Annotated in this window: 43 protein-coding genes and 5 pseudogenes; 15 read left to right on the top strand and 33 right to left on the bottom strand. The window is 68.3% G+C overall.

Going from position 1 to position 57,671, the window contains the following annotated elements:
* Window positions 1-131: 131 nt before the first annotated feature.
* A complete protein-coding gene (locus tag ADL25_RS31155; RefSeq protein WP_199839232.1) occupies window positions 132-872 on the top strand; it encodes an SDR family NAD(P)-dependent oxidoreductase in 741 nt (246 codons plus the stop codon).
* Window positions 873-1,126: 254 nt separating this feature from the next.
* Here the strand turns inward: ADL25_RS31155 and ADL25_RS31150 are convergent.
* From ADL25_RS31150 to ADL25_RS31140, 3 genes and pseudogenes are all read right to left on the bottom strand, one after another.
* Window positions 1,127-1,558, bottom strand: a pseudogene (locus ADL25_RS31150) (transposase family protein); the annotation flags it as partial.
* A gap of 50 nt (window positions 1,559-1,608) precedes the next feature.
* Window positions 1,609-1,800, bottom strand: coding sequence for a hypothetical protein (locus ADL25_RS31145; protein ID WP_059131224.1), 192 nt, complete (start codon window positions 1,798-1,800; stop codon window positions 1,609-1,611).
* A 120-nt stretch (window positions 1,801-1,920) separates the two neighbouring features.
* On the bottom strand, window positions 1,921-2,319 hold the full coding sequence (locus ADL25_RS31140) for a VOC family protein (protein WP_059131223.1): 399 nt from the start codon (window positions 2,317-2,319) through the stop codon (window positions 1,921-1,923).
* A 92-nt stretch (window positions 2,320-2,411) separates the two neighbouring features.
* On the opposite strand from ADL25_RS31140, the gene ADL25_RS31135 reads away from it, so the two are divergent.
* On the top strand, window positions 2,412-3,401 hold the full coding sequence (locus ADL25_RS31135) for a helix-turn-helix transcriptional regulator (RefSeq protein WP_059131222.1): 990 nt from the start codon (window positions 2,412-2,414) through the stop codon (window positions 3,399-3,401).
* A 629-nt stretch (window positions 3,402-4,030) separates the two neighbouring features.
* Window positions 4,031-4,786, top strand: a complete 756-nt coding sequence (locus ADL25_RS31130; protein ID WP_059131221.1) for an SDR family NAD(P)-dependent oxidoreductase — start codon at window positions 4,031-4,033, stop codon at window positions 4,784-4,786.
* Window positions 4,787-5,048: 262 nt separating this feature from the next.
* Here ADL25_RS31130 and ADL25_RS31125 read toward each other — a convergent pair whose 3' ends face one another.
* Genes ADL25_RS31125 through ADL25_RS31115 form a run of 3 tightly spaced genes read right to left on the bottom strand, consistent with a single transcriptional unit; the run spans window position 5,049 to window position 6,632 of the window.
* Window positions 5,049-5,714, bottom strand: coding sequence for a dihydrofolate reductase family protein (locus ADL25_RS31125; protein WP_059131220.1), 666 nt, complete (start codon window positions 5,712-5,714; stop codon window positions 5,049-5,051).
* Window positions 5,714-6,286: an SRPBCC family protein gene (locus ADL25_RS31120; RefSeq protein WP_079050687.1), complete on the bottom strand. Its 573-nt coding sequence runs from the start codon at window positions 6,284-6,286 to the stop codon at window positions 5,714-5,716. The genes ADL25_RS31125 and ADL25_RS31120 overlap by 1 nt, the downstream gene beginning before the upstream one ends.
* Window positions 6,270-6,632, bottom strand: coding sequence for an ArsR/SmtB family transcription factor (locus tag ADL25_RS31115; RefSeq protein WP_059131219.1), 363 nt, complete (start codon window positions 6,630-6,632; stop codon window positions 6,270-6,272). Before ADL25_RS31115 ends, ADL25_RS31120 begins: the two co-directional genes overlap by 17 nt.
* Window positions 6,633-7,340: 708 nt before the next feature.
* Here ADL25_RS31115 and ADL25_RS31110 point away from each other — a divergent pair.
* Window positions 7,341-9,221 (top strand): DUF305 domain-containing protein, encoded by a 1,881-nt coding sequence (locus ADL25_RS31110; RefSeq protein WP_059131218.1) that lies wholly within the window; start codon window positions 7,341-7,343, stop codon window positions 9,219-9,221.
* Window positions 9,222-9,286: 65 nt separating this feature from the next.
* Here ADL25_RS31110 and ADL25_RS31105 read toward each other — a convergent pair whose 3' ends face one another.
* From ADL25_RS31105 to ADL25_RS31090, 4 genes and pseudogenes are all read right to left on the bottom strand, one after another.
* On the bottom strand, window positions 9,287-10,279 hold the full coding sequence (locus ADL25_RS31105) for a L,D-transpeptidase (RefSeq protein WP_059131217.1): 993 nt from the start codon (window positions 10,277-10,279) through the stop codon (window positions 9,287-9,289).
* Between the two features lie 295 nt (window positions 10,280-10,574).
* Window positions 10,575-11,036, bottom strand: coding sequence for a pyridoxamine 5'-phosphate oxidase family protein (locus tag ADL25_RS31100; protein WP_059131216.1), 462 nt, complete (start codon window positions 11,034-11,036; stop codon window positions 10,575-10,577).
* A gap of 889 nt (window positions 11,037-11,925) precedes the next feature.
* Window positions 11,926-12,748 (bottom strand): annotated as a pseudogene (locus ADL25_RS46715) (IS256 family transposase); the annotation flags it as partial.
* A gap of 92 nt (window positions 12,749-12,840) precedes the next feature.
* A complete protein-coding gene (locus tag ADL25_RS31090) occupies window positions 12,841-13,605 on the bottom strand; it encodes a class I SAM-dependent methyltransferase (protein ID WP_059131215.1) in 765 nt (254 codons plus the stop codon).
* 616 nt (window positions 13,606-14,221) lie between these two features.
* Between ADL25_RS31090 and ADL25_RS31085 the strand changes: the two genes are divergently transcribed.
* From ADL25_RS31085 to ADL25_RS31055, 7 genes are all read left to right on the top strand, one after another.
* The gene (locus ADL25_RS31085) at window positions 14,222-16,906 is read left to right on the top strand and encodes a M14 family zinc carboxypeptidase (protein ID WP_079050685.1); all 2,685 of its coding nucleotides are present in this window, start codon (window positions 14,222-14,224) and stop codon (window positions 16,904-16,906) included.
* A 75-nt stretch (window positions 16,907-16,981) separates the two neighbouring features.
* Window positions 16,982-18,274: a threonine synthase gene (locus tag ADL25_RS31080; RefSeq protein ID WP_059131213.1), complete on the top strand. Its 1,293-nt coding sequence runs from the start codon at window positions 16,982-16,984 to the stop codon at window positions 18,272-18,274.
* Window positions 18,275-18,333: 59 nt separating this feature from the next.
* Window positions 18,334-19,059: an amino acid ABC transporter ATP-binding protein gene (locus ADL25_RS31075; RefSeq protein ID WP_059131212.1), complete on the top strand. Its 726-nt coding sequence runs from the start codon at window positions 18,334-18,336 to the stop codon at window positions 19,057-19,059.
* Between the two features lie 31 nt (window positions 19,060-19,090).
* Window positions 19,091-20,008, top strand: coding sequence for a transporter substrate-binding domain-containing protein (locus tag ADL25_RS31070; RefSeq protein WP_059131211.1), 918 nt, complete (start codon window positions 19,091-19,093; stop codon window positions 20,006-20,008).
* Window positions 20,009-20,010: 2 nt separating this feature from the next.
* Complete coding sequence (locus ADL25_RS31065; protein ID WP_063805778.1) at window positions 20,011-20,691, top strand: amino acid ABC transporter permease; 681 nt, start codon at window positions 20,011-20,013, stop codon at window positions 20,689-20,691.
* The gene (locus ADL25_RS31060; protein ID WP_059131209.1) at window positions 20,691-21,347 is read left to right on the top strand and encodes an amino acid ABC transporter permease; all 657 of its coding nucleotides are present in this window, start codon (window positions 20,691-20,693) and stop codon (window positions 21,345-21,347) included. Before ADL25_RS31065 ends, ADL25_RS31060 begins: the two co-directional genes overlap by 1 nt.
* Before the next feature lie 84 nt (window positions 21,348-21,431).
* Window positions 21,432-22,112, top strand: coding sequence for a GntR family transcriptional regulator (locus ADL25_RS31055; RefSeq protein WP_059131208.1), 681 nt, complete (start codon window positions 21,432-21,434; stop codon window positions 22,110-22,112).
* A 207-nt stretch (window positions 22,113-22,319) separates the two neighbouring features.
* On the opposite strand, the gene ADL25_RS51635 is transcribed toward ADL25_RS31055, so the two are convergent.
* The 6 genes from ADL25_RS51635 to ADL25_RS31030 all read right to left on the bottom strand — a co-directional run bounded on the left by ADL25_RS51635 (window position 22,320) and on the right by ADL25_RS31030 (window position 31,788).
* Window positions 22,320-22,448: a hypothetical protein gene (locus ADL25_RS51635; protein ID WP_267889285.1), complete on the bottom strand. Its 129-nt coding sequence runs from the start codon at window positions 22,446-22,448 to the stop codon at window positions 22,320-22,322.
* 116 nt (window positions 22,449-22,564) lie between these two features.
* The gene (locus ADL25_RS31050; protein WP_059131207.1) at window positions 22,565-24,886 is read right to left on the bottom strand and encodes a GH92 family glycosyl hydrolase; all 2,322 of its coding nucleotides are present in this window, start codon (window positions 24,884-24,886) and stop codon (window positions 22,565-22,567) included.
* A gap of 124 nt (window positions 24,887-25,010) precedes the next feature.
* Window positions 25,011-27,422: a glycosyl hydrolase family 95 catalytic domain-containing protein gene (locus tag ADL25_RS31045; protein ID WP_059131206.1), complete on the bottom strand. Its 2,412-nt coding sequence runs from the start codon at window positions 27,420-27,422 to the stop codon at window positions 25,011-25,013.
* Between the two features lie 711 nt (window positions 27,423-28,133).
* Window positions 28,134-29,573 carry a hypothetical protein gene (locus ADL25_RS31040; RefSeq protein WP_159045043.1) on the bottom strand — a complete coding sequence of 480 codons (1,440 nt, stop codon included), beginning with the start codon at window positions 29,571-29,573 and terminating at the stop codon, window positions 28,134-28,136.
* A gap of 328 nt (window positions 29,574-29,901) precedes the next feature.
* Window positions 29,902-30,570 carry a DUF4232 domain-containing protein gene (locus ADL25_RS51630; protein WP_079050683.1) on the bottom strand — a complete coding sequence of 223 codons (669 nt, stop codon included), beginning with the start codon at window positions 30,568-30,570 and terminating at the stop codon, window positions 29,902-29,904.
* A 306-nt stretch (window positions 30,571-30,876) separates the two neighbouring features.
* Complete coding sequence (locus tag ADL25_RS31030) at window positions 30,877-31,788, bottom strand: SCO0930 family lipoprotein (RefSeq protein WP_059131203.1); 912 nt, start codon at window positions 31,786-31,788, stop codon at window positions 30,877-30,879.
* Between the two features lie 308 nt (window positions 31,789-32,096).
* Between ADL25_RS31030 and ADL25_RS31025 the strand changes: the two genes are divergently transcribed.
* Entirely contained in the window at window positions 32,097-32,513 is a 417-nt protein-coding gene (locus ADL25_RS31025) for a hypothetical protein (protein ID WP_059131202.1), read from the top strand.
* Between the two features lie 488 nt (window positions 32,514-33,001).
* On the opposite strand, the pseudogene ADL25_RS52290 reads toward ADL25_RS31025, so the two are convergent.
* The 4 genes and pseudogenes from ADL25_RS52290 to ADL25_RS31005 form a co-directional block, all read right to left on the bottom strand.
* A pseudogene (locus ADL25_RS52290) lies at window positions 33,002-33,203 on the bottom strand (IS701 family transposase); the annotation flags it as partial.
* A 194-nt stretch (window positions 33,204-33,397) separates the two neighbouring features.
* Window positions 33,398-34,384 (bottom strand): NAD-dependent epimerase/dehydratase family protein, encoded by a 987-nt coding sequence (locus ADL25_RS31020; protein WP_059131201.1) that lies wholly within the window; start codon window positions 34,382-34,384, stop codon window positions 33,398-33,400.
* 151 nt (window positions 34,385-34,535) lie between these two features.
* Window positions 34,536-37,376 (bottom strand): AfsR/SARP family transcriptional regulator, encoded by a 2,841-nt coding sequence (locus ADL25_RS31015; protein ID WP_059131200.1) that lies wholly within the window; start codon window positions 37,374-37,376, stop codon window positions 34,536-34,538.
* Window positions 37,377-38,459: 1,083 nt separating this feature from the next.
* A complete protein-coding gene (locus ADL25_RS31005; RefSeq protein WP_059131228.1) occupies window positions 38,460-39,299 on the bottom strand; it encodes an SDR family NAD(P)-dependent oxidoreductase in 840 nt (279 codons plus the stop codon).
* A gap of 10 nt (window positions 39,300-39,309) precedes the next feature.
* On the opposite strand from ADL25_RS31005, the pseudogene ADL25_RS31000 reads away from it, so the two are divergent.
* Window positions 39,310-40,302 (top strand): annotated as a pseudogene (locus tag ADL25_RS31000) (helix-turn-helix transcriptional regulator).
* Between the two features lie 304 nt (window positions 40,303-40,606).
* Here the strand turns inward: ADL25_RS31000 and ADL25_RS30995 are convergent.
* From ADL25_RS30995 to ADL25_RS30940, 13 genes are all read right to left on the bottom strand, one after another.
* Window positions 40,607-40,828 (bottom strand): helix-turn-helix domain-containing protein, encoded by a 222-nt coding sequence (locus ADL25_RS30995; protein WP_059131198.1) that lies wholly within the window; start codon window positions 40,826-40,828, stop codon window positions 40,607-40,609.
* Complete coding sequence (locus ADL25_RS30990; RefSeq protein WP_059131197.1) at window positions 40,828-41,319, bottom strand: DUF2975 domain-containing protein; 492 nt, start codon at window positions 41,317-41,319, stop codon at window positions 40,828-40,830. The genes ADL25_RS30995 and ADL25_RS30990 overlap by 1 nt, the downstream gene beginning before the upstream one ends.
* 168 nt (window positions 41,320-41,487) lie before the next feature.
* Window positions 41,488-42,363, bottom strand: a complete 876-nt coding sequence (locus ADL25_RS30985; protein ID WP_147318080.1) for an NADase-type glycan-binding domain-containing protein — start codon at window positions 42,361-42,363, stop codon at window positions 41,488-41,490.
* A 422-nt stretch (window positions 42,364-42,785) separates the two neighbouring features.
* Window positions 42,786-43,334 (bottom strand): phage tail protein, encoded by a 549-nt coding sequence (locus ADL25_RS30980; RefSeq protein ID WP_234381105.1) that lies wholly within the window; start codon window positions 43,332-43,334, stop codon window positions 42,786-42,788.
* Window positions 43,334-45,286: a putative baseplate assembly protein gene (locus tag ADL25_RS30975; protein WP_059131194.1), complete on the bottom strand. Its 1,953-nt coding sequence runs from the start codon at window positions 45,284-45,286 to the stop codon at window positions 43,334-43,336. Before ADL25_RS30975 ends, ADL25_RS30980 begins: the two co-directional genes overlap by 1 nt.
* A gap of 5 nt (window positions 45,287-45,291) precedes the next feature.
* Window positions 45,292-45,699 carry a GPW/gp25 family protein gene (locus ADL25_RS30970; protein ID WP_059131193.1) on the bottom strand — a complete coding sequence of 136 codons (408 nt, stop codon included), beginning with the start codon at window positions 45,697-45,699 and terminating at the stop codon, window positions 45,292-45,294.
* On the bottom strand, window positions 45,699-47,552 hold the full coding sequence (locus tag ADL25_RS30965; RefSeq protein WP_059131192.1) for a VgrG-related protein: 1,854 nt from the start codon (window positions 47,550-47,552) through the stop codon (window positions 45,699-45,701). Before ADL25_RS30965 ends, ADL25_RS30970 begins: the two co-directional genes overlap by 1 nt.
* A gap of 37 nt (window positions 47,553-47,589) precedes the next feature.
* Complete coding sequence (locus ADL25_RS30960; RefSeq protein ID WP_059131191.1) at window positions 47,590-48,327, bottom strand: LysM peptidoglycan-binding domain-containing protein; 738 nt, start codon at window positions 48,325-48,327, stop codon at window positions 47,590-47,592.
* Window positions 48,327-48,764: a phage tail protein gene (locus tag ADL25_RS30955; RefSeq protein WP_059131190.1), complete on the bottom strand. Its 438-nt coding sequence runs from the start codon at window positions 48,762-48,764 to the stop codon at window positions 48,327-48,329. The genes ADL25_RS30960 and ADL25_RS30955 overlap by 1 nt, the downstream gene beginning before the upstream one ends.
* A gap of 49 nt (window positions 48,765-48,813) precedes the next feature.
* The gene (locus tag ADL25_RS49240; protein ID WP_147318079.1) at window positions 48,814-49,050 is read right to left on the bottom strand and encodes a hypothetical protein; all 237 of its coding nucleotides are present in this window, start codon (window positions 49,048-49,050) and stop codon (window positions 48,814-48,816) included.
* A 3,362-nt stretch (window positions 49,051-52,412) separates the two neighbouring features.
* Window positions 52,413-52,877, bottom strand: a complete 465-nt coding sequence (locus tag ADL25_RS30950) for a hypothetical protein (protein WP_059131227.1) — start codon at window positions 52,875-52,877, stop codon at window positions 52,413-52,415.
* Complete coding sequence (locus tag ADL25_RS30945) at window positions 52,877-53,320, bottom strand: phage tail protein (protein WP_059131189.1); 444 nt, start codon at window positions 53,318-53,320, stop codon at window positions 52,877-52,879. The genes ADL25_RS30950 and ADL25_RS30945 overlap by 1 nt, the downstream gene beginning before the upstream one ends.
* A gap of 114 nt (window positions 53,321-53,434) precedes the next feature.
* On the bottom strand, window positions 53,435-54,979 hold the full coding sequence (locus tag ADL25_RS30940) for a phage tail sheath family protein (RefSeq protein ID WP_059131188.1): 1,545 nt from the start codon (window positions 54,977-54,979) through the stop codon (window positions 53,435-53,437).
* 266 nt (window positions 54,980-55,245) lie between these two features.
* On the opposite strand from ADL25_RS30940, the gene ADL25_RS30935 reads away from it, so the two are divergent.
* Complete coding sequence (locus tag ADL25_RS30935) at window positions 55,246-56,673, top strand: hypothetical protein (RefSeq protein WP_059131187.1); 1,428 nt, start codon at window positions 55,246-55,248, stop codon at window positions 56,671-56,673.
* Window positions 56,674-57,206: 533 nt separating this feature from the next.
* Window positions 57,207-57,671, top strand: a pseudogene (locus tag ADL25_RS30930) (GNAT family N-acetyltransferase); the annotation flags it as partial.

Raw genomic sequence — 57,671 nt, 5'->3', positions numbered from 1 at the left:
ATCAACTTTCGATACACGCCCTGGTACTCCAGTGCGGTTTCGTGATCAGGGTGGTGTTGTCCTCCCGGAGGCCGAACGCCGGGTCGGATTCCCGCCAGCTTCCGGCGCTGGTGCCAGCAATGCTCAACGTCATGAGGCGACTTCAAGGAAACGTGGCTTTGATCACGGGTGGCAGCCGGGGCATCGGTGCCGCTGTGGCGTTACGGCTGGCCGAAGAGGGTGCCGATGTTGCCCTGACCTATGAGAACAACGCGGAACGCGCCACCCAGGTGGTGGAGCAGATCAAGGCCAGAGGGTGCCGGGCACTGGCCATCCAGGCCGACAGCGCCATCCCTGAGGCACTCACCACCGCGGTGGACGAGGCCGCCGCGCTGTTCGGCAGACTCGACATCCTGGTCAACAACGCCGGCGTCTTCCTCGTTGGCCCCCTCGAAGACCTGGGGCCGGCAGAGATCGATCGCACCCTGGCGGTGAACGTCCGAGCACCGTTCACAGCGTCCCGGGCGGCAGCGCGTCACATGGTCCAGGGCGGCCGCATCATCAGCATCGGCAGCAATGTCGCCGAGCGTGCGGTCTTCCCCGGACTGGCCCTGTACTCGATGAGCAAGACGGCTCTGGCCGGGATGACGAAGGGCCTGGCCCGAGAACTCGGTCCGCGTGGAGTGACTGTCAACCTGGTGCATCCCGGCCCCACCGACACGGATACCAACCCCGCCGACGGGCCGAACTCCGAGGTGATCGCCGGCTTCACGGCTGTAGGCCGCTATGCGGAAGCGGCCGAGATCGCGGCCACCGTCGCCCACCTGGCAAGCGCGGAGAGCTCCTACATCACCGGAGCCTCGATCCACGTCGACGGCGGCTTCACAGCCTGACACCAGAACTCGACTCCGAAACCACGCCGATGCCCAGCCTGCAAGAGGGACGGCCATTGCGTGATCATCGGGGGTCGTGTGGACTCCTGAAGATCGTCCGGCGGCCTAGACCCTGCCCGCCAGCAGGCCATGTTCAACCAGGTCATGGCCCGGATCGCGGATTGATGCCACAGCCCGGCACGGCCACTGAGAGCTGTCCGCAATTGATCTCTGACATGCAGGTGTTGCCGAGGTTCGGGGTGGCGTGGGTGGAACTACGCAGCCTGGAGCATTTTGTGCAGCCGAGCGATACTGAGCATCGCGCTGTGGACGCCGTCGCCTTTCAGGCGGCAGTCGCGAAGGATCTCCCGGGCCTTCATCCGTGCGAAGACATGCTCGACGCGGGCACTGACCTGCTTGTGGGAGTGGTTGCGCTCCTTCTTCCAGTCGCACACCTCGCCGTCGGCGGGGCAACAGTGCGGGATGATCAGTCCGGTCTCCTCGTAGCCGCCGTCGGCGACGGTGGTCGTCCTGCCCACCGCCGCCGCGGCACCCGAATCGGACCACGCCTTGCAGTCGTTGCGGTTGCCCGGAACCGGGCGGCCGACGGCAACGACCACGCGGGTGTCGGAGTCGATGACCACCTGGTGGTTGACTGAGCAGCCGTAATTGTTCGACTACTCCGCTACCTGATGATCACGCGTCGGCCGCAAGATCATTGCACCCGCCACCGACAGCTCTGCAAGCCGAACCCGCCTCACAACTCCCACCAGAGGTCGATGCTCGGATGGACTCGCTCGCGCAGACAGGTTGAGTGGGTGTAGACCTTCTGCCGCACCTCGCCCCCGCGCCCCGAGTCCACTGCGCCAAGCCTGAGCTCGGTCGCTGCCCCGTCTTGGTCGAGATCGATGGCCTGGTAGCAGAAGCAGCAGATGGGGTTCGGGTTCAACGATGCCCTCTCAGGTCGGCGGGACGGCGCCACTGGCCGCACCGTCCCGCCGACCCTACGCCGCGGAGGTCGATAGCGGGACAGCCCTTGGGCTCCCGATGAACGCCGCTGTGCGTGGCGTCAACGTGCGAACTTCTCGATGGCCGCTTGAGTGACGGGGGTGAAGAAGTTGACGAGGTTGCCGTCAGGGTCGCGGAACAGCAGCGACCGGTTACCCCAGGGCATCGTGGTGGGCTCGTTGACGAAGTCGGTGACGAAGCCCGTCAGGTTCTGGTGAACGCGGTCCACGTCGTCGACGAGGAACTCAGTGATCACGCTCTGGTTGTCCGCCGGGCGGGCAGAGCCCGGGGCGAACAGCGGAACAGTGCGGGTACCGGCGATCGCGAGGGTTGCGCCAGCAGTCTTCAGTTCGGCGAAGTCTTCAGTGGCCCACGTCGCCGGCACCCCTGTGGCTCGCTCGTAGAACTCGACAAGGCGCGCTACGTCGCTGGTGATGATGCGGATCGAGACGAAGTTCACGGGATCTCCTCGGTTGTGCTGAAGGCATGCACTTCGCAGGCTAGGAGAGATAGCGGACAGAATCGGTCCTGTATTCGCGTTAAGGTGTGCACATGCCCCGACCCACCGGCCGCGTGCTGACACTCCTGGAGCTACTGCAATCGGGCGGCACCCGGACTGTGGCCGAACTCACCGACCGGCTCGGCGTCGAGGGGCGCACCGTGCGGCGGTATGTGGAGCATCTGACCGACCTGGGCGTCCCCGTGGAATCGGTGCGCGGCCGCTACGGCGGGTACCGCCTCGCTCCCGGGTACCGCTTGCCTCCGCTCATGCTCAGCGAAGACGAAGCGCTGGCCGTACTGCTCGGCCTGGTCGCCGGGCGGCGAGCAGGGTTGACGACGACGGAGCGCACGGCGAACGAGACGGCATCGGCAAAGATCCGGCGGGTACTGCCCAAGCACATCGCCCGCCGACTGGACACACTCCTGCAGGATCTCGCCTTCACGGATCAGCCCGGCGAGTTCGAAGCCCCGGACACCGGGGTCCTGCTCACCTTCGCCGATGCGGTGCGCCACCACCGACCGGTCTCGATCCGCTACACCGACCGCAACGGACGGCGCACCGAACGCACCCTCCATACGTACGGGATCGTCGCCCATTCAGGCCGGTGGTATGTCACCGGCAAGGACCCTCAGATCGGCGAGGACCGAACCTTCCGGCTCGATCGCATCGCGGACGCAAGGACGCTGCCCGGCACTTTCGAAGCGCCCGAGGGTCCCGGTCCGGCACAGCGCGTGTTGTCGGGGTTTGCCACGGCCGAGTACCAACATGAGGTGACCTTGCGGATCCACGGCACACCCCAGCAGATCCGCGCCCACCTTCCCGCCAGCATCGCGAGCCTGGAGGAGCACGAGTCCCAGTCGGGCCAGGACCGGGCGGCCGAGCGTTGGCTACACGTCGAGCTACGGGCGGAGCGGCTTGACTGGTTGCCTCCGGTACTCGCCTCACTCGACCGGCCGTTCGTCGTCGAGCGCCCCGATGAACTGCGCGACCTCATCGAAGCGTTCGCGGATCGCCTCGCTTCCTACGCCCGCCAAGCCTGATGTCTTCTGCGATTCCGCGGTCCGTACGCCAGGGAGACCGGCCAAGGCCGTTGCACGGCACCCGAATGCGTTCGGGGAGCACCACTCCGCATGCAAGGTAGCGGGTCGGTCGCCAATCCTTCCCCCCTGCACGCTCGGCCTCGCATTCCCTGAACCGATGGACCTCGTCCCATTGGCCATGGTCGATGGTGGCTGACCGGACACCCCTCCCACCTCGTCTCCATGGCAGAAAGATCGAAACGCTCCTCCAGTACGTCCGCGATCGCACATTCCGCGAGGGCGACTCGTCCCAATCGCTCTACCCCCGGGCGTCATGGCGGGCCCGCACAGCCTTGCCATTGACGTCCAGCGCCACGGCGGCGGTCGCACCTGCATCACCTCCGCCCTCCCTCACACCCCCGCAACTACCGCGGATCCTCGCCGGACGAATCCGGGCTTCGATCATGCACAAGGAAGCCTGGCCCGGAATCCCGCTGCGAAGGGCGACGTCACTGCGCCGAAGCGGCAGACCCAGGCGCCGCCCGTCAACGTGAAGCACGTCACCTCTTCAGCGCTTGACCTTCACACTAATGTCAATCTTTAGGTTCGGCCGAGTAACGCAGATCGGCTGAACGCACAGGGAGATCACCATGTCCAAGGCGCTTGAAGGCAAGACCGCTCTCGTGACCGGAGGGTCGCGGGGCATCGGTGCCGGGATTGCCCGTGAACTGGCCCGCGAGGGCGCGAACGTCGTCATCACATATCAGAAGGCGGGTAAGCAGGCTGACGAGGTCGTCGCCGAACTGGCCGCTCTCGGCGCGAAGGCGCTCGCCGTGCAGGCCGACCAGACGGATCCCCATGAGGCGTCGACCGCCGTCGAGCAGGCTGCGGAGTTCCTGGGCGGGCAAATCGACGTGCTTGTGAACTCCGCCGGCATCGCGGTCATGGGAACGGTGGACCAGCTGGAGCTGGAACTCCTCGAAGGAGTCCGGAAGATGATGGCCACCAATGTGCTGGGGACCATCGTCACCACGCATTCCGCGACGCGGTTCCTGCCCGACGGTGGGCGCGTCGTCCTGGTGGGAAGCATCGTCGCCGAGCGCATCGCCGCTCCAGGTGTTGCCGAATACGCGGCGAGCAAGGCCGCCGTCGACCAACTCGCCCGCGGCTGGGCGCGTGACCTCGGCCCACGCGGCATCACCGTCAACGTCGTCCGCCCCGGGGCCGTCGACACCGACATGAACCCCTCGGACGGTCCCTTCGCGGCCACGCAGATCGCCGGGACGCCTCTCGGCCGCTTCGGCACCACCGAGGAGATCGCCAAGGCGGTCGCCTTCCTCGCGAGCGACAAGGCCTCGTACATCACGGGCGCGCTGCTCACCGTCGACGGCGGTTTCAGCATCTGACCCAGCATCAACGGCGATTACGCGCGGAACTCCGGTGCCAGGATGACAATCGACGGCACCGGAGCTCCGCCGTCGCCTCGCGAGGACACGTCCCGAAAGCCCGGGCACGACCCGCGGTCGCACCGCAGTCCGTCGCGTACACCACAACCGGTGGTGTGCAGGACCGTCCACCTGCGCCCGGAGAAACATCTGAGGCCGACCCGGATCGATGGACGGCTGGGTATGTCAGTCCCGCCAGCACCGCACGCTGCGGGAACGTGGGCTAGCGTTTCGCGACGGTGTAGGTCAGGTGGGTCGCCCGGGACGATGCGTCCGTGCGGGTCTGCTCCAGCGCGAGGTGCGCGGGGTCCACACGGTCGAACAGGCGGATACCGGTCCCGAACAGCACGGGCGCGAGCGTGATCGAGAACTCGTCGATCAGACCGCTGTCGAGATACTCCTGGATGGTCTCGGCACCGCCGGCGATGCGCACGTCGCGGTCGCCGGCGGCCTCGCGGGCCTGGAGCAGCGTGCTCTCGATGCCGTCGTTGACGAAGTGGAAGGTGGTGCCGCCCGGCCGCTCCCACGGGTCACGCTTGGTGTGGGTGACGACGAACACGGGGGTGTGGAACGGCGCCTCCTCCGGCCAGGCCAGCTCGCCGCCGTCGAACATGCGCTTGCCCATGACGCTCGCGCCGGTGCGCTCGTACGTCGCCCGTGCGATGTCGTTGTCGAGTCCTTCCTCGCCGCCCTCGCCGAGCTTGAGGTTCTCCCGGAACCACCGCTGCGGGAACGCCCACGCCTGCAGTTCCGACCACTTCGTCATCCAGCGCTGGACCCTCGGGTCGTTCCGACCTTCGGGCGAGAAGACGTCCTCGACGGGCACGGCCTCGGGGGCCATGAAGCCGTCCAGTGACATCGTCACACTGAAGAACACCTTCCCGGCCATCAGCGCTCCGTCCCTTCCCGCCCGGCCTCCCGGTCAGTCATGGTCTCGCCGGCGGTCGCCGGCCCGCGGCCCGTGGACCGCTCCCGGGCTGCCTCCGTGACGTAGGCCGCCAGGTTGCGCAGCGTCTGTTCGCCGCCCTCGATCGCGTGGTATTTCTCCACGGCCTCGTCGCGAAGTTCCTTGGTGGGGAACACCGTGCGCATCACGATCCGGGTCTGCTCGCCGGCCGGCTCGAAGGTAAGGACCGACTCGAAGGCGTTCGGGTCGTCGCGGGACTCGCCGTGGAGCAGCGCGATCCGCTCCGGCGGCACGATCTCCCGCCAGGTGATCCACTCCTGGTAGTCGATCCCGTCCGGCCCGTGCATCACGAAGTCCCACTCCCCGCCGACGCGGAACTCGAAGGACCGTGTCGTGGTGGTGAAGCCCTCCGGTCCCCACCACCGCGACAGGTGCCGGACTCCCGTGAACGCCTCGAACACCAGCTCCCGCGGGGCGCCGATCACCCGGGAGATCACGACTTCGCGGTCCGTGATCCCGTGCACAGCCTCGCCGCCGCTACTGGTCGTCGCCATCTTGTGGTCCCTCCTGCCTTGCCTGCTTCAACTCCTGCACGTACTCGTCCAGCCGGTCGAAGCTCTCGTTCCAGAATCGCTCGAAGCCGCCCACCCACTCGTGGATCGGCCGCAGCCCGCGGGCGTCCAGGCCGTACAGCCGCTGCTTGCCCGCCCCGCGGACCTGCACCAGCCCGACCTCCCGGAGGACGCGCAGGTGCTTGGAAGCCTGCGGCTGGGTCATCCCCAGGTCCCGCGCCAGGTCGGTCACCGGCCGCTCGCCGCCCCGCAGCAGCACCAGGATCTCCCGTCGCTGTGGTTCGGCTATCGCGTTGAACGCGTCCGAGGTGGTTGCCGCTCGTGCCATGCCGCCATCATATGCCTATATCGGAATGCGTCAACGCCCCGTCGTCCGGCCGCATCACAGGAGGGGCTGCGTGACGAATGACCGGCTGGAACTCTCAGGCAGGTGGAAGACCGCTGCAGGGTCGGTCGCCCATGCTGAGCGAGCAGCCGGACGGCAGGCGCCACCCGACCCGTCACCATCGTCATGCCCCGCGGCAGCCAGGCCCTGGGCCGTTGCCACTCCAGCGAATCAGCCCGCCGTAAAACCCTGCGGTCCCGGCTCCATCACCCACCGCCACCCCCGCACCGCGACCGGCGGCACACCAACCATCACCAGGCCCACCCAGCCCCTCGGCACCACAGCCGGACCTCGAAGACGATTGCGTCGATCACCTCCCGGTGGTTCCGCCACCGACTGGGGTCCGATTCAGGAGAAACGTCAGGGACCGAGTCGCCGCGCGCCAGGTCCAGGCCGTGAAACAGACGCGGCCGAAGCGGCCGCCGGACGCCCCTCGCGCGCCTCCCACCGCCCCGGGCCGGTCACGTCCCTGCACTGTGAGCGGTTCCGCTCCCCTGCCACCCCGACGAGACGCTCGACGTCATGAACGGCCGTCACCCCTCTGCACGTCAAAAAGTGACAACGCTCTGCCTGGTCAAAAGACTGACGTGCAGGCGCATGCCTTGGGGACCAAGGCGCTCATCGAATCGGCGGCGGAGCCAGGGAGACTGCATGGCACCCAGAACACATCATCGACTCCGCCTCACCGGCATCGCCGGAACGATGGTCTTGGGTCTGATCGCCTGCCAAGCCGACACCGGCTCGGTCCACCCGCATATGGGCCACGCGGACACCACGTCCTTCTCCCAGGAGATGAATCAGAGCATGCAGGCCATGACAAAAGCCATGGCCGGCTCCTCCATGACCGGCGATCCGGACCACGACTTCGCGGCGATGATGGTGCCCCATCATCAGGGAGCCATCGCCATGGCCAAAGCCGTCCTGGAACACGGCAAGGACCCTGTCCTACGACGCCTGGCACAGGAAATCATCGTGACCCAGCAGCAAGAGATCGCTGTGATGGAAGGTCGGCTGTCGGCCAAGTCCGCATCCTCTCGGAAAGCGTCTCTACCAGGAACACCGTCGGGGGCGCAGCGTCGGTCGTCGACGGACCCCGCAGATCCGGACATCCCGATATCCAGCCAGGACCGCGTCTACACCTCGGACCAGACGTCCAACACCGTCTCCGTGATCAACCCCGCCACGAACCGCCTCCTCGGAGTGATCCGCCTCGGCGATCCAGTACCCGGTTCACTCAGTCCCCTGTACAAGAACCAACTGCTGGTCCACGGGGGCGGTTTCTCCCCCGATCACCGGACGCTGGCCACCGTCTCCATCGGCTCCAACTCGGTCACCCTCATCGACACCTCCACCAACAAGGTCAAGGGCGTCGTGTACATCGGCCGGTCGCCGCACGAGGCGTTCTTCACGCCCGACGGCAAAGAGTTGTGGGCCACCGTTCGTGGCGAGAACTACGTATCGGTGATCGACCCCGTACGGATGCGGGAGAAGCGCCGCGTCACGACCGCCAACGGACCCGGCATGGTGCTGTTCCGCCCGGACGGCAAATATGCCTTCGTTCCCTCGAGTTTCACCCCCGAGCTCGACGTCGTCGACACCGAGACCTACCGTGTCGTGGCCCGAGTGCCGCAAGCCAGCCCCTTCTCGCCGAACCTGGCGGTGAGCCGTGACGGCAGCGAGGTGTGGTTCACCCTCAAGGACAGCGGCAAGACCCAGATCATGAGCACCCGGCCGCCCTTCCGGATCCTCTCCACGATCGACAGCGGACCGATCACCAACCATGTCGCCCTCGTCGACAACAGCGCCGGCAAGTTCGCCTATGTGACGGTGGGCGGGGAGAACGTCATCAAGGTCTATCGCCGCGGCAGCAGCCCCAGTCTGGTGGCCACCATCCCCACCGGCGATCTGCCGCACGGGATCTGGGGCTCCGGTGACGGTACGCGTGTCTACGTCGGACTGGAGAACCAGGATGCGGTCGTCGCCGTCGACACCCTCAAGAACAAGGTGATCGCAACCATCCGGGTGGGCCAGCAGCCTCAGCAACTGCTCTACGTGCCGCGCGCCGTTCCCAGAGGCTCTGGGAACGCCAACCTCCAGCCGATCGGGGTCGCCGGTAAAGCAGGCCACCTCACCCTGTCGCCGCCCAAGGGTAGTGGCGAGCGCGCTCACGCCACCGTCTCGGTGAACGCGCTCGGCGCTCTGGACCTCCTCCAGATCGCGGCCACCGGACTGAACCCCGGCAAGAACTACACCCTTTGGCTCACCGAAAGGCGCACGGCCCCCTTCGGCCTCAAGCAGGCGCTCACCATGTTCACCGCCAACGCCGCGGGGGCACAGATCGGTCAGGCCGTCGGGCTCCTGCGCGAAGTACTCACACCGCCGAAGTCCGCAGCGTCAGCGCCGGACCAGCGGTACCTGATCATCACACCTGCGGGCAGCAGTACCGCTGTGGCCGTTCAGGACCGGTTCCAACCCATGCCGCCCCCGGAAAGCCCCTCCCCGGAGCCCGCCCCCGCCGCGGGCGGCTCCTGATCTGTGCCCGCCCGACCTCGCATGGCAGACGTGTGCCGACTGAAGGGCACTGTCGCCGCACCCCTTCACAGCGTCGCGGTCGTCCCCGTCCCGGACGCGCTGCGCGCGAGCCACTGGTCCCATCCCAGGTTGAAGTCGGCGTAGCCGTTGTCGGCCGGGGCCTTGGCGCGGGGCGAGCCGGTAATGGTGACGGGGTCGCCCTGCTTCACCTGGCCGTAGAACCACTTGGCGTCCGACAGGGACAGATGGACGCAACCGTGCGAGCCGCGGGCACTGCCGCTGCCCGGGGTGGGGTCGCCAGTCGAATAATGCACGTACGTGCCGGTCTGGGTCAGGTGGACGTCCCAGGGCAGCGTCAGGTCGTAGTAGTTGGGATTGCCCTTGTCGCAGCTGATGCCGACGCTGCAGGAGGTCATGTGGACCTTCTCCTGCTTGTCGATGACGGCCATTGTGCCGTTCCACGTCGGAAACTCCGCGCTGCCGGCATTGATCGACAGGGTGCGCACCACCTGGCCGTTCCGGGTCACCTTCATGGTGTGGTTGACCACTGAGACATCGGCGCGCACGTCGTCGCCGATCGTGAAGGTGTGCGTGTAGCCGTGCACGCCGTACCGTCCGTTGCCGTTGCTGACGCCCTTCATGTCAGCGTCGATCTTCACCTTCGTGCCCGAGGGCCAGTACGCCTTCGGTCGCCAGTCGACTCGCTTGTCGCCGAACCAGTGCCAGGCGCCGGCCACGGGCTGCGAGGCGCTCACCTTCAGGTGCTTCTCCACCGTGGCCCGCGCCTTCGCCGCCACCGGGTTCGTGAAGACCACGGAGATCGGCATGGCCACGCCTACCGTGGTTCCGGTCTGCGGGGTGATCGTCTCCAGCAGCATCGGTGGGCCCGCGGGCTTCGAATGCGTAGGTGACGGAGACGCGCTCGCGGTCGCTCTGCCTGAGGCCCTTGCGTCGCCCCCGCTGGCCTTCTCGCTGCCGCCCGTGCCGCATGCACTCGCGCCCAGGAGTATCACACCCGTGACGAGTGAGATTCCTATGCCGCCCTTGCGCCGTCCCATGACCTGCCCCGTGCTCTCGCTCTACAGCCCTGACGGGCCCGACTCCTTGTCAGACAACGAAGGGGCGAGGCGTAGTTGCGTGCGTCGTGTAAAGCATGTACCAAGAACCGCTGCACACCGCACGGGGCGAGGAGAACAGCGGCGGTTCGACGGTCGCCTCCGCCTCCCGTTTTTGATGCGGGGCCGAGCGTTGGGATCGGCATCGCCGCTGCCGGTGGAACCTTGAGCACGACCGGCAGGCGGCGGCGTCCGATGAGGACTGTGGCCATGCCGACGCGCCACCGAGGGACGGCCATTATTCGAGCCACATACCGTCGCGCATGATGACTCTCCCTCGTAGTTCCGGCTCGCCGCGCCAAGCGCGCACAGTCCTCGGGACCACGCATACATACAGAAAGGAACTCTCTTCCACGCGTGGATCCCACCCGAACTTGTCGGCGAACGCCTCCGCTGCGCCTCCGGGCACCTCCTCATCCGAGAAGCACTCCGCCTCACCCCGGAGAAGCACGACGTCGAAGGTGTCCGGTAGCGACAGGCGCACGCGCGGCTCTTTGCGGACGTTTCGCGCTGTCACGGAAGTGACGCTGGTACACATCCACACTGCTCGTCCATCCCACAAGAACCACAACGGCACCTGGTGCGGCCCGTGATCAGGGTGAGCCGTCGACACCCATACATCCCGCTCGGTAACAAGCCGCTCCAGAGCGTCGCGCATACGCTCCGCCGTCCGGCGACGAACGATTCCTGTGTTCCCCATAAGGCCCGACCCTAGCCATGCCGGCGCTGAGCGCGCCTGAGGCTCAGGACCTACTCCCAGCGACCGATCAGCCGATCAGCCCTTGTCTCGGGGCGACCAACCTTGGTGCTCCGAGTGGCCAGCAGGAGTGCACAAACGCGCTTGCCTCCAGTAATGGCCGGCTCGTGATCACGCGTGGTGGCTGCGTCGCCAGGCAGTCCGGCTGCGCTCGTGGGCCGGGCCGTGAACGGCCGGACAGCGACACTGATGACGCCGCTGAATCTCGTTACAGGTCTGCGGGGTCAGTCGCCGGGGGATGTCTTCGTCGAGTAATAGTCAAGACTTGTGGATGAGTTGTATGGCTCGGATCGTCCCTTGGCCACGTGATGTCGGAGGCCGGTATTTGTCGACTCAGTCCTTGATCGGTTCGACGCGAATGGGATCAGATCCGCCGAGGTAGAGCATGCACCCCGCATACTCCATTTCCACGTCCGTCCTCTCCGGTGGTACGACGTAGAGTCCTGCGGTGGGTGCGGGAGCCCAGCCGAGGTTGCGTGGAGGGTGGTATTCCTCGTAGTGCCCCACGTAGAGCCTGGTCGGCGGGATGGACACGGCGCAAACGTCTCCGACGCGGAGGGTGGAAGCTGCCGGTTCGAGACGGAATGGGCTCCATTCCTGATGGGAATCGCCATGCGGGAGCGCGACTTGCCCGTTCCATCGGAAATTGGACGAATTGTCGATCGCTCTCCATGGCCATTCCAGCGTGATGTAGCGATCTACCCCGACAACCCGAGCGGCTGCCGGCTCACAAGAGACAATCACTCGGTCGCCGATCCGAGGAACCATGTCTGATCACCTTTGTTCCGGTGGCGGATACGGGAGGCGTGGCTCATCCTCCCGCCTACGCGGCCTACTCCTGGTGCTTGACCAGGATCCCACTCTCGAACCTCGCGCCGGCCCGGACCAGGGGCACCAGGTGCGTTCCGGTGATCGCCCGCCAACGGGCCTGCGCGGATTCGACGACCTTGAACACCATCGCGAGGGCGGCGACGGGCTGCCGGGACCGCGGGTGACCTTGGTGCGGAATTTGACCGTTGAAAACGTCGACTCGATCGGATTCGTGGCCCGCAGATGGATCGAGTGCTCGGCAGGAAGTCGTAGAACGCCGGCAGTTCCTCGGCGTCGTCGGTGATCTTCGCGACGGCCCTGGACCACTTCGCGCCATAGGCCTTCGCGAACGCCTCGATCGCCTGCTCGGCGTGCGCGCGGTCCTCGGCGTTGTAGATCTCCTGCATCGCCTTCGTCGCACCCGGCTGAGCGGACATCGGAAGGCAGTTCGTGACATTGCGGGCCTTGTGAACGCAGCATCGCTGATGCCGGGCGGTCGGGAACAGCTCGGCCGGCGCCTTCCGCAGCCCATCGCGCCGTCGCCGACGACCAGCTCGGGGGTGCGCATGCCGCGCCTGCGGCGGTCGCGGAGCAGGTCGGCCCACGACTCGGTGGACTCGCGCAGGCCCTCGGCCGGCGCGATCAGCTCCCTGGTGCCGTCCAGCCGGACGCCGAGCAGGACCAGCACGCACGAGTGCGCCTGCCCGAGCCGGACCTTGGGGTGCACGCCCTCGGGCCCACACCTACATGTGGTCGCGGTCCGACAGGTCCCGGTCCTGGAATGCGTGGTCGTCCTGCCGCTGCTTCGTCAGCCGCGTCACCGTCGCCGCACGCAGTCCCCTCGCGCCGTATCCAACCGAAAGCCTTCGCCAGGCACGCGCACTCGGGAGTGTCTTCAAATTCCCGTCTGCCTGGCGCTGTGTGGTGCGCACGCTCCCTAGGGCATTCCGGGAGGTACGGTCTCCGCGGTACCGCGCCGCGCCACGAACACGAGTTCCCTGCCCGGCCGGTCGGGTGCGTCGCGTACGTCATCGATGACGAAGCCGTGCTCGTGCAAGTCCCGCTCGATCTCCGTACGTTCACGGAAGCGAAGTGTTGATTCCGAGATCAGTACGTCCCCGTCCGCAGCGAACACGTGCGTACCCCGGAAGCTCACCAGCGGCAGGCTCAGGTCCGTCAGCTCGGCCCAGGTCTCGACGTGGCCGACACCCGGGATGTCCGTCACGCGGTACGTGGTCTCACGCGTCCAATCCGCCCACTCCTCCCACGCGCGCTGCGCCGGATCGCGCGTCTCGAAGACCAGTCTCCCGCCGGGTCGCAGCGCCTCGTACGCGCCGCGCAGCGTCGTACGCCACGCCTGCGGGTCGGCGATCGCCTGGGCGACGTTCCCGGTCATCGTCACCAGGTCGATCTGCATGGGCGGCAGGTCTCCCGCGTCGCCGTCGAGCCAACGCACCCGCTCCGAGCCAGGCTTGCCACGCGCGACGTCGACGGAAGCCCGTGCGGGATCGATCCCGGTGACGGTGATCCCGACCTCGGCGAGCAGCAGCGCGAACACGCCCGTACCGCACCCGATGTCCAGCACGGACCGCACCCCGAACTCCTCCGCCATCGCGAGATACGCGTCGAGATCGCTGCGGTCCGGATCGAGTGGGTCGTAGATGGCGGCGAGGCGCGGATGTCCGAAAGCTGCGTCAACCATGGAGGCGAACGTATGCGGTCCCGAGCCTGTGCAGCCACTGCTTTTTCGGGTTACGGCGCTAAGGGGACGCGGCGGAGTGCGCCGTTGATCCCTGCGCTCCTACCGGGTACGGCCGTACGGAAGCGAACCTCTGCCAGGGGGTTTGATGCTCCAGTCCGACGTCGTTATCACATGTGGAGAGATGCGGCAGGCCTGGTCACAAGTTCCCAGGGCAGACCTGCTCGTCCTGGAGGGGCAGTCAAGGCGGCGGCGAACGGACAGTACGGCTACCGCATCCTTCTGAGCTGCGCACGTCACGCTTCGGCCCCTCGCTCATGTTGCGCCGTGTGTACTTGATATTAAATCCAATATCGAATCGTTGCTCTCATTGGCCGTCAGCTGACAGATTGTGCTGGCACTCAAAGTTTCACGGCCCGGGGTCGGGAGGCTCGCGGATCAACGCAGCTACGCCCGACAGCAGCGCGCGGCACCCAGGCATCGCGGCAACCATCGTGGCGCAGCGCCGCGCCACACATGGCGTTGTACGACACCCGCAGGGCAGTGAAGTCGGCCCATCCCCCGACTTCACTCGGACAACGGTCCGGCCCAGCTGGACCGTGAAAGGCGATGTCGATAGATGACCAGCAGCGAAAGCTCAAGGCTGTCCCGCCGAACCCTTCTTCGAACCACCGCGGTGGCCGGCGCCGCGGCAGCGGCGACGACGGTGATCGGTCCGGGCACCGCCTCGGCGGCGCCCGCGATGTCCCCGACCCGGACCGATCACGATCAGCCGGCTACCGGAACGCAGAAGCAGGGGTCCATCCCGGCGCCTGCGAAGTACTTCGGAACTCCGATCGGAACCGAAGGCTTCCTGGCCCAATGGGACAAGATGGTCCCGTATTTCCAGCTGATCGGCGCTCGCAGCGACAGGGTGAAGTACGAGGAGATCGGCAAGACCACTCAGGGACATCCATACGTCCTACTGACCATCAGCTCGCCGAAGAACCTCGCCAATCTCGACAAGCTGGTCGCCACCAACGCCAGGCTCGCCGACCCCCGAGGGCTGTCCGAGGCCAACGCGAAGAAGCTGGCCACCGAGGGCAAACCCTTCTACTACGTGCAGGCCGGCATCCACTCGACCGAGGTCGGCAACTCCCAGGCCGCGATCGAATGGGCCTACCGGCTGGCGACCGAGAAGTCCGACTACATCGAGAAGATCCTCGACAACCTGGTCATCCTGCTTCAGCCGTGCCAGAACCCGGACGGCATCGTCCTCGTCAACGACTACTTCGCCGCCACGGCCGGCACCAACTACTCGCGCACCTACCCCGACCTGTACAACAAGTACACCGGCCACGACGACAACCGCGACTGGATCATGCTCACCCAGATCGAGAGCAGATACAACGTCTCGATCCTCAACAAGTACCGGCCCCAGGTCTTCCAGGACTCCCACGGCGCCGGCGCCAACGCCCCCCGGCTGTTCACTCCCCCCTACCTCTCGCCGTACGACCCCAACATCGACACCATCCTGGTGCAGCAGACAGACACGGTGGGGCTGGCGATGCAGCGAGGCATGACCGTCGCCGGCATGAAGGGAAACGGCTGGGGCTCGACATACGACTACTGGTCCCCGTCCCGGCAATACTGCGTCTACCACGGCTCGGCGCGCATCCTGACCGAGGCGGCGGCAGCCTCCAACCTCGCCTACCCCAACGTGGGCACGAAACCGCTCGGCCAGCAGACCACCGACATCAACTTCATCGAGCCGTACGACTCCAACACCTGGACGCTGCGCAACATCATCGACTGGGTCTCCCAGGCCTTCTACTCGGGTCTGGAAGCGGTCGCCTACGACACGTACAACTGGCTCTACAACTCCTATCGCGTCGGGACCAAGGCGGTCACCAGGACCAGCCCGTACGCCTACGTCATCCCCGCCGGGCAGCGTGACCCGCAGGCCGTCCGCGACGCTCTCGAGATCTTCCACCGCGGCGCGGTGGAGATCCGCCAGGCACGGGGCGCCTTCACCGCTGACGACAAGCGGTACCCGGCCGGGTCGTACATCATCCACCTGCAGCAGCCGTACGCGGCGTTCGCCAAGACGCTGCTGGAGGTACAAAGCTACCCGCAGCTGCTGCAATACCCCGGTGGCCCGCCGCAGCGGCCTTACGACACCACCGCGCAGACCCTGCCGATGCTGCTCGGCTTCGAAGCCGACCTCATCACCACATCCTTCTCGGCCGACACCGAACTGCTGAGTTCCATCAAGCCTGCGGTGGTCACCAAGCCGTCCGCAGCGCCGAGCAGCGGGGCGTACGCGATCGGACCGGAGTCCTATGGGGTGTTCCGGATCGTCGCCGCGCTGCAGAAGGAGAACATCCCCACCTTCCGCGCCGCAGCCAAGTTCACCGACGGCGGTCGCACCTTCCCCGCCGGCACCTTCCTCGTCCCGCCGTCCTCGGCGGCCAGGGAGCTCCTCCACACCCAGTCGAAGAACTCCGGCATCCCGGTGTCCGCCATCAAATCGGTACCGGCAGTCGCCGGTGTCCAGCTCAAGCCGGGCACGAAGATCGGCCTGCTCAAGCCCCCGGACAACATGCCCTCCGGCTGGCTGATGTGGACGTTCGACCAGTACGGGGTGAACTACTCGGTCGTGGAGGCGGGCGACTACGCCAACCTCGCCGACACGTACGACGCCATCATCATGCCGGACGGGGTCAGCAAGAGCTCCATCGTCAACGGCCTGAGCTCGACGAAGTACCCGCCCGAGTGGGCCTGGGCGTTCGGCGTCGGCACAACCGGCTGGAACCAGTTGCACGACTTCGTGACCGGCGGCGGCACGCTGGTCACCTTCGGCAGCGGGACCGCCACGGCCCAGTCGCTGTTCAGCCTGCCCATCACCTCCACTCTGCCCAGCGGCTCCAATTCGGACTTCTACTGCCCTGGATCGCTGCTGAGCCAGGAGTTCGACACGGACAACCCGGCGGCCTGGGGGGTGCCGGCGAACAACCCCGTGTGGTTCGTCTCGGACGACGCGTACAAGCTGACCAGCACGAGCACATACCCGGTGGACGTGGTTGCCAAATACCCCGACAGCGGTGATCAGCTGAAGAGCGGCTGGCTGATCGGCGGCGAGCACCTCAACGGGGCGGTCAACGGGCTGTCGTGGACGATCGGCAGCGGTTACGTCGTCACCTTCGGCAACGAGATCGGGTTCCGCACCTGGAACCGGTCCGAACAGCGGATGCTCTTCAACGCCGCGTACTACGGGCCGTCCAAGAAGCTCACCGCCGGCCAGTTCCAGCGCCTCGGAAAGTAGATCGCATGGTGGGGGCGGGTCTTACCGCCCCCACCATCGGCCGTCCCCGGCCGGACAGAGAGAGGAAGACCCCGCTTGTACCCCGACGACGGAGGCTGGACAAGCGCGCTGACCCACCTGGAGTGTGGACGGTGCGCCGAGCGGTACGACGCGGATGCGCCCCAGAACGTGTGCCACTGCGGTTCGCCGCTGCTCGTCCGCTACGACCTCGACCGGGTCCGGGCCTCGGTCCGACCGGAAGACATCGCGTCACGTGGCGCGGACCTGTGGCGATACCGGGAGTTGCTGCCGGTTAGGGACCCCGCGAACGTGATCACCCTCGGCGAGGGCTGGACACCGATCCTGCCGCTGACCCGGTACGGCCGACGGATCGGGGTACCGGGCCTGCTGGCCAAGGACGAGGGAATGCTGCCGACCGGCAGTTTCAAGGCGCGGGGCGCGGCGGTCGGCGTTTCCCGTGCACACGAACTCGGGGTACGACAGCTGACGCTGCCTACCAACGGCAACGCCGGCGCCGCGTGGGCCACCTATGCCTCGCGGGCCGGTATGGAGTGTCTGGTCGTGATGCCCGAGGACGCTCCGCAGGTGACCCGGAAGGAGTCTCTTGCAGCGGGCGCCCGGGTGTACACCGTGGACGGTCTGATCGGCGACGCGGGCCGTATCGCGGGGCAAGCGGTGCGGGACGGCTGGTTCAGTGCCGCGACGCTGCGCGAGCCCTACCGCATCGAGGGCAAGAAGACGATGGGCCTGGAGATCGCCGAACAGTTCGGCTGGCGGGTGCCGGATGTCGTGGTGTACCCGACCGGCGGTGGCGTGGGCCTGATCGGTATCCGCAAGGCACTCGACGAGTTGACCGCGCTGGGCTGGATCACCGGGCGGCTGCCCCGGTTCGTGGCCGTGCAGTCCACCGGCTGCGCACCGATTGTGCGGGCCTTCGAGTCGGGGGCCGAGACCGCCGAACCGTGGCCGGCGGACCAGGCACGCACCGTCGCGTTCGGTATCAACGTCGCGGCAGCGCTGGGCGACTTCCTCATCCTGTCCGCGCTGCGGGACAGCAAAGGCACGGCGATCGCCGTCGACGACCAGGACATCCTCGAGGAGCAGGTGGCCTGCGCGGCCGATGACGGCGTGCTGATGTGCCCGGAGGGGGCGGCGACACTGGCCGCGGTACGCCGGCTGCGTACCGACGGGTGGCTTGCCGGGGACGAGGAAGTCTTGGTGCTCAACACCGGCAGTGCGCTGAAATACGCCGACACCCTGCAGGTCGACCAGCCGACCCGACTGGGACGGGATGCAGACCTGCCGCCGGAGGCGACCTCCACGGCCGAAACGACCGGCACGGTCCGTGGCCGTCGGACACCCCGATGATCCGGTCGCCTGGCGTGGACGGTCCGCTCGCCCAGTCACCCGCCGATGGACAGGCACCCATGGTGGAGCTGCGCGGGGTGCGCAAGTCGTACGGCACCTTAGAGGTACTCAAGGGCATCGACCTGAGGGTGGCCCGCGGTGAGGTGGTCACCGTCATCGGTCCGTCCGGTGGTGGCAAGAGCACTCTGCTGCGCTGCGTCAACCTGCTGGAGCCGGTGACCTCCGGACAGGTTCTGCTGGAGAACGAGGATCTGACCGTACCCGGCGTCGACTTGGACAAGGTACGCCGACGTATCGGCATGGTGTTCCAGCAGTTCAACCTCTTCCCGCACCTGTCCGCCATCGACAACCTCACTTTGGCGCCGCGCAAGCTGCTGCGAATGTCCAGAGACCAGGCGTACGAGCGGGCGACCACGATGCTCGACCGAGTGGGGCTGGCGGGCAAGGCCGATGCGTACCCGCGGCAACTATCGGGTGGTCAGCAGCAGCGGATCGCCATCGCCCGCGCGCTGATGATGGACCCGTACGTGATGCTGTTCGACGAGGTGACCTCCGCGCTGGACCCGGAGCTGGTCAGCGAGGTCCTCGACGTGATGCGTGACCTCGCCCGTTCCGGAATGACGATGCTGTGTGTCACCCACGAGATGGGCTTCGCCCGTGAACTCGGCGACCGACTGGTGTTCGTCGACGGTGGCGTGATCGCGGAGCAAGGCCGACCGGCCGATGTGCTGGATCGGCCCCAGAACGACCGTACCCGCCAGTTCCTGCGCAAGGTACTCAGGTAGCCCGCCCAAGCGGGCAGAAGGAAGTTGAGTCGTGAAATCGAGATTCGGCATTGTCATCTCCGCTGCGATGGTCCTGGCTCTCGCCGCCGGCTGCTCCTCCTCGTCAGACGGGTCATCATCGTCCGCCGGAGGTTCCGGCGCGTCCGCCCGCCCCGTCGACGTGGGTGCCCCGCTGCCCGCCGAGGTGAAGAGCAGGGGCAAGCTGGCCGTCGGCGTCAAGTGCGACTACCCGCCGTTCGGATACATCGACGAAGCCTCGAAGAACGCGGGTTTCGAAATCGACATAGCCCACCAGCTGGCCTCCTACGCCTTCGGCGACCCCAACGCGCTGACCCTCACCTGCGTGACCGGATCCAACCGGGTGTCGTTTCTGACCTCCAAGCGCATCGACCTGATCGAGGCGACGATGAACTACACCCCGGAACGCGCCCAGACCATCGACTTCTCCACCCCCTACTTCGCGAGCGGCGTGAAACTGCTGGTACCCAAGAACTCCCCGATAACCTCCTTCGACGAGTTGGCCGGCAAGCAGGTCATCAGCATCAGCGGCGCCACCGCCAGCCTCTGGCTGACCCAGTGCATGAAGGACGTCAAGCAGACCCTGTTCGCGCAGACGAGCCAGGCACTGACCGCACTGAACCAGAACCGCGGCGTCGCCTTCGCCCAGGACGACACCCTTCTGCTCGACCTGGCGGCCAAGAACCCCAACCTCAAGGTTGTCGGCGACGCCAAGGCCGACAGCCCCTGGGGCATGGGCGTCCGCAAGGGCGACGCACAGATGCTCGCCTGGATCAACGGTGCCCTGGCCCACATGCAGAAGTCCGACTTCTTCTGGAGCGAATTCCAAAAGACCGTCACCGATACCACCGCACAGCAGCAATTCGCGAAGTACCTGCCCCGCCCGGGCCACAACGTGACCTACCCGTCCGGATCCACCATCCAGTGCTGAACATGCCCGACGACTCCGGCTACCACTTCGACCCGGACTTCATCGTCGACCACCTCGGCGACCTCGGCACCGGCCTGCTGCGAACGCTCGCGATCAGCGCCATCGGCATGGCCGGCGCCCTGATCGTCGGTGCACTGCTCGGCGCGATCAGCGCGCTCCGCGTACCGGTCGCCCGACAACTGATCACGGTCTACGTCGAAGTGTTCCGCAACACCCCACTGCTGGTGCAGATTTTCTTCCTCTACTTCGCACTGCCGGAGACCGGACTACAACTCGGCGGCTTCACTGTCGGCTGGCTGTCACTGCTTCTATGGGGCGGCGCCTACAACGTGGAGAACTTCCGTGCCGGCTTCGAAGCCGTCGAAGGCGGCTACGTCGAAGCCTGCCGAGCCCTTGGTTTCCCCCGCCTGGCCGCCTTCCGACACGTCACCCTCCCCATCGGCGCCCGAATCGCCCTCCCGTCGGTCACCAACATCCTCATCTCCGTCTTCAAGAACTCATCGTTCATGGTCGCGATCAGCTACCCGGAACTCACCGAAACCGCCGTCAACATCGTCGCCGTCACCTTCCGGGTGTTCGAGATGTTCCTCGCCATCGGCATCGTCTACCTCGGACTGGTCTGGCTCATGTCACTGGGCGCCAGAGCCGTCGAGGGCCGCTTCGCGATACCAGGAGGACACTGATGCCCGCATGGGTCGGACCCGTAGCCGACTACCTCGCAGGCGGCCTGCGCGAAACCGCCCTGCTGGCCCTGGTCAGCATCGCCGCGAGTCTCCTGGTCGGCATCCTGCTCGGCGCGCTACTCACCCTGCCCAGCAAACCGGTCCGGGCCGTGGTCCGGGCCTATGTCGAAATCTGGCGCGGTCTACCGATCATCATCATCCTGTTCCTCATCTTCTTCGTCCTGCCCATCATCGGCGTGCGGGTGAACACCTTCATCGCCGCCGCCATCGGACTGTCCCTGTGGGGCAGCGCCAACGTGGCCGAAGTCGTCCGCGGCGCCGTCCAGTCGGTACCGCGCGGGCAAGCCGAGGCCGCCGCCGCACTGGGCTTCTCCTGGACCGGACGCATGCGACACGTCCTCCTGCCCCAAGCCGCCCGGCGAGCCCTCCCCCCGCTCATCGGACTCGTCGTCAACCTGACCCAACAGACCTCACTGGCCGCCGTCATCGGACTCGTCGACATCCTCGAAGCGTCACAACGCTCGATCGAACGACTCACCCTCTCCGGCGGCTCCACCCACGCGGTACCGATCCTGGGCGCCGTGCTTGCCGTCTTCTTCGTCATCTGCCTGCCGCTGACCATGCTGTCGCGCTGGTACGAGCGCAGACTGCACTGACCTGCCCGACCGCGCCCTGCAACTTCGGGCAGGTAGCGTCCTCCGTACCGATACACACGGAGACAAAGGGGGGAACCGGCGATCATGACCGTCCCGCGCCACACCTTGCTGAACGCCGCCTACGACCACGTGCGAGCGGCCATCCTCGACGGCTCCCTCACCCCGGGCTCCCGCGTCACCGTCCGCCCTCTGACCGAAGAACTCGGCCTCAGCCCAACCCCCATCAAGACCGCTCTTGCCGCGCTCGAACGCGAAGGCTTCCTCATCGCCGTTCCGCATCGCGGCTACTTCGTCCCCGAAGCCGGCACGGACGACCTATTGGAACTGTACGAGCTGCGGGAGGCCGTCGACGGCCTCGCAGCGCGCCGGACGGCCGTGGCACCCGATCACGACCAGATCGCCACACAGCTGCGCCAACTACTGGCCGAACAGCGAGAGGCCATCGAAGCGAACAACCTGAACCGCTACGGAGAATTGGACCTCGAGTTCCACCGCCTCATCTGGGAGGGCTCTGGTAGCCGACGGCTCATCCCCATAGCGGAGAACCTCATCGCTCAGGTGCGTCTGGGCAACCGTCTTTCCGCGCGGGCCCCCGGCCGACTGTCCGTCGCTGTCGACGAGCACGAGGCCATTTTGGAGGCGATCAGAAAAGGTGACCCCCGTGCCGCGGAACGCCACATCCGACGCCACGTCCGAGAAGCAGGCCAGGCCCTGCGCCGCTACCTCGAACTACAGGGACCACTGGAGAGGCCGCGGCAGCCGTGATGCCACGCCACCGATGCACGAGCGAGCTGCGTATCGGCAGCCAACTCGTCGACGCTGTCAGGATTCCTGCCGACTGTGACTAGGACTTCGAGGCTCATTCCGTCAGCCATGGATCCTCTGATCGGCCTGTGCCGACGTGGGTGAGCGGGGTGCCTGTGCGGCACGATGTCAGGGCCGTGCCACACAGGCAGTCAGTGGTCGGTTCGGTCAGGTACGCAGGATTCCGGCAGTGAGCACGCACAGCAGGATCAGCAGTTTGGAGGTGTGGTCCAGTGCGGCGAGAGGGTAGCCGCACTCGGTGCAAAGTCGGACGACGCTTCGGCCGCGCAGCTCCAAGGCGAGTCAATCCTTGCCGGTGCGTGCCGGGCAGGGCCACCCTGGCGGCCCTGCCCGTCCCGGAGCCGTTCTCCCCCCAGTGCACAGCCGAAGTTGCGGGGCAGCCCCCGGTCGGCTCAGATACCCGACGGCGGCATCCACCTGGGATCGCTGCCCCACTCCTTGTTCGGTTCCGGGCCCATGTCGAGTACGAGGCGGCCTCCGGCCATGATTTCCTCGTGACGAAGCCAGGCGCGGTGCAGGGGCCTCCCGTCGAGCGTCGCAGACCGCACGTAGCAGTTGACGTCAGAGTTGTGCGTGCTCTGGATGGTGAAACGGGTGCCGCGAGACGTGGTGAAGGTGACCTCGTCGAAGAGCGGGCTGCCCAGGGCATAGACGCCGCTGGCCGGCGCCACGGGATAGAAGCCCGCGGCGGCGAGCACGTACCAGGCGGACATCTGTCCGCAGTCGTCGTTACCGGCGAGGCCCGCTGGACCGGTCCCATAGGCATGACGGCACACGTACCGGGACCACTTCTGCGTCAGCCATGGGGCTCCTGCGTGGACGAAGAGGAACGCCATGTGGTGGACGGGCTCGTTGGAGTGGTTGTACTTGTCGTTCCACCGCATCATGTCCTCGGGCGGTGTCTGCTCGAAGATCGTATTGAGGCGGCTGATGAATGCCTCCCGGCCACCGAGCAGTTCGATCAGTCCTGGCACATCATGGGGTACGAACCAGCCCTGTTGATCCGGGTTGGACTCCACGCAGCCTTCTTGATCGCCCATCCAGCTGCCGTCGGCGTTGCGCCCGCGGAACCAGCCCGCCTCCGGGCTGAAGACGTTGCGGTAGTTCCGAGACGTGCGCAACAGCTCCCTCGCGTCGGCGCGGTGTCCTGTGGCCTGCGCGAAGCGGGCCAAGGCGTAGTCGGAGTAGCTGTTTTCAAGGGTCTCGGACAGGCTGGTGTTCACGCACCAGCCAAGGTTTTTCCAGTTCGCGTAGTCGTTGCGGTTGGATCGCTCGATCGGTCCCAGTGCCACGTCCCGGCAGAGACGGTAGGCGGTGTCGAGGTCGAAGCCGCGGACGCCCTTGAGGTAGGCCTCGGCTATGACGTTGATCGCGGGGTCGCCGATCATCGTGTCGGTGTCGGTCCCCAGCAATTCCCAGCGGGCCAGGCCTTTGACCTTGCCGGAGGACGTGAGCTCCAGCAGCGTGTTGACGGTGTCGGACACGACCTGTTCGTCGATGATGGTGAGCAGCGGCATCTGGGCGCGGAAGACGTCCCAGCCGCTGAAGACGGTGCGTCGCGCGAAGCCGCGTTGGCGCTCGGGGCCCTGGGCATCGTCCCGGATTCTCGGGTCCAGCATGGTCCGGTAGAGCGCGGAGTAGAAGATCTCTCGTTGTGTGTCGGTGCCACCGGTGGTGTTGACACGTCCGATCGCGCGGGACCAGGTGGCGCGGGCTCGGGCGCGCAGCCCGTCGAAGTCCCAGCCGGGCAGGCTCGCCGCCAGGTTGCCCCGTGCACCGGTCACGCTCTCGAACGACACGCCGGCTTTGACCAGTATCTGCTCACCTGCTGCGACCGGGAACTCCACGAAGAAGCCCGCGCTGTCACTCGCGGTGTGTCGCTCGTGGGCCTGCCGGTCGACGTCGTCCTTGTCCCAGGTACCAAAGGCACCTATCGGCCTCTGGAAGCGCATCGAGAAGTGCACCTCGTACACCGGGCCGTTGCCGCAGATCCAGCCGCCTCCGGAGCGGTCGGCGGTCATGGACCCCTCGATGGTGTGGTCATCGACCAGACGTACGTGCTGAGTCACGGTGTGTGTGCCGTCGAAGCCGATCCGGCGCGCCAGGTCGACCTTGATTCGGCCGGTGCCCTCATCCTGGAAGGTGAACCGCAGGATGCCGGCCCGCTCGGCGGCGGTGAGTTCCGCCCGAACCTTGTAGCGGCCGAGTTCGACGCTGTAGTAGCCCGCCTCGGCAGTCTCGGTGGCCTTGTCGAACGGGCTTTTGGCGGCGTCACGGCCGGTCACGAGTTCCCCGGTCTGCGGCATGACTTGAAGCTGGCCCAGGTCCCCGTAGCAGCCGATGCCACTGAGGTGGAGGAAGCTGAAGCCCTCGATGGTGGTCATGTCCGCGGAATAGCCGCTGCCGTTGTCCCCACCACTGACCGTGTCGGGGCTCAGCTGCACCAACCCGAACGGCACCACGGCGCCTGGAAAGGTCTTGCCGCATGCGGTGTCGGGGGACGTGGTGAGCGCCCCCGTCAGCGGATTCACCCAGTCGACGTCCGGCCGCGGCGCGGCAGCCGGTGAACCCGCGGATGTTACGGGCGTGACCGCGGTTCCCTCGGCTGCTGCCCCATCCGGTGTCGGGATGCGTGGTGACGCGACTGCGGCACCGGTCGCGGCCAGGAAGCCCCGGCGGCTGAACGCGCCGCCCTGCCCGGTCTGTTCACTCATGGGAAAGATCCTCCAGATGCCTGATGCAATGGACCCGCGCGGGAGCAGTGCGACGGGTGAGTACCCACGCACCCGTCCATGACGGAAGGCCCGGCGCAGCCGCGCGCTGGGCCCTCCGCCTCATTCACCAGTGCAGCGTCGCGGCCTCGCCCGGGTGAAGCCGCAGGGTCCGTGTGACTCCATGGGCGATCACCTTGGTGGTGCGGCCGCCGACGCTGCGGATCACGACCTCCGTGATCCTTCCCTTGTGCCAGGCGAGGTCGACGGTGAAGCCGCCACGGGCGCCGAGCCCGGTGATGCGGCCTTGCCGGGCCCAGGCCGCGGGCAGGGCAGGCAGCAGCTCGATCCGCCCGGGGCGGGAGTACAGCAGCATCTCGACCATGGCCGAGGGTGTGCCGAAGTTGGCGTCGATCTGGAAGATGCTCCGGTCGTCCTCGACCTGGTAGATGTCGAAGAGATTCATGGCGGAGCCGTTGCTGTTGTCCGTGGAGGGCCGCAGGTTGGTGGTCACCAGTTGGTAGGCACGCTCTGCGTCCTTCAGTCTGGCCCAGCACAGGGCGCGCCAGGCGTTGGCCCAGCCGTAGCTGTCCATACCGCGGGCCACGAGCAGCGCACGCACGCCGGAGAGCAGGTCGGAGGGTGAGCCGTCGAGGGTAATGCGGTCGCCGGGGAAGAAGCCGATCAGCGGCGAGAGGTGCCGGTGCTGTTCCTCTCCGAGGTTGTCCGGTGACATCCACTCTTCCAGCCAGCCGCTGGTGGGACTGACCCGCGGTAGGTACAGGCGCTCGCGCAGCCCGTCGAGGGTGCGCCGGTAGGCGGCGTCCTTGCCGAGGGCCAGGCTGGCGGTGTGGAAGTTGCCGAAGAGCGCCCACACCAGTTCTTGTGAGTAGGTGTTGCCCACCGAGTCCTGGGGGCCCTGTTCAGGTGACCAGTCCTTGTCGTCGACGAGCACCTCGCGGTCCTGCCCGGTGGCGGGATCGTTGACGGTTGCCGTGATCAGCCGCGTCTCCCAGAACTGGCAGGCGCCCTTGAGCAGCGGGTAGATGCGGGCGAGCGTCGCGGTGTCCTGGGTGTACTCCCAGTGTTCGAACAGCGTGTTGGCGATCCAGGCGTTGGCCGCGGGATGCCACCACCAGCCCGAACCACCGTGGATGTTGGTGGAGAAGGCAACGGCCCAGCCCGCCACTTTCCCGGAGGAGTTGCGGAACCGGTTACGCGGGTCGTTGTAGAGGCGCCGGGTGGTGTCGGTCCAGGAGGGCAGCTGGGCGAGGCAGTAGTCCGTGAAGGCGTCGAAGCAGGCGGACAGGCCGGTACGATCGGCCATCCAATAGTTCATCTGGACGTTGATGTCCGTGTGGTAGTCGCCCATCCAGTCCGGATCGTTGCCGTCCAGCCAAGGCCCCTGAAGGCCCATCGGAACGCTGTCCCGGGAGCCGGCGATCATCAAGTAGCGGCCGAACTGCAGGTAGCCGGCCTCCAGTTCGGGGTCGGGCGCGGCACCTTCCTGCGCGCGGGCCTGGAGACGGGTCCAGGTGTCGGCGGAGCGCTGCTCGCCGGTGGAGGTGCCGAGAGAGACGTGCAGGGTGTCGAACAACTGGCGGTGGTCGTCGACATGGGTTGCCCGCAGCGTGGCCGGGTCGTGCCTGGCGGCAGTGTGTACCTTGTGCAAGGCCAGGGCGTGGGGGTCGGCGGCGGGGTCTCGGTAGCCGCGGGTGGGGTCGGGTGCGTAGTCGGTGCCACCGCTGAAGACGATCAGCAGGTCGGCGCAATCGGTGAAGGTCAGACCGGTGGCAGTGGTGGCAACCCTGCCGGTGCGGCTGACCGCGGTGACCGCCGCGGCGTAGCGAAGGCCGTTGCCGAAGGCCGCAGCGAAGGAGGAGGTGATGTCGTCGGCGTCGGTGACCGCGGTCTCACCATGGGTGCCGGCCAGGATGATGGCGCCGGTGAGGCCGCCGTCGGGTTGGATCAACCGCAGAACCACAACGTCGTCGGGATGGCTGGCGTAGACCTCGCGACGGTGGGCGGCTCCGCGATGCCGGTACTCGGCGGTGACCAGGCCGTTGCTCAGATCAAGGGTTCGGCGGTAGCCGCTGACCGTGTCCGGGGTGTGGTCGGGCAGCTCGACGGTGAGGTGGGCGAGTTGCGTGAGCGAGCCGAACTCCACCCGCTCATAGGGGAACTGGCCATCGTTGTCGAGGACGTCGTTGCGTCCGCCGGTCCACAGGGTGCTGTCGGTGATGTAGAGCGCCTCGCGGCTCGGATCGTTTCCGACGAGGGCACCGAGCCTGCCGTTGCCCACCGGCAGCGCCTGTTGGACCATGGCGTTCTGCGCCGCGGGCGCGGTGTACCACAGCTTCAGCGCCTCGCCATCCGGGGTCCGAGGGTCCCCCGACGGGCGGTGGGGCTCGGCGGCAGCCGCGGTAAAGGTCGGCAGGCCGAAAGCGGCGAATGAGCTCGCGGCTCCGACGACAGCGGCGGCCGACAGAAAGCTCCGACGACTGGGCGGTTGGGGGGCGGCGGGGTGGGGCACCGTCATGTGAGCTGTCCTCCCGATGAGTTCTGCGGCACGTAGGGTGCTTGCGGGCACACAGGAGCAACATAAAACTCATAATTAATGTATTCAAGGGTTCCGACGGAGAGAGGATCTCGGTCCTTACATCGGATGTCTGTGACGCCAAGCTCGTTGGCAGTGGCTCTCGGTACGTCCTCCGGCACAGCGGATCGGGAGCAAGCGTCATCACGGCAACTGGTCGACTCCCTGCCCCGGGGTGTGCAAGCCCGGGGTTGTGACGGGTCCGCGGACTTCTCGCCGCGACTGCTGTCACGGCCCCTCTTGGCGCGCTACGCCAAGGGCTCCGATGTCGCCGAAACTGAGCGGCGCTGAGGCCTGCTCATGTATGCCGTCGCTTCTTGCCCGTCCCGCCCTTCGCTCAGCAGATCGGCCGCATCTGCCCCATCGGGTCCCCATGGCTGGAATGGGCCGGATTGGGACCCAGGCGAGATTGCGGTACAGAGGCTGTGCGCTCCCCGCACCAACTCGAGGAGGTGCCGCCTCGTCTTCGGGCACGCGGCGTGTGAGGGGTGAGTGCTCGAGGTGTGCATCCACGACGTCGACGCAGGCCCGAGCCGCCGAAGTGGGCGCACGCGCTTACACACCTCCTCGCCCGCTGTCGGAGGCGGCCGAGGAGTGCCGGGCGCTCGACACTGGTGGAGCCCTGGACGGACACGCGCCGCACCCGAAAGGTGCCTACGCGGACGTGAACTTGGCGGCGATGAGCTTCTTCCCGTTCACTGAGTCGTCCTTCATCTCGTCCCAGCCGAGACCGAGGGCAACGAGCGTGTCGCGTGCTTCTTTGACCCGTTCGGGCTTCGTCTCGTCGCGCGCCATCTCGTAAAGCGCCGCCGCATGTTGGTCTCGCTCGTTCGGGCCCACGTCCTTCCAGAAGGCCAGCGTCCTGCGCAGTCGGTCACGGCGCGACGGGGTGTGGCCACCTGCTGTCTCCGGTGCGGCGCTCTGCTCCCAACGATGCTGAAAGAACCTCCAGGTCTTCCAGCCGGCTGATCCCAGGGCCACCGTGGCGGCGGCGCCGGCGAGCCCCCAGCCGACAGGGGTGGCGACAAGGACTCCGGCCCCGGCCGCCATTCCGGCGGCGAGGACCACCCCGGCAACCATCGAGGCGATGGAGCCGCCGACGCCCAGCAGACCCGCAACGGCGCCGATGGCCTTCATGGTGGTGCCTCGGCTGTTCTTCCGTGCCGCGTACTCCTGAACGTCACGCAGTGAGATGTCCTCGGCCGCGCCACCCCTGTAACGCTTGACCTTCTCCGTCTGCTTCTCCAGGGCGTCCTGCATCTTGGCGGAGATGACCGCGCGTTCCTCTTGCCGGGTCCTCGCGGCCTCCAGATCCGCCTGGTCCCGCTCAAGCGCTGCCTGAGCCTGGTCCGCCCGTTCCAGGAGCCGGACGAGAAGGGCGAAGTCCACCTCCGCCCCTCTTACCTCTTGCTGCGTCTGCTCCCACAGTGCCTTGTCGAAGGATGCCTCCGCCGTCTCGACGTCGATCCGACCGTCGTTCACGGCCTTCTGCAGGGCTTCCACCTGATCGTTCGCCGCTCTCAGGGATTGCTTGGGCTTGTTCTGGTCGTCCATCAGCCTCTGCAACGCGGCGACGCGCCGACGCGCGCGATCCGCCTTTCTGATGAAGCGGACGCTCTGAACAGAGGCCGCGACCACTCCGATACCGGACGAGGCAGCGGCCACCCCGCTCACGGCCGCCTGGACCACATGCTTGAGATTCATCACGGCGGCCGCCAAGCCGGTGGACATGTTGACGAAGCTCAACCCCTGCTCCGCCGTCCCGCCCGCCCCAGCCTTCATGTCTCGGCCCAGCGCGTGGTCCTCGGCCGTGCCCGGCTTGGCGTTCTTCCTGCCCATGCGTGCACGGTGGAACTTGACGCCCTGACCCACGAGCCCTGCGGCCGAGGTGACCGTTCCGACGCCGGAGCCGACGACGCTGCCGTACTGCGCGGCATTCGTCGTCGCATCCGGGTTCCTGTAACCACCGGCGACCGACGCACCCGTGAATTGGTTGTTCGCGTCCCCGGCGGAGGTGACGTCGCCGGCCTTCTCGGCGGCCGCACTCAGCGAGGGCCCCGCCGGCGGCGGCCCGCCCGGCTTCGTGCCGGTCACCCACTGAACCGCCGCGGCGTTGCCGGCACTTCGCTGCAAAGCCAACAATTGCTGCGGGGATACAGCACCTTGCTTCCCCGCCACGCCCGGGCCCTCGGCGGCAGATTGACGCCGGGCCGCTGCAACCGCATTGCGCCCTCGCTTGGCGTCAGCCAAGTGTTCACGTCCCTGCACGTCGTCCTCCGAGCATGTCGGCGATGGCGGCTTCGCGTACGACGACCACCGGCCGCTGCTCCACCGCTCTGGGGTATCGGCCCGAACGTCCCTTCCGGGCGGACCTCGTGGACACCCTCACCGAAGTGCAGTGAAGGTGTCCGGACCTCTGAGGTCAGCGGATGGGGTGGACCGGGCCGACCTTGAGTCCATGGATGGCCGAACTGGTGCACTCGGCCGTCTTCCACGGCGCATCGATCTGGTCACTCGAGCCGGGCGGGAAGACACCCAGGAACGACACGCTCTTCAGTCGGCACTCTGCTTCGGAGTAGCCGGACCGCCCGCTGGGAGCCTGGGCGTCCGCGGCGGCGTGGGCGTTGGGGATGAGGGTCACCGGGGTCGCGGCAGTGTCCGTGTCACGGTCGGCGGCATTGCCGATCTGAGCGCCGTCGCGGCCGCGGAAGGATACGCCGGGGAAGCCGGTGAGCGTGCATGTCGAGTCGCCCGTGTTCTGAAAGACCAGCTGGAAGTGGGTCGTACCGGCCGCGGTATCCACGTTCTCTACGGAGACCCGGAGATGTGCGGACGTGCACCGCTGAGGGTCGCTCCCGCGACCCGAATCGGAGTCGGACCCGGCGTCCTGCGCACCGGCTCGGCTCCGAGATGCCGAGGAGGCACTGCCGTCCGCAGGGTCGGCCGACGACGCAGAACTCGGGGAGTGCGCTGTCGACGAAGCGGTCGACGGGACACCGGAAGCGCCCTCCGTGTCCTTGCCGCAGGCCGTCAACGCGGCGAGAGCCAGAACGAGGACGGGTATGGCGCGACGAACGGTCGCAACGTGCATGAAAACCCAGTTTCTTGTGCTGTGACAGGGTGGATCCCCGCCATGGTCGAGTGACGGTCCCCCACTCCCCCGGACTCCTGTGGCGGGAGTTCACCGGCCACATGGAAACCCGGGCGAGCATTCACGACCGCTTCTGGTCGGGTTCCTGCATCGCCGACTCCTGTGACGGCCCCCGTTCCAGACGGTTCAGGTCCACATCAAATTCCAGCCAGACCCCCGACTGAGCGGACCACCCCCATGACAAGGAGGGACGGCTCGTCTCGGTCGGGCTGCCGGGATCGGCGGCGCGGAACCGGGGTGGGTGACTCAGCCCTTTGCGGCCGGTACCGTCTTGCCCTGGTCGATGGTGATGGACTGCTTGATGGCGAACCAGACGCCGCCGACATTCTGGCCGTTGATGTCGCCCGGACGGGTGTCGCCCTTGAATGTGTAAGCGGGCCAGCAGTTGAAGGCCTCCTGCTGGGTGCCGTTCGGGGTGGTGAAGGTGAACAGTGCCTTCGGATCGAGTCCGGCGGCCTTGGCGTCTTCGGCGGAGACCGGAGCCGTGGGCGTCCACTTCTGCAGGCAGGTCGCGTCGCATGCGGTCTTCATGGGCCATGGCTGGTCCTTGGTGAACAGGTACAGCGTCCGGCCGTCCTTGTCCTGCAGGACCATCCCCAGCTTCGGGTCGTTGAGCACTCCGAGGGCCGGGCGCTTGACGCCGGCCTTCCAGCCGTCGGGCGCGGACGCGTACCAGGCGCCCTTGACGCCCTGACCGTTGACGTCTCCGGGCTTGGTGTCCTTGGCGTAGTAGTACAGCGGCTTGCCCGCCAGTGTGAGCTGCTTGGAGCCGTCCGTTCGTGTGATGGAGCCCAGCAGCTCCTGGTTGATGTCCTTCGCGGCCTTCGCTTCACCGGCCGGGACCGGCGGCCACTGTGTGGCGCACTCGCCCTCGCAGCTCGAGGAACCCGGCTTGGTGTCCTTGGCGAAGACGTAGACGCTCATGCCCTTCCCGTCGACGACGACGTCGCCGAGGGAGTTGTCGGCACGCACGGACACCTCACCTGAGGACAGTGTTGCCGCGGTCGCCAACGGGCTGCCGGAAGCGGCGGTCGCCGCAGGCTGCTGCGCGGCCGCAGACGTCTGGTTCGCTGTCCCGCCACCGCAGGCCGTCAGGGCGGTCAGCGCCAGCAATGCGGCGCCGGCCACGGCCAAGGAGTTCCGGGCGTTGCTCTTCATCACACTTCCCCAAGTTCATCAAGCATGTACTCCGTCACGGAGTTGCGCAGTGCATGACCCCGCAGCCACAGGGTTCAGGCCAAGCCTTTCCCAGCCGCCGGCGCCCGGGCCAGGTACGCGAGGGCACATCACGTGGGCCGCATGGTCACAACCTTGCGTGATCATGGGCCCGTACGAGACTTGGTGAAGCCGAGGCGTAAGCCCGCTGAACGAATCCCTCGAGACACCTCAGGCGTGCAGAAAGCCAAATTTCAACTGCTGAGTCCCTGTGTAGCCTGTCGATCTACTCGAACAGCAGGGGGCTGATCGTGGACGGGGAAGGCAAGCACGTCGACATCCACCTACCCGAAGGATCCTGGTGGGACTGGGACGTCATCACCTGGGACGCCGGGCAGTTCCGTCTGGCGGCCGGACATGACCTCACCTACTCTCACGGCTTGGAGTTGGTATTCGGTCATCCCGCCTTCGTCAACTGCCCGGCGACGTTTCACGACCCGGTCTTCCGCGTGCCGACGAGCGAGGAGCGCATGCGACTCGCCCGCCAACTTGGTGAGAAACCGCCGGTTTTCGTCGCCTTCGATGCAGACGCGGGCGGTCAGGAACCCATCTCATGCCTCATCGCCGCGGAACGCTTCGAGGTCGTGCAGGAGACCGTTCTGAGGTACTGGCGGGACGACACGGCCCCTGGTCAGCGCTTCGCCCCGTGGGTGCGGCCTCCGGCGTAGCCGACGAAGCGGACTGTGCAGCGCCATCCCTGGCGGATGGAAACGGGATGGCAAAGGTCTCATCGCGGCGTCGTTCTTGCCGAGGCCGCCCACCACGGCCGCCGATCCCGTTGCGGTTCGCGGCCGCGTCGGTTCCGAAAGCTACAGGTCAACAGTCCTTGTGCTGCTGCCGCGCTTGAAGCCGCCGCACATGCCTGGCGTACTGCCCGGCGTGCGACCTCTGAGCTCGATCGATCGAAAGCACTTGGGGATCCGCCGCTTGCTCGTAGAGTTCGATTTCGAAGGGATCCCAGTCCTGCTCACAAGCCGTGCCAACGCGTCCCGATCCTGCTCCGCCGTCGGGCGCATGCGAACCTCGTCCCTCCTCATCTGACCGCTCGCTTCGGCTTCGTCCACCACACGAGTATATGTGGGCCCGGCGGCATGCGGACTCCTCCGAACCAAGATCCACGTTTCGCGGCCCAATACTCCAGTACCGTTTATTGATCTATCAAGGCGCGTACCTCGTCGCGGACCGCATCGGCGTCCCAGCGGGCGTGGCGCAGCAAACGCCGCATCGGCCCGGCCGGGTGTGGGCCGCCTGTTCGGCCAGCGACGTTCGATGTTCGACGTTCGACAGCAGCTGAGCAGGTAGGAACGGGCCGCGGTTCGGGGCCCAACTCGCCCGAACCGGCTCTCGATTCGGGCCATAACCTGGTGGAACTTCGCCCGCCAGCGGGCAGGGTCCACGCTACGGCCTGTGACCACCGCACGATCTTCAGGAGTCCACACAATCCCCGGTGATCACGCGGCGGCCGTACCGGTTCTCGGCCGGGCCGACCACGGAAGTGAGAACGGAAGGTGCCTGTACCGACGCTCGGGTGTGCAAGACCGGTCCTGCGCCGTCAGCCGAGGGCGTCAAGCAACTCGCGCTCGCGCTGCGCGCTGAGGCCTGCGCGTCTTTCCCGGTCCAGCCCCTGCTCGCGTTCCCAGCGCAGCGTGTCGGCCAGCATCTCCGCCGTGGGCCGGTGATGCAGCCCCGCGGCGCGCGCCGAGGACCCGTCCCGGGCCGACCACCCTTCCCAGCCCGGCTCAACCAGCCACATCGCCAGCGATTCGGACCCCATGTACTGGGCCACGCCATTGGCGAGCAGCCACGCCGATTCGGCGGTGACCGCCGGACCGGTGTGCCCGCCGGCGGCGCGGGACAGCTCGATCCACTCTTCGAACGGCACGACCGGGCCGACGGCGTTGTACGTGCCGGTGGTTCCCGTCTCCGCGGAGTCGAGTAGCCAGGAGGTGAGGTCCCGCACGTCGACCACCTGGGTGGGCATGGCCGGTGTGTCGGGGACCAGCATCGGCCCTCGCGGATCGCGTGCGGCGCGGGCGACCCAGTAGCCGGAGCGCCCGCTGTGATCGCCCGGCCCGCCGATGAGCCCGGCTCGTGCGATGAGGAGGCGGTCGTCCACAGCGGCTGTCGACGCCTGCTCGCAGGCGACCTTCGCCTCGCCGTACAACTCGCGGTCGACCTCGCTCCGGTCGGTCGGGGCGAGCAGGGCCGCGGACTCGTCCGCCCCCGGCGTGGCGTGGGAGGCGTAGACGTTGCCGGACGAGACATACACCCAGTGCCCGGCCTTGCCGCCCAGCACGTCGAGCGCTCCACGAACGAAGCCCGGCTGCCATGACACCTCGACGACCGCGTCCCATACGCGGTCGAGCAGGGGCTCGTACGCGGACGGGTCGCGCCGGTCGGCGGCGACCAGTGTCGCTCCGTCCGCGACCTCTCCGCTCTCGCCACGCGCGAGGCAGGTCACCCGATGGCCGCGTTCGATCGCCTGCCGCGACAGCTCCCGAGCCACCCATGCCGTTCCGCCCAGAACCAGGATCTCCATACCGACACACAAACACCTGGATCACCGCCCGGCCAGGCCGATTCGCTGACAGCAGATGGTCAGCCGTCAGATCGATCGACCTCAACCCTCGGGCAACAACATCGACCCGCCGAGGCATTCAAACACCCGATCACGACGTCACACTGGAGTACTAACCGTCCACGCCCAATTCCTTGATCTTGCTCCGGATGTCGTCGGCCTGACGATGGCCGAGTGCGTCGAAGACGTCCAGGGCCTCATTCCAGGCGGTGTGCGCGTCCCATGGACGCCCCATGCTCATATAGGTGTCGCCGAGTCGGCTGAGGGTGTCTGCGCTGCCAAACAGAACGTCGATCCCGCGGTAGCGGGCCACGGCTTCTCGGTAGGCGGCGACGGCCTGCTCGTACTGGCCCATCTGGTGGTGCGCGTAGCCGATGCTGTCGTGTGTGTCCGCCGAGCCGCACACGTCGGAGGCCGCCTGGTGCAAGGGCAGGGCCTGGAGGCAGTAATGAAGGGTCCGCTCGTGGTGTCCGAGCAGGGCGTGGTACCAGCCGACGGCGTTGAGGCAGCGTGCGGTGGTTGCGGCGTCGCCGCTTGCGCGGCTGAGTTCGAGTGCTCTTTCAGCGTGGACCAGTGCGCTCTGGATGTCACCCAGCCGTTCCGCGAGCCAGCCCGCCTGGCGGTGGGCCTCACCGCTGAGAGCGGGGTCCTTGGTCTCGACGAAGAGTTCCACCGAGCGCGCCATGTGCGCACGAGCCTCCTCGGCACGGCCGAGGGTTGCCGTCGCCCTCGCCAGTCCACGGCGGATGAATGCCTCTCCGAGGGGGTCTGCGAGTCGGAGTGCCGCGTCCAGAGCGGCCCGATGGGTCGTCACGATGTCGCCCCAACGACCTCGACGGTCGAGGTATTGCTTGATGACCCAGGCCAGTTGCCAGGTGTAGGCGTCGTGCTGCGGGTCACGGGAGGCCATGCCGATGCAGCTGATCAATGCAGCGTGTTCGACGTTGAACCATCGTTTGGCTGCTTCGGCACCGCCTTCGCTGCCGGCCTTTTCCACACACACGCCCGGCAGCACGGCGGGCAGGTCGATGTCGTCCCGGCCCGACTTGAAGAACTGCCGCGCGTTGTCGGCGCTGTGCAGATAGTGGTTCAGCAGTCGGAGGTGGGCGGCGTCGCGTTCGTTCTGTGTATCGGTGGCTTGAAGCAACTCCGAGGCGTAGGCGCCGAGCAGGTCGTGCAAGGCGAATCTGCCGGGGGTGCGCTCCTCCACGAGGTGGGCCTGGATCAGTTCGTCGAGCAGATGGCGCGTGTGGGAGACGGAGAAACCGCCCAGGCTTGCGGTCGCAGCCAAAGCCGTGTCGGGCCCCGGGTGGAGCGAGAGCAGCCGGAACAGGCGTGCGGCGTCCGGGCCCAGGGCGTGGTACGAGCAGGAGAAGGCGACCCGTACGTCAGCTGCGGAGTCGCCGCTGCGGAAGGCGTCCAGACAGCCTGCGCTGTCGTGCAGTTCCGTGGCGATGGTGGACAGCGGCATGGCAGGACGGGTTGCCGCGCGGGCCGCGGTGATGGCCAAAGCAAGTGGCAGTTGGCCGCACATCGCGACGATGTCCGCGACCGCCTCGGGCTCGTTGGCCGTCCTGGCATGCCCGAGCCGCCGGGTGAGGAAGCGCCGAGCCTCCGGCTCCGAAAGGACGTCCAGATGGACCGGACGGGCGCCGTCGACGGCCACCAGGCCGGCCATCTGGTTGCGGCTGGTGACGATGACCAGGCAGCCGGGCGCTCCCGGCAAGAGTGGCCTGACCTGGGCCGCGTCGCGCGCGTTGTCCAGCAGCAGGAGTACGCGTCTGCCCGCGAGCCAGGTCCGCAGCAGGGCCGCCAGTGCGTCGACCTCCTGCGGCAGCTTTCCGGCGTTGGCGCCGAGTGCCTCGAGTGCGGTGCGCAGGGCCTGCTCGGACGCGACGGGAGGGCCCCCGTGGTCGAAGCCTCGCAGGTTGAGGTAGATCTGGCCGTCCGGGAAGGCGTCGGCGATCTGCCGGGCCCAGTGGACGGCGAAGGCGGTCTTCCCGACGCCTGCCATGCCGGTGACGACGCTGACGGCGGCGCCGTCGCCGGTCACCAAGCCGGAGGCAGCCTCCAGTTCGACCTCTCGGCCGACGAATGCCGCCAGGTCGGCCGGGAGTTGGGCGGGGGTCGTCGCAAGGTGATCTCGTGCGGGTGTGTCCGCCGGCTGCACGCGGGCGGGTGCCGTCGGTGCGAGAAGGTCGCCGTCCGCCCGCAACACCCTTTGGTACATCGCCTGCAGGCCCGGTCCGGGATCGACGCCGAGCTCGTCGGCGAGGAGGGCCTGTGCCTCCCGGTAGGTGGCCAGTGCTGCGGCCTGCCGTCCCGAACGGTACAGGGCCAGCATCAGCAGCTCCCGGAAGCGCTCGTCCAGGGGATGGTCCCTGACGAGGCCGACCAGGGCGCCGGCTGCCTGGACGTGCGAACCCAGTTCGATCTCGGCCCGCATCAGCATCGCCTCGGCGGACAGCCGTTGCTCACCGAGCCTGTGCCGTTGGGCATCCGCGAATTCACCCCGGACACCCGACAGAGCCGACCCCTGCCACAGGCCGAGGGCCTCCCTCCAGTGGTCCGCGGCCTCCTTCAGATGGCCGGCGTCGTGGGCGTACTCGGCTCGGGCGAGCAGCCTGTGGAACACGCCGAAGTCGACGTCGTCCTGACCGATGTGGAGCCGGTAACCGCGCCCCAGGGACTGCAGGACGGACGACACGCTCTCGCCGACGGGACCGAGAACCTTGCGCAGTCGGTGCACATAGGTGCGCAGCGTGCCGGCCGCCGAAACCGGTGCGCGAGTCCCCCACACCGCGTCGATGAGTTCGCCCATGGACACCTGGGTGCCTTCGGCGAGCAGGAGCGCCGCCAGCACCGCCCGCTGCTGCGGCGGACCGAGGTCGACCTCCACAGCCCCTCGCCATGCCCGCACCGGTCCCAGGACGGCAAAACGCAACTGCTCCATCACATGGCTTCCCTGAGAACACGGCGCTTCCCACCCCGTATGCCTGCCGAACCGTGTCGGCCCGTTCCCGCGGGTGCGAACGCTCTTCCGCGCGAGTGCGGCACCGCGACACCGTGCGCCGGCTCATGTGCCGGCCAAGTCGGGCTGAACGACCGGCGGCCTTCGGTGAGCAGCGGTGGTTCCCCCTTGCCCCCACGGCCGGTGGGCAGCGGATACGAGACGGCGATCACCGGCGTGGGCTCCGCGGGCAGGGTGGCCATGCACTCGTACGTCTCCTCGGCCTCCGCCCGTTCGAGGAGAGGAACGATGCCTGCCGGCATGGCCACGCGTACCGCCTTTGGGTAACTCGATTGATTGCCTGACCCGTATGTGGCTTCCACAGCTCTCACGAACCGCGTCGGGTTACGAAGCGGCGCGCCGCGAGGAGTCGCCGACGAGTCGTCCAGGGCGCCCTTGCCCGTAACGTCGCTCGCGGCCGGCGCGCACCCACCTTCACCATGCGCACCGGCCTACCAGCCCTTCGGCGCTCCGTTGACGCGATGGCGTCCGCGGCCGGGTTACGGCTGTTCGCTCTCCACTATTCCCCGAGCGCACCGCTCGCACATAGAACGGAGACGCCATGTTGACGCACCCCCGTTCGATGACCGCGCCACGCAAGGTTCCCGGTCCGGAGCGCCAGGGTGCGGCTGCTCCGCCTCGCCAGTGGGTTCCTCACGCAGGCGGCACGGTCAGGCGCCCAGAGGCGCGCCCGGCGTCGCTGACAAGTGGCGTACCGCGGCGCGGAGTCGACCTCTGTGTGTCCACTCCACGCCATGGACCGGGCTTCGACGCCGTGGATCGGGCGGTCCACCGTGGTGAACCGCCCCGTCATCCCGCTCATCAGGGGCTCGAACGCCTCCTGCCGGCGGGCAGGGTCCACGCGGTGAACTGAGGCCACCGCATGATCTTCAGTCCTCACACACCGATGATCAACAGTGGTCGCACCCGTCTCCACAGCGCGTCAGGCTCGTACGGCATCCACCGTGCGCTCGGCGTGTCGGTCGGAGCGGTTCATGATCCGCTCGGCGTGCCGGTCGGAGCCGGTCATGATCCGCTCGGCTTTCCCTGCGCGAGGCGCGCTACGTGGTCCCACTGCTCCAGGCCGGCGAGCCGGCCGGAGTACTCGGTGCGCAGAGCCTCCAGGCCGCCGGTCCCGAACAGGACCCGCATGGGCGGCTCGGGCGTTTCCGCGAGCGCGAGGAGGGCCTCGGCCGTCGCCGCGGGATCGCCGGGCGTGAGACCGCTGGCTGCCGCCCCCGCGTACAGCGCCTGACGGGCATAGGCGTAGGCCGGGTCCTGCCGGGCCTGCGGGGATGCGGCCGCCAGGCCGGTGGGAAACATGATCGGCTCGATCAATGTGACGTGGATGCCGTACGCGGCCACCTCTGCCGCGAGTGACTCGCTCATCGCCTCGAGAGCCCATTTGGAGGCCTGGTAGATGCCGAGCGCCGGATAGGCGACCAGGCCCCCGAATGAGGAGACCTGCAGGATCCGGCCCGCACGGCGCTGTCGCATCCCGGGCAGCACGGCGCGGGTGGCCCAGAGCGCGCCGAAATAGTTGACGTCCATCTGGGCCCGGGCCTGTTCCTCCTCGACCTCTTCGACGGCGCCGGTCAGCATGTGACCCGCGTTGTTGACCAGCACGTCGATTCCGCCGAACGTCACCTCAGCGCTCTGCACGGCGTCGCGCACGGCGGCGGAGTCGCGCACGTCGAGTTGCAGGGGCACGAAGCGGTCGTCGCCGTACCGCTCGGACAGCGACGCCAGCGACGTCTTGTCACGGGCTGTCGCCGCGAGCCGGTCACCGCGGGCGAGGATCGCTTCGGCCCAGTGTGCGCCCAGCCCGCGGGACGCTCCGGTGAGGAACCAGGTCCGGGAAGTCATTGCCCTGCTCATGAGGATCTTCTCCAGCGTCATCCGAACCGGGCGGCTCCCGCTCCGGCATTCAGCGTTTCGCCGATCGGAGCCGTCAGGCAGAGTCGCCTTACCCAGGGATCGGCGGTCTCTGGCTGCCCGTCCGGCTGTGACGCAGACTCGAAGGGTGGACACCAAGCAGTTGGCTGATTTCCTGCGGGTGCGCAGGGAGGCGCTCGGCCCCGGGGACGTAGGCCTCCCAAACACAAGGCGCCGGCGCACTCCTGGACTGCGCCGTGAGGAGGTCGCGCGCCTGGCCGACATCTCCACGGACTACTACACCCGTCTGGAGCAGGATCGTGCGCCGCAGCCTTCGCCGGGCGTGCTGCGGGCGATCACCAGGGCACTGCGCCTGACCTTGGACGAGCGCGACCATCTCTTCCGGCTGGCCGGGCACCCACCACCGGACCGCACGCGGTCCGACGACCATGTCGCACCGAGCCTGCTCGGTGTGCTGGACCGCCTTTCCGATGTCCCGGCTCAGGTGATGACCGACCTCGGTGCCACCCTGGTCCAGAACGACCTTGCACGGGCCGTCTTCGGCGATCTCACCCGGCCGCGCGGTGCCGCGGGCACGGTGGTGTACCGGTGGTTCACCGATCCCAGCGCCCGGGCCGGGTATCCGGTTCAGGATCACGCGACGGAGTGACGGGCGCTCGTCGCCGACTTGCGGGCCGCAGCCGTGCGCCGCGACGACACCCAGGCGAAGGACCTGGTCGAACTGCTGCTACGGGCGAGTCCCGAGTTCGAGGCCCTGTGGCGTCTGCATTCGGTGGGAGTGATGCGCAGCAGACGCAAGCGGATCCAGCACCCCGCGGTGGGCCTTCTGGAACTCGACTGCCAGATGCTCGTCGACGAGGAGCGCACACAGATCCTCGCCCTGTTCTCGCCGGCGGCGGGCACACCGACGGCGGAGCGTCTCACACTTCTCGGTTCCTTGGGACCGCTCGCCGCCGAGCGCTCTTCTCGGTGAGCCCGCCGCCCGGTCCAGCGCGTCGCCTGGCGATGCGGCCCAGCAGCCGCCGCACCGTCGCCTCCGCCGGCAGGCGCCGCTTCAGGAACAGCGGATCCGGCCGTACGCCGCGCGGATCGTGAGGGTCTGGCATCTCTGCCGGTCGCTCCAGCCGGCCCGGGGCCGCCGCGCACGGTCGCAGATGCTCGCGGAGCCGGTCAAAGGCAGGCGGGATCGACATCGATGGGCCGACAGGCACGGACTTCCATGCGGATCACGGGGGGCGAGAACTCCATGATCTTGGAAGCCCGTGCCCGGGGGCACGTCATCCGCTCGCGGCGTCCTCGGCCTCCCAGCGCAGCAGGTCGCCCGGCTGGCACTTGAGCACCTCGCAGAGCGCTGCGAGTGTCGCGAAGCGCACCGCCTTCGCGCGGCCGTTCTTGAGCACCGCCAGGTTGGCGGGCGTGATCCCTACGCGCTCCGCGAGCTCGCCCACGGACATCTTCCGTCTGGCCAGCATCACGTCGATGTCGACGACGATCGGCATCAGATCACCTCGTCCAACTCGGCCTGCATCTGCGCCGCTTCGACGTCGCGCGCGACGGCCTGGGCGAGCAGCATCCGCAGCACGAGCACGATGAGTGCCACCCCCAGGATGGCCAGGCCGATCCCGCCCATGATGAGGGTGACGCCCGGGTCGTCCCGCTGGCCCGGCGCATTGATGGCCGTGACCGTGAACCACACCAGGGCAGCCGCCACGATCGCGCCGATCACGCCGTCCACGTACCGGAAGGCCGCATGGGAGAACACCGTTCCGCGTCGCACCATCGTCACCAGCCGCCATACGCAGACCAGGGCGACCTGGGCCGACACCATGCCCAGGATCGTGACCACGCGCAGCGCCGTCAGCGGGAGGGACCCGTCCTCCGGGTCGCTCCCGCTGACCAACACCCACACCATCCCCGCCTGTACGAACACGGTGCCGGCGAACACCACCACGAGCACCGCACGCAGCGCACCCACGGCCAGCTTTCCCATAACCCATCCCTCCATCGACTAGCGATGGGAATCTATCGAATATCGATAGACGAAGCAAGGGCTGGGTGAGAGGTGGGCAGTGCATCGGCGCCGCTGGAGACCGCTGCCGCCTCTGCCGCGCCCCGCCCTGCGCGACCGTGGCCGGTTCACGCAGGGCGGGGCGTGGCACTACGACCGCCCGAACATCTCCACCTCCGCGATCGCCACCTGCTTGTTCTGCGACGTGCCGTAGGCACTGCGCACGATCATGTCGACCTGGACGACGTCATCCATGTGCGCGTCCACGACCTGTACACCGCCGTCGGCCAGCGCGTAGTGCATCAGTGCCGTGCGCCCCCGGGCGTCCGTGAGGAGTACGTCGAGGCGCTCGGGGCGAGCCTGGGAACGGTCCTCGACGCGGCGCGAGACACCAGGAGTGATGATCATCTTTTCCAGCTTGACCGGCCGCCCGTAGTTCGCCTGAAGGTACTGGCCCGCTGAGTCGCCGGAGTACCCGGTCCCCCACCAACTGTTGCTGACCCCGTCGAAGGCGGCTTGCGCAGGGTGCGCGGCGTCGGCGTTCGAGGCGCTCACCGCGGCCGGTGGCAGCGGGGACGGATCACTGAAGTGGTCGTTGACCGTGCGGATCACCAGGGGGGTCAGCAATGCCGCACCGATCACCGCGCAGACGATCCCGGCGATGATCAGTACGCGCTTCCACGGGATCCGGGGGCGCCAGCCCGCGAGGCGCTGCCGTCGCAGTCGCGGGTCCTGGACCCTTTGGTTGGCCCTGCCGTCGAGCGGTGTGCCGTCGTTTCGGCAGAATGCGCGATCCAACCGGTTCTCCACCCCGCACCGGGGACAGGTTATGCCACTCTCCTCGTCCGCTTGCAGGGCCCGCACGGTCGGCCGCGCGGGAACGGGGCGTCCCGGCAGCACGGCGGGCACCCCTGCTTCCGCCCCCTCCGCGTCCGGTACGGGCACCAGCAGAGCCCGGGCCCGCTGCCGGCCACCATCGCCGTTGTCGCCGTCGGGTCGTGCGCGCTCGGGATCTGCCACGGTCACGGGTTCACCGCCACCGCTTTCCCCCTCTTTCTGATCCGGCTCGGAGCCCGCCTCCGACTGGGGACCGGCCAGGGAGCCGCTCCGTCGCCCCGGAAGGCCCTCCTCGCCGCCCGTGACTTCTCCGGATGCCATCGGCGACTTCCCACCCTCCCCGGACGTACTCTCGCCGGCGGAGGACGACGGGGACGGCGCCACACCTGATTGGGAACCGGCCACCACCGGGTCCGCACCTGAAGCGGCAGACTCTCGGTCGGGCCCCGCCTCCTGAGTTGCCGGTGACGATGCCGAGCCGGAGGCGGGTTGCGGAGTCCTTGGCACGTCCCAGTCGATCAGTGTGCCGCACACGTCGCAGAACGACTCCCCGCCCTCGGGTCCGGGCGTCCCGCACACCGGGCAGAGGCCGTCGGGCGTCGCCTTCTCGCTCATCGGTTGTCAGACCTTTCGCTCAATACCTCAACGGTGAAGGGCATATGTGCGGGGCGGGCCGCGGCGACCAGGGACTCCAGGCGCCGGGCGTCGAACGCCGCCGGATCGGGCACCCGCACGACCACACGCAGCGAGGGCAGGGGGTGACCGGGAAAGGGGCCGCGCGGCCGTGCGGACCACGCCGCGCCACCGCTCTCGGTGATGTCCGGTGTGACCCCGAAAGCCAACCGGACGGCGGCAGCAAGTCCTTGGGCGGTTCCTCGGCGGCGGTGCATCACCACGGCCATGGCGACGGCCTCGCGGCGCGCGGATTCCGAGATCATGTCCTGCAGTTCGGCTCCCACCCAGGCGCCGATCCAGTCGAGGAAGTCGGTGGGTGCGAGCCCGGGCCGGAAGTAGGCGTCCAGGCAGTCAAGCGTGGTGAGGACCGGCCCCTGCATCGTGTCCAGACCGTCCGCGAACACCCCGGCGAACGTGTCCTGCGCGTAGACACCCGGTAGTTGGTGCCGCAGCGGGTGGGGGGATGCCGGAAAGAGGGTGCTCATCATGCTCCTATCACGCGGATCCGGTGGTCGTACGGAAAGAGCAGGGCCGATCCCGCCAGGTCGATACGGTCGGTCGGGTCGCCGCGGCGTCCGGTCAACGGGTCGGCGGGGCACAGCTCGACGTCGTCGACCAGTTCCACTCCGGGGACACGCTGCAGCGCGGCGAAGACGTCCCCCGTCCGCAGGGGACGGCCGAACGGCCATCCCCTGCCTTCCGCTCCACCGGTGAGTGGATCCAGGTAGGTGTAAAGGCAGTCGAGCGCTGCTGCCCGGACCTCCTGTGCCGGCCTGCTGCGGTAGGCGTGCAGGGTCGCGGTGACGGAGACGCCTTGGTAGTAGGGCGGTCCGACCGCCAGGCGGGTGCCCAGCGGCCGCCGCTCGTCCAGATGCCGGGTCACCCGCTCCAGCAGGGCATCACTGGGCACGAGTTGCTCGAAGCGCAGTCTGCCCCCGGCGTCCGGTACGGCGTCCGGCACCACCAGAACCCGGACGGCACCCACCCCGTCCGATTCGGGTTCCGCGGCCACACACACGATCCGAGCGGTCTCGGGCGCCGCCTGCCGGGCAAGCTCCTCGTAATCCCGTGCGGTGACGGCGCGTTCCTGAGCCCGCAGCGCTATCGGCGCCCGGGCCTTGGCCTCCTCGACACTCTCCCCGTCGACTCCGCCACCGGCGGCCTCCCGGTTCTCCACGCGGGCGATGTACGGGATCGAGCTGCGCAGCACCTGCAGCTGAGCCCGGGAGACGTTGCCGCGGCGCCCACCCCCCGTTCGATACCGCGCGGCCCGCACCAAGGCGCCCTTGGCGGGCACGGCACCGTACTGCCGCATGCTCCCGTCCGGTTGCCTCACGGAAGGCCCGAAGGCGACCTCTCCTGTGGTCGCGTCCACCGTCAGGTGCCTGTCGGACGGTCCGGAAGCGGCGAAGTCGGAGACCGCCTCCCACCCTTGCCACCCGTCGCCGTCCGTCACCTCGATCTCGACCAGCGGGTCGTCGGCGATCAGCGGCACCTGCCCGAGCTGCATCCGCTGTCCCGGGGCTCCCGAGGACTCGCCGAGCACCTCGTCGCGGACCTCCACCGCGTGCACGGCCCGGACGGTGCCGCCGATGGTGTAGGCGGAAGCCGCTCGGATGGTGGGGGTGGCGGAGTAGAACGGCTGGTCCTGAGCCGGCTCCAGTACCCGGCACCGCAACCATCCCGCCTCGTGCTGGCCGAGTTGGGACAACGTGTGCCCGGACGGCACGTGCAGCACGACCTCGCCGGCCCGGTTGAGACCACCGGTCGTGTCCTCGTCCACCTCGCAGGGCTCCCACCCGGCGGCAGTACGCGCCTCCCAGGCGAGCGGTGGCTGGCGAGGGTCCACACCCACACCGTCCACCTGGCTGTCCAGGACAAGCACCACCGCGCAATCCGGTACGGCAGCGGACAGGCCGAACAGCAGGACATCGCCCGGCTGGGGCTTCTTGGAGAAGGCGGGCACGTTGCTGTTCCCCAGGACCGCGCTGGTGCGGTCCTGCGGGCTCTGCCTGTTCTCCTGTCGCAGTACGCGTTCCAGGGAGGACGAGGGCACGCGCAGGTCGCGCTCGGTGGTGAACACGATCGCCTCCTGCGTCTCGGTTCGCATGGTGGCGACCTCGGTGCCGGCGGGCAGCAGCACGGGCTCGGGCTGGGCCGCAGACAGCCAGAAGGTGACATCGGCCCGGGCCGCCGAGGGAGGGAAGAGTGTCACCCCCAGCAGGTCCAGGAACGCCAGGTGGTTCTTGTCGGGGACCCGGTTCAGCCGGTACATGAGCTGGTCGCTCATGTAGGCCACGGCCTCGATGAGCGTGATGCCGGGATCGGAGACGTTGTGGTCGGTCCACTCCGGGGCACGCTGCTGGATGTAGCGCTTGGCGTCGTCGACGAACTGCTGGAAGTGCCGGTCGTCGAGATGCGGGGTGGGCAGGGGCATCGGGCTTACACGTCGCCTTCGCTGGACGGGATCACATAAAAAGGAAAGACAAGGCTGCGCGGGTTGCTGGTCCCGCGGATCGCGTACCTGACGTCGATCAGCAGTACGGAGGGGTCGTCGTCGGATGCCGTCACGGCGACCTCGGCCACCTCGATACGGGGCTCCCACCGCTCCAGGCTGGTGCGTACCTCGTAACTGATACGGCCTGCGGTCGCCTCGTTGACCGGTGCGAACACCAGGTCGTGCACGGCGCAGCCGAACTCGGGGCGCATCGGGCGTTCACCGGGCGCCGTGGCGAGCACCAGGCGGATGGCCTCCTCGATCTCCCGTTCACGTCGCACCAGGGCGATGGCGCCGGAAGCGTCCGTGTGCAGTGGAAACGCCCAGCCGGCGCCGACGAATTGTTCGGCCATCAGAAGGGCACCCCGTTGCGAAGTGTGACGCCGGTCAAGGTCACCGTCGCGGCCGTGACGGAGGCGTTCGCCGCCGAGGTCAGGGACACCGCACCGGCCGCCTTGATGCTGGCGACGCCGACCGCGTCGACCGAGACGCCTCCACCGGCCGCCAGGCCGACCTTGCCCGCGGCCTTGAGGTTCAGTGCAGCTCCGGCTGAGATGTTCACCGCTCTCCCGGCCGTCAGGTTCAGGTCCCCGCCCGCCTTGATGTCGACGCCGCGGGCGCCTCGGATGGAGACACTCCCGTCGCTGCTGACGGTGACGCTCGTGCGGTTCTGGTCCAGGTGGACGGTCAGCGACCCGTCCCCGGTCCGCAGTCGTACGCCCTGTGCCCGGCGGGCGTCGTCCAGCAGCTCGACGGCCTGCCCGCTCCGCGAGGCCAGCTTCCTCCAGTTCACGGAGCCGCTGGTCGGGTCCACGGGCGGGCTGCCCTCCTGAATGCGGGGAAGCTTGTCGACGCCGTTGTAGAGTCCGGCCAGGACGTACGGGTGCTCCAATGAACCCCGGTCGAAAGCGGTCAGCACCTCGTCGTTGACCTCCGGCAGGATCAGCCCGCCTCCACGCACGCCACCGAACTGCGCAACCCGGCACCAGTCACTCTCGTAGGAATCCGACAGCCAGGGAAAGCGCAGTTTGACGCGGCCCATGCCCAGCGGGTCCTTGATATTGCTCACGACGGCGATCACCACTCCCGGCATCGTCGGCGCCTGCTGCTGACCCGCGGCCAGGCCGTACAGGGAACGGAACTGACGGCCGCTCACCTGCACCCATGTCGTGTACTGCTCGCCGGAGGCGAAGACGTGCCGGACACCGGTGACCGTGTACTTCCCCTCGAACGGCGCTCCCGCGCCGTTGAGCGCCACGGGGATGCCCGGGCGCAGTTGCGGGTTGCCGTCGACGGCGACCTCGAGCTCCGCGAAGGACGCGGTGACGTCGTCCGCAAGCGCCTGGGCGGCCTGCCGTACCTGGGCCTGGGTGGTGTACGGGACCGCGGTGCCGGTGAGCGAGGCCTGCCCGAAGGGCCGGCTCACCTCGCCCGGTGTGATGTCCGCCAGGATGTCCTTGGTGGTGGTCGCGCGGGCGTCGGCGGACAGCGGTCGCTTCGTCTGCAGATCCCAGCCGCGCACCGAGACCGAGGGCACCTGTCCGGCCGCGGTGACGGCGACCCGGCTGTTGGTGGCGTTGACACCGAACTCCACGACGTAGGGGCTCTGTGCCGCCGGCGTACTGTCGGACGGGGCGCCCGCGGCGGTGCGCAGGGCCGTGAACTGGAGCTGGCCGTCCTCGTCGAAGTACAGATGCACGTTGTTCTCACGGGCCAGCCGTGTCAGGAACTCCCAGTCCGTGAGGTTGGGTTGTGTCGCCAGTTCATAGACCGTCGGGGTCGCGTCCACCGTCCCCACCGTCAGCCCGTTCTGGGTGGCCAGTCGCCGCACGATGTCGGCGGCCGTCATGTTCGGGTAGCCGGCGACCCGGCGGTTGCGGAGCAGTCGATGGCCCGGGTCGTACCCGCGAACGATCAGTGACTTGCCCAGGCCGTCGGCGTCGGCCTCCAGCGCCGTGACCTCGCCGGTGACCAGGGGGCGGCCCGACGTGCCGTCCGTGTACGGCACCAGTTCCGCCTTCGCGCCGACCGTGAGGGACGGCAGCAGGCCCAGCAGGTCGCGCGCGGGATCGCTGAAGACGAGCCGAAAGGCGGCCGGCACGTTCACGCTCGAGTCGATCCAGGCCGAGACCAGCCGCCCGGCCACCGGATCGGGCAGCGGTGCGCCTGCGAGATTCACCTTCAGGACGGTCGTATAGGACTTCATGGATGAGCCTTCACTTCTGAGCCTGTCCGGGCGGTCGTCATGCCGACGCGCCGCCCCGCCGCAGGTCGTCGGCCAGCGGCAGCAGCAGTTCCGTGCCGGGGCGCAGCCGCATGGGGTCATCGATGCCGTTGGCGTCGGCAATGGCGCGCCACTGCGTGGCATTGCCGTACTCGCGCCAGGCCAGGGACGGCAGGGAGTCACCGGCGACCACACGGTGGACGCGCTGGGTCCGCAGGGTGCCGGAGGTCGGGTTCTGCCCCTTCGTCGGTGTCGGGATCTCTTTCAGGGACAGGCGGCAGGTGGCACGCAGGGGCTCACCGGTCGGACTGAACAGGGAGTAGGCGGCGTTGACGCTCTCGACGTACGCCGTGAACTGGACCGTGCTGAATCCGCCCCACGAGAAGCGCACCCAGGGCGGGGAGGGCCGGTTGGTCGGAAGCGTCTGCGGATCCACTTCGCAGCACGAGAGCAGCTTCTCCACCTGCTGGCGCACCCGTGGGCTTCCAGGGGTTGCGGAGGCGTCGAGGAAGACCTCGAGGGACAGCGAGGCGGGCTCTGCTCCTGAGAACTCCTGCTGCGCGCCGCGGTCGAAGCCGACGGCGCGCTGCGCGTACCAGGACGCCGAGCGCGACAGCTCCATCTGATGGGGGTTGAACTGGAACTCGACCTCGCCGATCCGCCCGCCCATGGTGCGGCTGGACCCACTCGGCGGATGGTGGATGGCGAGCCGGGCCCGCACAAGGCTCTTGTTGGCATTACCAGTGGCCGGCGACATCAGGCCCCCTGGGCGTCGGTGAAGCCGTGGTGGGCGATTTCCAGCGTCTCGGTCGCCACTCCGGGGCTCGCCGGGTCCAGATTCGGGCCCTGCCACCGTACGGGCAGCACCTCGACGAGCCCCCACTGCGCGACCACGGAACCGTCCGCCCGCAAGGCGGCTATCTGCCCCGTCGGCCTGGTGATGCCCGTGGCGATTGAGGAGATCCAGGCTGCGGCCTTGCCGGTGTCGGGGGTGAGCGGTCGGGTCAGCCGGATGTTCGGGTACGTGATCCTGGAGGGCAGTTGCCAGACGAACCCGTTGTTGCCCCCTTCCTCTCGCTGTTCCACCTGCACCTCGGATGCAAGCCCCTCGCAGCTGTTGAAGAGACCGAGATCCAGGCCGTCGATGGACAGCCTGAAGAAGACGGTGGAGGCCGGGTCTTGAGGGGTGGGCATGGGCTGGGTCCTTGCGTCGTGGGGTGGTTCTCGGAGGCTGGTGTGCGCGTCAGGGCGTGTCGCGGAGGCGGCCGATGCGCTCGCGGTCACCGCGTAGTTCGGAACGCAGGAGGCGGGACAGGGGCTCGAGAAGGGAGCGGGCGAGTGCGTCCAGCGACTCGGGGGGCAGTGCGTGGAGCACGGGCCCCGAGCCGCCCGGGGCGCCCGCAGCCGTCGAGGCGCCCGGGCCGGGGGCCGAAAGGCTGCGCTGAGCGGAGGATGCCTGCCCCTGCCCTTGACGCTGCACGGTAAGGGAACGGTCCGATGGCGCTGGAGGCAGCGGTCCCGGCGTCTGCGCGGTCCCGGGCGCGACCGGGAGCGCGCTCGAGGTGGCTCGTCCCGCGGACGGGGCGATCGGCGTTGCTGCCCGCGATGGTTGGCCGGCCCGTTGGACGGTGGCAGGAGCGGAGGGGGCCGCTACTGAACGGGGCGTGCGGGAGGGGGTGGCGGGGGCCGGTGACGGTCGATGCGGCGCGCGGTCCTGCCGAGAAGTTGCGGGAGTGCGCACCGGCGCCAGCTGTCCGCGGTACGGCAACGGGGGCGCGGCAGCGGTTGTGCCTGCGCTGGTCGTCGTCGGAGCGGGCGGCAGCGGGCCGCGCGCCGGAGCAAGGGCGTTGGCGCGGGAGCGCTCCGGTGTCGCGGGGCCACCGAGGCCCACGGCAGGTGCAGGGCGCGGCGCCTGGCCGCGAAATGGCTGGACGACCAGCGGTGGAGAGGATGTGGCGACGCGCTCGGACGCCACGGTGACCGTACGCGGACGGACCAGCGGCAGGGGAACCGGGTGTACCGGGCGCCCGACAGTCGGGTCCATACCCCGGCTTTGGCCCTGCCCGAGGCGGAGACCCGCAGCGCCGGACAAACCCGGGCCGACCGCGTTCTCCGGCGCGGCAGTCGACCGCGAGATCGCCTGCGGGCTCGGTGTCCCGGCGTGGGAGCGCTGCACCGGGACGGTGAGCACTCGTGGCATGGCCGCGGCTGCGACAGGACGGAGGGTCTGCGGTGTGGGCCGCCCGGCGCGATGCAGCGGGCCGCGCCTCTGCACGGAGGCGAGGGATGCGGTGGGTTGTGCGGGCGAGGTTCGCCCGGAGGCTGCGGCGGGACTCCCCTGTACATGACCCGTGGTGGGTGCCGCAGAGGAGGAAGCCGTGGTGCGAGCGACCGCAGGTGAGGTGGTCGTGCGGCCCGCGCCGGGGTCACCCGAAGCGGCGGGCAGCACGTGGCTGCCGCTGCCTGACGCCTCCGGGCCGACGCGTTCGGTGCGACCGGGCTGAGGCGGCCCTGCGGCGGCTACGCCCGGTGCGGCGCCGGGGGCCGGGGACCGGTCCGCCGACATCGCCTCGGCGGAGGTACTGCGCTCCAGGCGCGTACCGAACGACTCGCTGCTCGGCGCGAGGGCGCGGGCCTCCCCCGGCATGGCGGAAGCGGAGGCATCCTCCCGCCCCGGCACAGCGACGTGGTTCCGTCCGAACTCCCTCGCGCCGGAGGGCAGTCGGCGCTGAATGACGGCGCCTTGCTCCCGATCGTGCGCGGTCCGCTCGGCAGGCGTGAGCGCCGACTCCACCGTATGCGGCGATGCCGGGCGTAGGGCCTGTGCCGCACCGGGGCCGGCAGGAGCCGGGTGAGACGGCTTGGCGTGCGGTGTCTCCGACGATGTTGTTGCGGGAGCCGTGGCTCGTGTGTCCGCCGCCGGTCTCCTGACCGTCCGGTTCGCCGAAGCCGGCGTCGACGCGTGGAGGGGGGCAGCCGGTTTGTCAGTGGGCGCCGGCAGGACAGGCGCCGCTACGGAGAGCTCCGCGCCTGTCGTCCGGGCCGGACGGGGGATGGTGGCCGGCTCATCCGGGAGGTGCAACGCAGAACGTTGAACCGTCGGCCCGGACGCGGACGCGGGGACAACAGGATCCGCGTCCTGGCCATCCGGCCGCGCGGAGGCACCGGAGGTTGAGGGCCGCGACCGCAGCGGCGCACCGAGGCCGAGGTGATGCGCCCCTCCGGGCGTCACGGACCGGGGGGTCTGCCCAACCTGGGTGCCCGGTGCGGGCGTTCGCTGCACAGGGCCTGCGGACTGAGCCGGGGTTACTTCCTGCTGCTGCCGAAGCGGGGCGCCGAGACCGAGGCCGGACTGTGGGGAACCGGCCCCACGAGTAGGGGTGTTCAACGTACTTGGGGCCGCGCCTGGTGCCGTCGGATGCGCAACGGTGGCCCGCCGGCCTGGGACCGAGGGCTTGCTTGGCATGCGTGCGTCCCCGTTCGCCGAGCGCTGCGCCGCGGTGTGGGGTAGGACCGTCTGTGCCGTCATCGGTGCAACGGCGTCGCTGCCGGTGGCCTGCGTGTGCACCGGCTGTGTGGTCGGGGGAAGTTCGCCTGCTCCGGCATCCTCGTCGCCTGCGTCTCGGCTGCCACGGCTGCGGGCCGGCAAATCCGTGTGCGCGGTCGGCGCTGCGTGCACGGTCGGCGGCGCCTGCTCGGTGTGCGTGGTGAGCGCGGTCTGCACGGCGTGCCCGGTCCGGGTTTCCGGGACGTCGCCCTGCGACGCCCTTCGCTGCACAACGGCAGAAGCCGGAGCGTGCGGGACGCGAGCCACGTCGCGCCCAGGCGGCGTCACAGGGGGTGTGGACACGGGAGTGTCAGTCACGGGCGCGGACGGGACGGGACGTTCCGGGGATGCGGATGGGTCGGCTGCCGACGTGGACCCGACGGTGCCCCTGGTCCGGGGAGGTGATGGCTCAAGGACTGCATGAGCTGGATCTGTGGGCACCGGACCGACGCGCGGGGAACGGTCCTCCGCCCCGGCGACCACGGCCGTCAGCCGTCGGCCGGCGGGGACCGGCGGGGCCGAGAGGAACGGAGATCGTGCGGAACGTACGGCCGTCGCCCGTGTCACGCGCTGTACCGACCCCTTGCGCGGCTCGGACACGCCCTGGGCCGGAACCGCCCGGGTGTGCGAAGGAGGGGCCGAAGTGCCCGTCGATGGAGTCGGCCGTGGCACCGTGGGCCCCGGCAGCGCAACCTCCACGGGTGCGGGACTGCCGACAGCGCCGCCCGCCGGAAAGCCCGATCCTCCGTCGCCTGTCCGTACGCCCGGTCGCGCAGCCGTAGGTGCAGTTGTCTCCGTCCGCCGCCAGGCGCTGTGGGTGCGGTCGTCAGGCACGTGCATGCTCTGGTCCAGAACCGGCATCCCCCTCCCCGGCGCAGGTTCTCCCCCGGTCAAGGCGGGGTTCCCGTGGGTCGCGAGATGCGCCGCGAGGTCGTGCGACACCACGACGGGAGACACGCCGTCGAGTACTCGTTGGACCGGCGCAGCCGACTGCCACTGACCGCCGGTTGCCCGCTGTAGGTTCGGCCGGTCGGCCGGACGTACAGCGGGCGTCTCCGGAAGACGGCTGTCGTGAGCCTCGGTGCCCGGCACGGTTGCGAACACCCGGCCCCAGATCCCTGCCAGGAAACCGCTCAACTCAACTCACTCCTCCGCGCGGCTCACCAATGCTGCGGTCCGCTTCACATAGAGACGGCGATCCGCGTGCTCCAGGTCCAACAACTCCTCGAACCCCCAATGCAGATGGAAGGCGAGGTACGCGACCTCGTCGTGCAGACGGTCGATCGCGTACGTCGCTATTCCCCCAGGCGGCTCCAGGCCAGGTCCACTTCGAAGGACTCGGTGCAATGGGGGCAGGACACCGCCGCCCGGGTATGCCCCTCCGCATTGATCTGGCGGTAGAAATCCTGCAGAAAGGCCAGATCCGAGGCGAACATGTTCTCCACGATCCCGTCGTGCACGGACGGGAGCGTGCCGAGGCGGGTGATGACCCTGCCGAGCAGGACGACCGAGAGATACGCCGGGTTCTCCTGGACGCGCACATCCCGGAGAGGGACCAGTTCATCGCGTGCCGTGGAAAGCCGCATCGTTCCCGATCGGTGGACGGCACCCGATTCGTCGACGTATCCACGGGGAAGTTCGAACGCGAACTCCGTCCGAAGGGGCGCCGGGGCCGAGGCGGGCGGTGACGGCTTGACCGGCTCGGGATCCGGCGCTGCCGTTGCCGACTCGGCCCCCGCACGAGCGGCGGTGCGCCTGATCACTCGATGACCAGCTCTTCGAAGGTGATGGTCACCTGCTCGGTCAGCGCCGACGTGTCGCCGGCCTTGACTCCGCTGGTCTCCACCTTGCTGCACCAGGCGTTGCGCATGTTGTACCGCTTCACCGGGTTGTTCTGGTAGTCCATCATCATGATGGTGGCGTTCTTGCGGGCGGCGCCCATGTTCCCGGCTATGGAATCGTTGATCCATGTGGTGAACGCGCTGGACTCGGTCATCCCTCGGGTGACCGTGCATTCACCGGCCTTGCGCACACCGGGCATCTTCTTGATGACGGGCTTTCCGTCCGCCGAGACCTGCTGGTACTCGATGACGTCCTGTTCGACGGAGAGGCCGCTGACCTCCTGGAGGTACTCGACCATCACACCGTCGATCTGCAGGCCGAAATTGTGTGAGGCGAGCGCATCACCAGGCTGGAGAGACATGATCGTTCGTTTCTCTTTCTGGAATCAACCGAACAAATGGAAAATGATCCGTGCCTGTGCACTATGTGTGCGCCGGCCTGGCAATCGAGGCCGGCACACACGGCACCGGAGGTGCTACTCGGCGAGTTCGCCGGTCCCGTCGGAGAACTGCGCCAGGCGGAAGACGACGAACTCGGCGGGCTTGACGGGAGCGATGCCGACCTCGCACACCACGCGGCCGGCCTCAACCGACTCCGGCGAGTTCGTCTCGGCGTCGCACTTGACGTAGAACGCCTCCTCGGGGCGGGAGCCGAAGAGCGCCCCCGCACGCCACTCGTTCACGAGGAACGCCGAGACGTTGCGCCGGATCCGCGCCCACAGGGCCTCGTCGTTGGGCTCGAACACCACCCACTGCGTGCCGGCGAGGATCGACTCCTCCAGGTAGTTGAAGTACCGGCGCACGTTCAGGTAGCGCCAGGCCGGGTCCGAGGCGGCCGTACGCGCCCCCCACACCCGGATGCCCCGGCCGGGGAAGGCGCGGATGCAGTTGACGCCGATGGGGTTGAGCAGGTCCTGTTCCCCACGGGTGATCTGCAGGCCCAGGTCGACGGCACCGCGGACGATCTCGTTCGCGGGCGCCTTGTGCACCCCGCGCTCGAAGTCGTTGCGGGACCAGATGCCCGCCATGTGACCGCTGGGCGGGACCAGGCGCTGCCGGCCACTGGAGGGGTCGAGGACCTTGACCCAGGGGTAGTACAGGGCGGCGTGCGAGGAGTCGTAGCCCGCGGTGTCCTGACGCCAGTCCCGGATCTGCTTGGCGTTCATGCCGGGCGGCGGGTCCAGGATCGCCATGCGGTCACCCATCAGTTCGCAGTGGGCGATCATGCCGAGCTGCACGGCCTTCACCGCGTCCATATCAAGGGCGCCGCGCTCGTAGGCGACCATCAGATCCGGGACCGCGACCATGGTGACCGCGTCCAGCGCCTCCAGTCCGCCGAAGCCCGTACGGTCGGCGGCGTCGCCGAGGAAGTGGCCGCTGGTGAGGCTCTCCTGCGAGGGCACCGGCAGCGAGGACGGTGCGGCCTCCAGGGCGACCGTCCCGTTGTCGGGACGGGCGATCTGCGCCGCCGAGGCCGTCTCCTCCACGGCGATCAGCTTGGACCGCTGCTTGATCTGCGTGACGACGTAGTTCCGGTTGCCCTTCTTCGAGGAGACGTCGAAGGTTTCCAGCACCTTGTCGCCGTCCTTGACGGTGAGGGTGAACCGGTCATCCGGTCCCTCACCGGCCGGAGCCGACACCTCCACCACAGGCGCACCCCCCAGGTTCGCCCCCTCGAGAGCCGTCACGCGGAAGGCGCCGAGGGGCGCCTGTCGCTGCGTCGCGGCAAGCGCGGGTCGCTCGCCTGTGTCGGAGGCCCCACCGCCGACCCGCACGACATACGCGGTCGTACCGCCGTTGTTGAAGTATCCGTACACCGCATGCGCCAGGGCGTAGTCCTCGGTGAAGTCCCCGAAGGTCGACGTGTACTGCGACCAGTTGGTGACCAGGACGGCCTCGTTCAGCGGCCCCGACGGCGCAAGGCCCACGAAGGCGGCCACCGAGGTGCCAACTCCCTCGATGGGACGCGATCCACTGGCCACCTCCTCGACGTAGACGCCAGGGGAGAGGTACGTGGGCATAGCGGCTTCTCCTTGTACGACAGCTTCACATGATCGAGCTGTCCCCACCCTGACGTGGGCAGGCCTTCCCCGAAACGGCCGATCGACAGGCCGTTGGGGCAAAGCGTCGGGCCCATGTGGTCATGCGTGCCGACCGTCCCCCCGTGCGTCCCCACTTGTACAGGCCGCTCCATGGCCCGGTCATGACCATACGGTCCCCCGTACGGCCATCGGACCCTGCCCGGATGCCTCTGGCCCACCTCATGGTGCTTCTCAAAGGTTGTCATGTGACCACCTTCACCTCCCTGGAACCGACCTCCGTCGCGGTCGATCCCGGTTCGAGCGAAACCACCACCGTGCGACTCCGCAACGACAGCGACACCGTCGAGGAGTATCGGCTCTCGGTCGTCGGTGACCCTGCCGCATGGGCGCGCATCGCTCCCGACACCTTGCGGCTCTACCCCGGTGACGAGGGCTCGGCGTCGGTGGTCTTCTCCCCACCTCGTGCGCCGGAAACGACCGCAGGAAGCCTGCCGTTCGGCATCCTGGTCCAACCGCAGCAGAATCCCGAACTGTCGAACGTGGGCGAGGGAGTCGTCACCGTCTCCCCGTTCGCGGAGATGCGCGCGGACCTGGTTCCCGTGACGGTGCGCGGGCGGCTGTCGACGCGGTCACGCGTGGCCGTGGACAACCTCGGCAACGCACCGCTGCCCGTCGGAATCTCGGGGCAGGACGACGAGGACGTGCTGGCCTTCCGCCCCTCTCCGGAGACCATGGAGGTCGCGCAGGGCCGCACCCGTCTCGCCAGGGTGAGGATCCGGCCCGGTGGGGTGAAGTTTCTCGGCCAGCCCGAGCGATATCCGTTCACGCTGACGCTCACCCCGGCGCGGGATCGTCTGCCCGGGCAGACGGGGGCGCTCCCGCCCGCGCAGTTGCGCGGCACATTCATCCGGCTGCCGCTCTTCCCGAAGTGGCTGCTGGTCACGCTGGGACTGCTGGCGGCGGGCGCTGCCGCGTTCGCGGCGCTCTGGTTCGTCCCACGGCCGGCCCTGGTGTCGAACGCGGTAGCCCAGCAGCTGCCGCCGGCTGCACCGGTGAACGCTCTGCCACCGCCCCCTCAGACCCCACCGCCGATCCCCAGTCCCCCGCCCGCCGCCCCCGCACCGTCGCCTTCCCCGTCACAGCCGGCCCCACAGGAAGCGCCCTCGCAGAACAGCACGCAGGACCAGACGGGCACGGACTCGAACACGGCCGACAACGCCATCGTCACCATCCGCAGCACCCAGAACGGACAGGTCCTTGCCCTTCCCGACGGCCGCACGGACGACGCAACTCCCGTGATCCTCGCGGACGACGACAAGGTTCAAGGGCAGCAGCAGAACAGGTTCTGGGCCCGTATCCCCTTCTCGGACGGCACGGAGGCGCTCGCGCCCAGCGATACGCTCGGCAGCGTTCTCGACCAGTTCGACGGTGAGGCGCCGGTCCGGCTCAGGACCATCCCCGGCGGTGAAGCAGCCGTACGAGCGGGTCAGGCGGGTCTTCTCCAACGTTGGCGTCTGCAGCCCGTGTCCCAGGACATCGTGACGATCGTCAACGCCCAGACAGGCGGCTGTCTCACCAACATGGGCAAGGACGTGCAGGTGCAGGTCCGGCCCTGTGACGCGGCGTTCGCCGCCATCCAGCGATGGCAACTCGTACAGCCCGTCACCCGCTGAGCTTCGTTCCCACAATGAGCGGCGTGGACCCGGTACCGTGCATGCTCCCCCCAGGTCCGGTGTCCCGCCACGCGGCCTCCTGCACCCCTCGGTGCAGGAGGCCGCCCATCGTCGCGGTGCCGTGCGCGAGCACACAGGCACTGACCCCGCGGCATCCGGCACGCCCGGACAGGTATCAGGCAACGGCTCATCCGGCGGTCGCCGGGCGCTGACGGCGCCCGCCGCATCAGTGGCCATCGACCGGACAGGCACATCCGACCACCTCCTACGACCGGTCCGGCCGCCACATCGCGCCCCCCTTCGAGGCCACATGGCACCGGCGTTCTATCCGAGCCTCTGCCCGATATGATCGGTTGGAGCAGGTCGCCGCAGCGACGCCGCGCCCCGCACTCCTTTACATTCCACGCGGAGGCGGTGCCGCCCTGCGTACTCTGCCTGCCTCCGGGACCATGTCCCACCCTGCAACGACGCAACCTGGGCGGGCTTCTCCTTCACATCGCCCGACGATCCCAGCACCTCCCGGAGACGACACCATGACACCGCTCCACGACCCCCTCAGACCGATCGTCGTCGCCTACACGGCCGTCTGCGGCCATCTGGCAACCGCGACGAACGGACGGTTCCACAGAGACCCGGACGGCACCGTGCTGGCTGTGTCGGGGGCCCCGGTCGCCACCCTGAACGCCGTACTCAGCCCCAACCTGGAACCCAGCCCCGAGGTCGTCGAGGCGTTGGCCGGTGAGGTGAGTGGGACCGGTTTGCCATGGAGTATCCAGGTTCGTGGCCGTGTCGGGAAGGCCGTCACGGACGTGGCAGCACGGTTTGGGCTGACCGCGGTCACCACGTCGCCGCTCATGATCAGGCGGCCCGGTGCGGGGATGCCGCCGGCGCCCGCCGGGTCCTTGCGCATACGGCCGGTGGAGGGTGAGGAGCTGGGGCTGTACGCCCGGACCATGGCGGAGGGCTTCGGCGTTCCCCATGAGGTGTTCGCGATGTTC

Source organism: Streptomyces sp. NRRL F-5122 (genome assembly GCF_001507435.1).
In the GTDB taxonomy this organism is placed as follows: Bacteria; Actinomycetota; Actinomycetes; order Streptomycetales; family Streptomycetaceae; genus Streptomyces; species Streptomyces lannensis.
This window is presented reverse-complemented; position numbering and strand designations above follow the sequence as displayed.

Excerpts from the sequence above, each read along its gene's own strand:
- ADL25_RS31130 (WP_059131221.1), top strand. The coding sequence starts at position 4,031 with ATGTCCAAGGCGCTTGAAGGCAAGACCGCTCTCGTGACCGGAGGGTCG.
- ADL25_RS31055 (WP_059131208.1), top strand. The coding sequence starts at position 21,432 with ATGACCGTCCCGCGCCACACCTTGCTGAACGCCGCCTACGACCACGTG.
- ADL25_RS51630 (WP_079050683.1), bottom strand. The coding sequence starts at position 30,570 with ATGCACGTTGCGACCGTTCGTCGCGCCATACCCGTCCTCGTTCTGGCT.
- ADL25_RS30965 (WP_059131192.1), bottom strand. The coding sequence starts at position 47,552 with ATGAAGTCCTATACGACCGTCCTGAAGGTGAATCTCGCAGGCGCACCG.
- ADL25_RS31005 (WP_059131228.1), bottom strand. The coding sequence starts at position 39,299 with ATGACTTCCCGGACCTGGTTCCTCACCGGAGCGTCCCGCGGGCTGGGC.
- ADL25_RS30945 (WP_059131189.1), bottom strand. The coding sequence starts at position 53,320 with ATGTCTCTCCAGCCTGGTGATGCGCTCGCCTCACACAATTTCGGCCTG.
- ADL25_RS31090 (WP_059131215.1), bottom strand. The coding sequence starts at position 13,605 with ATGGTTGACGCAGCTTTCGGACATCCGCGCCTCGCCGCCATCTACGAC.
- ADL25_RS30995 (WP_059131198.1), bottom strand. The coding sequence starts at position 40,828 with ATGCCGATCGTCGTCGACATCGACGTGATGCTGGCCAGACGGAAGATG.
- ADL25_RS30990 (WP_059131197.1), bottom strand. The coding sequence starts at position 41,319 with ATGGGAAAGCTGGCCGTGGGTGCGCTGCGTGCGGTGCTCGTGGTGGTG.
- ADL25_RS30960 (WP_059131191.1), bottom strand. The coding sequence starts at position 48,327 with ATGTCGCCGGCCACTGGTAATGCCAACAAGAGCCTTGTGCGGGCCCGG.
- ADL25_RS30970 (WP_059131193.1), bottom strand. The coding sequence starts at position 45,699 with ATGGCCGAACAATTCGTCGGCGCCGGCTGGGCGTTTCCACTGCACACG.
- ADL25_RS31125 (WP_059131220.1), bottom strand. The coding sequence starts at position 5,714 with ATGGCCGGGAAGGTGTTCTTCAGTGTGACGATGTCACTGGACGGCTTC.
- ADL25_RS31135 (WP_059131222.1), top strand. The coding sequence starts at position 2,412 with ATGCCCCGACCCACCGGCCGCGTGCTGACACTCCTGGAGCTACTGCAA.
- ADL25_RS31065 (WP_063805778.1), top strand. The coding sequence starts at position 20,011 with ATGCCCGACGACTCCGGCTACCACTTCGACCCGGACTTCATCGTCGAC.
- ADL25_RS31050 (WP_059131207.1), bottom strand. The coding sequence starts at position 24,886 with ATGAGTGAACAGACCGGGCAGGGCGGCGCGTTCAGCCGCCGGGGCTTC.
- ADL25_RS31030 (WP_059131203.1), bottom strand. The coding sequence starts at position 31,788 with ATGAAGAGCAACGCCCGGAACTCCTTGGCCGTGGCCGGCGCCGCATTG.
- ADL25_RS31015 (WP_059131200.1), bottom strand. The coding sequence starts at position 37,376 with ATGGAGCAGTTGCGTTTTGCCGTCCTGGGACCGGTGCGGGCATGGCGA.
- ADL25_RS31105 (WP_059131217.1), bottom strand. The coding sequence starts at position 10,279 with ATGGGACGGCGCAAGGGCGGCATAGGAATCTCACTCGTCACGGGTGTG.
- ADL25_RS31100 (WP_059131216.1), bottom strand. The coding sequence starts at position 11,036 with ATGGGGAACACAGGAATCGTTCGTCGCCGGACGGCGGAGCGTATGCGC.
- ADL25_RS31045 (WP_059131206.1), bottom strand. The coding sequence starts at position 27,422 with ATGACGGTGCCCCACCCCGCCGCCCCCCAACCGCCCAGTCGTCGGAGC.
- ADL25_RS31155 (WP_199839232.1), top strand. The coding sequence starts at position 132 with ATGAGGCGACTTCAAGGAAACGTGGCTTTGATCACGGGTGGCAGCCGG.
- ADL25_RS30980 (WP_234381105.1), bottom strand. The coding sequence starts at position 43,334 with ATGAGCACCCTCTTTCCGGCATCCCCCCACCCGCTGCGGCACCAACTA.
- ADL25_RS31110 (WP_059131218.1), top strand. The coding sequence starts at position 7,341 with ATGGCACCCAGAACACATCATCGACTCCGCCTCACCGGCATCGCCGGA.
- ADL25_RS30955 (WP_059131190.1), bottom strand. The coding sequence starts at position 48,764 with ATGCCCACCCCTCAAGACCCGGCCTCCACCGTCTTCTTCAGGCTGTCC.
- ADL25_RS31020 (WP_059131201.1), bottom strand. The coding sequence starts at position 34,384 with ATGGAGATCCTGGTTCTGGGCGGAACGGCATGGGTGGCTCGGGAGCTG.
- ADL25_RS31115 (WP_059131219.1), bottom strand. The coding sequence starts at position 6,632 with ATGGCACGAGCGGCAACCACCTCGGACGCGTTCAACGCGATAGCCGAA.
- ADL25_RS31120 (WP_079050687.1), bottom strand. The coding sequence starts at position 6,286 with ATGGCGACGACCAGTAGCGGCGGCGAGGCTGTGCACGGGATCACGGAC.
- ADL25_RS31075 (WP_059131212.1), top strand. The coding sequence starts at position 18,334 with ATGGTGGAGCTGCGCGGGGTGCGCAAGTCGTACGGCACCTTAGAGGTA.
- ADL25_RS30975 (WP_059131194.1), bottom strand. The coding sequence starts at position 45,286 with ATGCCCCTGCCCACCCCGCATCTCGACGACCGGCACTTCCAGCAGTTC.
- ADL25_RS31060 (WP_059131209.1), top strand. The coding sequence starts at position 20,691 with ATGCCCGCATGGGTCGGACCCGTAGCCGACTACCTCGCAGGCGGCCTG.
- ADL25_RS30940 (WP_059131188.1), bottom strand. The coding sequence starts at position 54,979 with ATGCCCACGTACCTCTCCCCTGGCGTCTACGTCGAGGAGGTGGCCAGT.
- ADL25_RS31085 (WP_079050685.1), top strand. The coding sequence starts at position 14,222 with ATGACCAGCAGCGAAAGCTCAAGGCTGTCCCGCCGAACCCTTCTTCGA.